This is a genomic window from Clostridium sp. AF32-12BH, assembly GCF_003477935.1.
Lineage (GTDB): Bacteria > Bacillota > Clostridia > Lachnospirales > Lachnospiraceae > Brotaphodocola.
Genome location: NZ_QUEH01000003.1, coordinates 229,146 through 286,258, shown reverse-complemented (window position 1 = coordinate 286,258; position 57,113 = coordinate 229,146). Strand labels below are relative to the sequence as shown.

The following is a 57,113-nucleotide window of genomic DNA, read 5'->3' as shown; positions in this document are numbered from 1 at the left end:
GTCCTTTTGGATTATGGCTGCGGAAAGGGACGGGTGGACTGCTACTTATCGTATCAGACCCGCTGCCACAGCATTGGCGTGGAATATGATCCGCGTATCTATGAGGCTGCTGTAGAAAATCAGAAAACAGCGGTTTCCGGAAGCCGGACAGAGTTTGTTCTGGCCGATGCAGGAGCGTATGAGGTGCCGGAAACGGTGAACCGCGCTTATTTCTTTAACCCGTTTTCTGTGGAGCTGCTAAAGAAAGTAGTCCGGCGGATTCTGGATTCTTGGTATGAAAATCCAAGAGAGATCCGCTTGTTTTTCTATTATCCGTCCGACGAGTATATGGTCTATCTGATGACCGTGGATGAGCTGATGTTCGCGGATGAGATCGACTGCAGGGATCTGTTTGACGGGAAGGATGTAAGGGAGCGGATTGTACTGTTTGAGATTGCTTAGGCAGAGCAACGCATAAAGCTATGTGATCCATTTTCGTAGCAGTTCCATGTCTATCGGAAATGTGGAAAAAAGAAAATAAAAAAATTGTACAAAAAGTATTGACAATTAGAACAATAAAGGTTATACTACGTAAGCACTGTTGAGTGAGACATCACTCGGACAGACGATATGGGGTCTTAGCTCAGCTGGGAGAGCATCTGCCTTACAAGCAGAGGGTCATAGGTTCGAGCCCTATAGGCCCCATACCAAAACCAAATATGGCGGAATAGCTCAGTTGGCTAGAGCACACGGTTCATACCCGTGGTGTCGAGAGTTCAAATCTCCCTTCCGCTACTACGAAAGAAAGGCAATCTGTGAAAAACGGGTTGCCTTTTTTGCGTTTTCCTGTTTGTTTTGGAAAAGAATAAAAAGAATCATAAATTTTCCAGAAACCCCTTGCAACTTCCGCCTCTTTGCTTTAAAATATTCACGATATGCAAATAGGCTGGGAAGAAGAGGAGTACGTCGTAAGCTTCTGTCAGAGAGAACCGTCCATCGGCTGGAAGACGGTTTCAGAGGGCGCGCACGGAAGGTAGCTTCGGAGCCGGAATCCTGAATCATATCTGGAGTGCGGAGTGTTTCAAAGGGAACCCTGCAGTCTGGATTTAGACGAAGTAGGGGTTCCCGTCTGATCCGCGTTAAGGAGACAGCTGTTGCTTCTGGCAGCAGTGACAAAGTGAGAAACAAAGGTGGTACCGCGGAACTTTTCGCCCTTTATGCAGAACGCAGATTCTGTATAGAGGGCTTTCTTTATTTATTATAGAAGAAATGCAATTGTTCCAGAGAGCTGCCGTGGAAAAGAGGATTTCTACACATTTACACATAAGGAAAGGAAATGATCATGAAAGAACTGGAAAAGAATTACAATCCTTCTGCCATTGAGGAAAAGCTGTATCAGAAATGGCTGGATAACAAGTACTTCCACGCAGATGCTGAGCGCGGAAAGAGAGAGGGCAAGAAGCCGTTTACCATCGTTATGCCGCCGCCAAACATTACCGGACAGCTGCATATGGGTCATGCACTGGATAACACCATGCAGGACATCCTGACCCGTTACAAGAGAATGCAGGGCTACGAGGCGCTGTGGCAGCCGGGTACCGACCACGCAGCAATCGCAACCGAGGTGAAGGTAATCGACAAGCTGAGAAAAGAAGGCATCGATAAGCACGATCTGGGACGCGATAAATTCCTGGAGGCATGCTGGGACTGGAAGAAAGAGTACGGCACCCGCATCATCAAGCAGCTGCATAAGCTTGGTTCTTCCGCTGACTGGGACAGAGAGCGCTTCACCATGGACAAGGGCTGCTCTGACGCTGTGCTTGAGGTATTTGTAAAGCTGTACGAGAAAGGCTACATCTACAAGGGCTCCCGTATCATCAACTGGTGTCCGGTCTGCCAGACTTCTATTTCCGACGCAGAGGTAGAGCATGAGGAGCAGGATGGCTTCTTCTGGCACATCAATTACCCAATCGTGGGCGAGGAAGGCCGTTTCGTTGAGATCGCAACCACCCGTCCTGAGACGCTGCTTGGTGATACCGCAGTTGCAGTAAACCCGGAGGATGAGCGCTATAAAGATATCATCGGCAAGATGTTAAAGCTTCCGTTAACTGACCGCGAGATCCCGGTGATTGCGGATGAATATGTAGACAAAGAGTTTGGTACCGGCTGCGTGAAGATCACCCCGGCTCACGACCCGAACGACTTCGAGGTTGGACGCCGCCACAACCTGGCTGAGATCTGCATCATGCATGACGATGCGACCATCGACTGCAAGGGCAGCAAGTATGACGGTATGGACCGCTATGAGGCCCGCAAGGCTATGGTAGAAGACTTAAAGGCACTGGGGCTGTTAGTTAAGGTTGTTCCGCATTCCCATAATGTAGGAACCCATGACCGCTGCAAGACCACCGTTGAGCCGATGGTAAAACAGCAGTGGTTCGTCCGCATGGATGAGATGGCAAAACCGGCGATCGCAGCATTGAAGAACGGCGACTTAAAATTCGTTCCGGAGAGCTTCGGAAAGACCTATCTGCACTGGTTAGAGGGAATCCGTGATTGGTGTATCTCCAGACAGCTGTGGTGGGGCCACCGGATCCCGGCTTACTACTGCCAGGAGTGCGGCGAGATCACCGTTGCAAAATCTATGCCGGAGAAGTGCCCGAAGTGCGGCTGCACCCACTTAAAGCAGGATGAGGATACCCTGGATACCTGGTTCTCCTCTGCACTGTGGCCGTTCTCTACCCTGGGCTGGCCGGAAAAAACCAAGGAGCTGGAATACTTCTACCCGACCGACGTGCTGGTAACCGGTTACGATATCATCTTCTTCTGGGTTATCCGTATGGTATTCTCCGGATATGAGCAGACCGGCAAGTGCCCGTTCAACACCGTCCTGATCCACGGTCTGGTACGCGACAGCCAGGGACGCAAGATGAGTAAGTCTCTTGGCAATGGTATCGATCCGCTTGAGGTTATCGACAAGTACGGCGCAGATGCCCTGCGTATGACGCTGATCACCGGTAATGCACCGGGCAACGACATGCGTTTCTACTGGGAGAGAGTGGAAGCGAGCCGCAACTTCGCAAACAAGGTATGGAACGCCTCCCGTTTCATCATGATGAACATGGAGAAGGCTCCGGTACACGATGTTTCCTTATCTGACCTGACCATGTCCGATAAATGGATCCTGTCCAAGGTTAACACCCTTGCGAAGGATGTCACCGAGAACCTGGATAAATTCGAACTTGGTATCGCCTTGCAGAAGGTTTATGACTTCATCTGGGAAGAGTTCTGTGACTGGTACATCGAGATGGTAAAACCGCGTCTGTGGAACGACGAGGACAGCACCAAGGCAGCAGCACTGTGGACCTTAAAGACCGTTCTGATCAACTCCTTAAAGCTGTTGCATCCGTATATGCCGTTCATCACCGAGGAAATCTTCTGTAACCTGCAGGATGAGGAAGCATCCATCATGGTATCCGCATGGCCGGAATACAAGGCAGAGTGGAACTTTGAGCAGGATGAGTATGCCGTGGAGACCATCAAGGAGGCAGTCCGTGCGATCCGTAATGTGCGTACTTCCATGAACGTGGCACCGAGCAAGAAAGCAAAGGTTTATGTGGTTTCCGAAAATGAGAAGCTGCTTCGGATCTTCGAGCACAGCAAGGTATTCTTCGCAACCCTGGGCTATGCAAGCGAGGTATTCTTACAGAAGGATAAGCAGGGCATTGCCGATGATGCAGTATCCGTTGTAATTCCGGAGGCATCCATCTATATGCCATTTGCAGAGCTGGTTGATATCGCCAAAGAGGTTGAGCGCCTGCAGAAAGAGGAAGAGCGCCTCACCAAGGAGCTTGCACGTGTAAACGGCATGCTGTCCAACGAGAAATTCGTAAGCAAAGCTCCGGAAGCAAAGATCAACGAGGAGAAGGCTAAGCTGGAGAAATACACCCAGATGATGGAGCAGGTAAAGGCACGTCTGGCACAGCTGCAGTAACTGGCGGCGTGAAGTGGAACAAAAATAAATTTCGCAATCGTTCATAATTTTAAGTGGACAGGCATAGATTACAATGATAGACAAGAATGCGCGGGATTACCTGCTGGGGATCCCGCTTTGGACAAAAAAGAAAAATACGCTGGATGAGGTCCGAGATTTTCTGGAAAGGCTGGGAAATCCGGATGAAGCATTAAACATCATCCATGTGGCAGGAACCAACGGAAAGGGTTCGGTGTGTGCGGACCTGACAGCCATTCTCATGGAAGCCGGATATCATGTGGGAACGTTCGTGTCCCCGCATCTCGTGGACGTGAAGGAGCGGTTCCTTTATGATGGAAAACCGGCTGATGAGGCAGACTTTTCGGAAAGCTTCGCCCGGGTAAAGGCTGTCACTGACGAAATGATGGAAAAGGGCTATTCGCACCCGACCTTCTTTGAGTTTGTATTCCTGATGGCAATGGATTTATACGGACGGAAAAAGCCGGACTTTGTCGTCCTGGAAACGGGACTGGGCGGACGGCTGGATACGACCAATGTGATCCGGCATCCGTTAGCCTGTGTGATCACCTCGATCAGTCTCGACCATACGCAGTATCTGGGTGATACCGTGGAGAAGATCGCGGCAGAAAAAGCAGGGATCATCAAGCCGGGTGTGCCGCTTGTGTATGATAATAACGACAAGGCGGCAGGAGCCGTGATCGCGGCAGCTGCGGACAGGCTTGGCTGCGCAGCTTATGGACTTACGGCAGAAGGTGCGTACCGGGAGGTTTCCTTTGCGGCGCCTTACCAGGCTATGAATGCGGCACTGGCGGTGAAAGTACTGGAGGTACTGGATATTACCGGTGTGGATGATGCCGTGTGCAAAAAAGCGCTGGCTTCGGTGCACTGGAATGGCCGGATGCAGCAGGTTGCTCCTGCTGTCTGGGTGGACGGTGCACACAATCCGGGCGGGATCCGTGCATTTATCCAGGCAGTGAAGGAGCAGATGGCAGAGATGGATCCGCAGGAGACATTGTGCCAGCAGCCGGGGATTCATCTTTTATTTGCGGCGGTGTCGGACAAGGATTACCGTGAGATGATCCGGCTGCTTTGCGGTGAACTTTCTCCAGAATCGGTTACGGTGGTGCAGCTTCAGAGTGAGCGGGGACTTCAGGCAGATGCCCTGGCGCGTCAGTTTGAGGAAGCCGGATGCAGCCATGTCACTGCGTTTGATTCCACAAAGAAAGCGCTTGATTTTGCACTTTCCGAAAAGAAGAAAGGAGAACACCTGTATATGGTGGGCTCTTTGTATCTGATTGGGGAAATTCTGGAAACCCTGAAGCAGCGCGGATGTTAAATGCGCATGGAAAAGCATTGGGGAATTTCATTGCGGGGCGAGTATGTGGGGCAGTAACATTTCTGCTGTCAGCTGTCTGATTGCAGGTGGCGGCAAACGACGAAAGGAAATTGTATGCTGGATTTTGAAGAAGAGATCGCACGCTTCCAGCCGAGTCTGGAAGTCGGTGATGTGGAAATGCAGATTGTGAAAGAGGATCTGACCGATATGACAGATCTGATGGTGGAACTGCTGAAAAACAGGGAGTAACAAAAAACGAATATGAAAACAGGAACGAAAAACCGGCAGATTGCCAATGCCTATTATAACATTGGTCTGGAAAAAGCAAAAAGCCGGGATCTGTCCGGCGCGGTTACTGCGCTGAAAAAGAGTCTCCGGTTTGACAAATATCAGACCGATGCGAGAAATCTCCTGGGTCTTATTTACAATGAGATTGGCGAGGTAGGTGCGGCGTTGACCCAGTGGGTCATCAGCTTAAACCTGCAGGAGCAGGACAACCTGGCAGAAGAATATCTGCGTAAAGTCCATGCGGCAAGAGGGTATCTGGAGTTGGCGGATCAGGCTGCGAAGAAGTATAATCAGGCACTGATCTATGCCCAGAACGACAACGAGGATCTGGCTGTCCTGCTTTTGATGCGCATGGTAGAGGAATTCCCGCAGTATGTCAAGGCACAGGAACTGCTTGCGCTTTTGTACCTCCATCATGAGGATTATATCAAGGCGGGACGGTGCCTGTACCAGGCTTTAAAGATTGACCGCTACAACCCGTGGGCGCTCCATTACATGGACATCGCCAAGCACAATACCGGCAAGGCTGAGGTGGAAAAACGGAAACTGCAGAATGCCTTTTCCCACCGGCAGATGCAGGACGATGACATCATCATACCGCCAAGCTATAAGGAAAATACCGGCTGGCAATCAGTATTAAATATCCTGGTCGGCCTGGTACTTGGTGCCATGGTCATCTTCTTTCTGGTCATGCCAGCGAGTACCGAGTCCCTGAATGCGAAGCATAATCAGGAACTGAAAAATACGCTGGAGGAGTTAAACCAGAAAAATCTGGAGATCGACAGCTTAAACCAGAAGGTGGAGACAGCGAAGCGTGCACAGGATCAGGCGGAGGAAAATTTAAAGACTCTGCAGAATTCCAGTGGAGGCACCCTGGCGCAGTACCAGAACCTGGTGAAAATCCTGCAGGCATACCGGGATGAAGACCAGCAGACAGCCGTGCTGTTGTATGTGGATACCGACTGGTCTGTATTAAATGACGGCGTGCTGAATGAAACGGTAGCATGGATCCAGAAGGATATGGCTGAAAATGGTTACACAGTACTCATGAACATGGGCGATGAAACGCTGGCGGCAGGAGATGCTGCAAAGGCTGAGGAATATTACCAGAAGAGCCTGCAGATCAAGGCGGACAACCCGGAAGTGATCTACAAGCTGGGTATGGCATATGTGACGGCCGGAGACCAGCAGACCGCGACCCAGTATTTTACGGACATCATCATGAATTATCCGAATTCGGATTATGTGGACGATGCGAAGACCCAGAGAGGGTACTAAGTTAAAAAATAAGAAAAGGTACGACAGAGAATACACAGAATGTGTGCTCTGCCGTACCTTTTTTGTTGTAGTGGATATTAGAAGCAGTGCCAGTGGTGCGAGTGTTGTTTTTGAGGGAAGCTTGAGCAGCCACATCGCTGTTGTGGATTTATTTTTCGGAAAGGAAGGGAGTTTTATATATGTATGAACAGACTTTTTCTTATGAGGCGCACGGGCAGACTCTGGTGATCCATCTTCCCAAGGAACTGGACCATCATAATTGCCGGAACTTAAAATATGAGACGGATCTTTTGTTATCGGAAAATTATATCAACAAGGTGGTGTTTGACTTTTCCAGAACGGAATTTATGGATTCCTCCGGAATCGGGATTTTATTGAACCGCTACAAACAGATGGCGGGAAGCGGCGGCACGGTGACGATTTATGGAGTGAATGCCCAGGTAGGGCGCGTGTTGGCCATCGGAGGGATTGGCCGGATCATGAAATATTTTGATACAAAGGAAGCGGCGATCGCAGGGTGAGAGTCCATGCACGAAAATGACTGCAAAAAACAGCTGTCTGGATTAGGCAGGAGAAAATGGAAAACAGTACGTGGAAAGTTGGGACAGGTTGTGACAAAAGAATCGAAAAGCTGAAAAACGGGAGGATGGGAATATATGGAGCGTTTTCGGATGGAACTGGAGAGCCTTTCAAGAAATGAGGAGTTTGCCCGGGTCGTGGTTGCAGTGTTCATGAGCCGCCTGGACCCGACATTGGAGGAAATCGATGATGTGAAGACCGCTGTCTCTGAGGCAGTGACCAATGCGGAAATCCATGGATATGGAGGCGAGAGCGGCATCATCACTGTTGAGGTGGAGACGGAAGGTAAGGAACTGACGGTGGTGGTGGAAGATTATGGCGTGGGAATTCGGAATGTGGAGAAGGCCATGGAACCCATGTTTACTACAGATAAGACAGGAACCCGTTCCGGTATGGGATTTTCTTTTATGGAGGCCTTTATGGACCAGGTCCATGTGGAGTCCGAGCTGGGCAAGGGGACAAAGGTTATTATGCGAAAACAAATCGGCAGGTGAATGTGTATGGATGACACAAGAAAGCTTTTGCAGCGTGCCCATGCCGGTGATGAGGAAGCGAGGGAGCGGCTGGTCATGGGAAATGTGGGGCTGGTCTGGAGTGTGGCAAGACATTACAACGGACGGGGACACGAATTGGAGGATCTGTTCCAGATCGGATGCATCGGCCTTTTAAAGGCGGTGGACAAGTTTGATCTGGGGTTTGAGGTACGTTTTTCAACTTACGCAGTGCCAATGATCGCTGGCGAGATCCGGCGCTTTCTGCGTGATGACGGCATGATCCGCGTGAGTCGTTCTATGAAGGAGCTTGGACTTCGCATCCAAAAAGCACGGGAAGCTTTCACAGCGCGGTATGGGCGGGAACCGGGACTTTCGGAACTTGCGAAGGAGCTGGATATCAGCTGTGAAGAAGTTGCAGCCTGCATGGGAGCCGGAGCTGAGGTGGAATCGCTGTACCGGGAGTCTGGAAATGGAGACGATGGAGGACTGCGCCTGATGGACCGGATTCCGGATGGAACACAAAATGAGGAGCAGCTTATGAACCGGCTTGTCTTAAACCAGTTGATGGAAAAATTGCCAGAAAAAGACCGGGAGATCATTGTGCGGCGCTATTTTGAAAATCAGACCCAGACGCGGATCGCTGCGGATCTAAACATTTCCCAGGTGCAGGTATCGCGGCTGGAAAAGCGGATTTTGAAGCAGATGCGGGAATATCTGGGGGCATAGCTGCGCATACTAAAACCCAGAAAGGCAGAGATTATTATGCTGCAAAGATTTTGGCTGGGAAGGGATGCGTAAAAATGAAAATTTTTCAATGTAAACTTAAAATTCTGGTGCTGATGCTTTCCGTTTTTCTGGTGTTAGCAGTATGCTGGCTTTGTTTCTATCATGGACCTGAGAAAAAAGAACCGGATGGCACCCTGGTATGGCAGGAAGTATGGAAACCGGAAGATGGACAGAAGAAAAATGAGTATCAGAATCTGACAGACATACTGGATTGTGTCTGTGAGGTGGCCGTATGAGCGCGCAGCACACCGTCTACCTGAATCTGCGCGAGATCACAGAGGTCCATAAACCAGATATTCAGGTGAAGGATGTGGCGGAAGTTTACTGCAGCGACACGCATGTGCAAAACCGCTGTGCCAGCTTAAAGATCAAAACAATCCGGGAAGAAAAACGAAAACGGTATGTGGAAAATGCACTGGATGTGATCCGGATTCTGGAAAGCGCCGATTCATCGGTCACGGTCAACAATGTGGGAAAAGTGGAATTCATCATCGACTATCAGCCGCAGGTGAAGCAGAATCTGTTCTGGCAGTGGTGCAAGACCATCTTTGTCTGCATCATCTGTTTCTGCGGGGCAGCGTTTGCAATCATGACCTTTAACAACGACGTGAGTGTGACTTCCGTGTTTGGTGAAGTTTACCGTCTTGTTACCGGGCAGGAATCGCCCGGATACACGATTCTGGAACTCTCGTACTCCGTGGGACTTGCAGTAGGGATCATCGCGTTCTTCAATCATTTCGCAAAGTGGAAGCTGAATACGGACCCGACTCCGCTGGAGGTGGAGATGCGGCTGTATGAGGATAACATCAGCAAGACTGTGATCCAGAATGATTCCAGAAAGGAGCGCGGAATCGATGTTACTTAGTCTGGGAATGCGAATGATTCAGAATGCAGCTCTGGCTTTTATCGGCATCAGCGCGGGAGGCGTGATTGCAGCAGGAGTCTTTGCGTTTCTGGTGATCATCGGCGTGTTTCCGCGGCTGATCGGGAAAACTGGTACGAAGGAGCATATCATGCTGTATGGAAGCGTGATCGTTGCCGGAGGTGTGCTGGGAAATCTTGTGGATCTGTATGAATTCCCAATTCCGTTGTTTGGCCTGTCATCCTTATTTTTAGGAACTTTCGGTATGGCGGTAGGGATTTTTGTTGGGTGTCTTGTCATGTCACTCTCGGAAACATTAAAGGCACTGCCGGTCATCAGCCGCCGGCTCTATCTGGCGGTGGGGCTGCAGTATCTGATTCTGTCGATCGCACTGGGAAAACTTGCCGGGGCACTGACGTATTTTTTGTGCGGGATGTCTGCAGAATGAATCAGAAAGGTGAATATTGTTTCGAAATTCGTTGTTGTCTGCACAATGCGTGCCTGAACCGCACATAGTAATAAAGGAGAAAATACCAAATGGAATTAAACAAAAAAGCTTACGATGAATATATTAAAAAGATCACGCCGGTCAATGAACTTGGGAGCGACATGCTGCATGCCTTTGTGACAGGCGGCATCATCTGCACGGTCGGCCAGGCATCTGTGATGCTTATGATGAAGTATCTGGGAATGGAAAAGGAAGCGGCACAGACCTGGATGCTGATCGAACTGATCTTGGCGAGTGTGCTGCTGACCGGATTTGGCATCTACCCGAAGATCGTGAAGTGGGGCGGTGCAGGAGCCCTGGTGCCGATCACCGGCTTTGCGAACTCGGTGGTGGCCCCGGCTATTGAGTACAAGGCCGAGGGACACGTATTCGGAATTGGATGTAAAATTTTTACCATTGCAGGGCCGGTGATCCTGTTTGGGGTGTTGACGAGCTGGCTTTTGGGGATATTGTTTTTGATTGGAAAAGTTTTGGGGATTATGTAAGAAAAAAGAAGAGCCACCGTACGATCTGTACGATGGCTCATTTGGCTCAGCATATCGAGGAGGCACCAGTGGCGCGTCCGCTGATTCTGCAATGCAGAAGATGGGAGTCGAACCCACAAGGTATTGCTACCACACGGACCTGAACCGTGCGCGTCTGCCAATTCCGCCACTTCTGCATACCTGCGGGAGATGGGACTTGAACCCACACGACATAACTGCCACTAGATCCTTAGTCTAGCCTGTCTGCCAATTCCAGCACTCCCGCCGACAAGAACATACTATACTATAAAATTGAAAAATGCGCAAGTACTTTTTTGAATTTTTGAAAAATTTTTGAAAAAATAAAACTATCAAAAAAATTGCATAAGGATCTTCGAGGCGGGGTGAATCATAGCAGGTAAGTCCCCACCGGCGGTAAAGTCCGCAAGCCGAAAGGCATGACACGGTGCTGATGCTGCTAAATTTTTCGCTGCCGTTTGTGCCGGGATTTTTGAAATTCGATATTTCGGAACTTCCGGCCCTGTTTGCAGGATTGTAGAAGAAAACAATTCTGTGTATAATAGAACTATTCAAAAGAACAGAGAAAGCAAGGAGGTACGATTATACATGGAACGTTACGATATCGCCATCATCGGCACCGGCCCGGCGGGACTTTCCGCGGCAGTTACGGCGGCCATCCGCAAAAAGAAAATTTTATTAGTAGGAAGCCGGGATCTGAGCAGTAAAGTACAGAAAGCGCAGGAAATCCAGAACTATCTTGGGTTCCCGGAAATCAGCGGGGCAGAGCTTGGCAAGGCATTTGAGGAACACATTGAGCGGATGCAGATCCCGATCGTGGAGGACCGGGTGAATCTGATCTATTCAATGGGCGATTATTTTTCCCTGCAGGTGGGACAGGACATCTGCGAGGCGGATACTGTGATTCTGGCAACCGGTGTCAATTTTGGCAAGCCGCTTCCTGGCGAAGAAGAATTCTTAGGCCGCGGCGTCAGCTACTGCGCGACCTGCGACGCGCCGCTTTACCGTGGCGCAACGGTGGCCGTGATTGGATATCAGAAATCCGAGGAGGCGGAAGCCGATTTTCTGGCTGATATTGCCGAAAAGGTGTATTATTTCCCAATGTACAAGGAGCCGGTGGAGGTTTCGGAAAAGATTACGGTAGTAAACGGAGTGCCGAAGGAGATTACCGGCGGCATGAAGGCAGATACACTGGTGGCCAGTGCCGGAAGTTATCCGGCAGACTGCATTTTTATTTTAAGGGAGAGTGTGTCTCCGAAGAACCTGGTACCGGGACTTCAAATGGATGGAAACCATGTGGCGGTCAACCTGCAGATGGAGACGAATGTGCCTGGATGCTTTGCCTGCGGTGACATTGCAGGACGGCCTTACCAGTATATCAAATCGGCCGGGCAGGGAAATATTGCGGCACTGTCTGCGGTTTCTTATCTGGACCAGAAACGTAGAAACGAAAAGCAGTAAAAGGTCCACAATCCTCTTGCAAGTAAGCCTGCATCGGATTCCAGACTTTTTGCCCCTGGTATGATTTCATAAAAAGTTCACAAATTTCCGATTGACAAATTAGCGATAATGTCCTAACATACTTAGGAAACTAAATAAAACATGCGGCCGACAGAGGTAACATCAAGGTCTGCTTCAAAAAAAGCAAGGCGAAAAGGCGGCTGCAAAGTCACACAACATGATGAGGTGCAATGAAACAGCAGGAAGAAAGAATTGCCATGCGCAGCATCAAACGTTTGTCAAACGGAATCAGCAGAGAGATGTGTGCGGCCTTCGGCTCCGGGATGTTCAGTGGAGCGCAGGGACGCACACTTCATTTTCTTTTGGCAGAGCATACGAAAAGTGATGTCTTCCAGAAAGACATCGAGGCGGAATTCGGACTCAGACCACCCACGGCTACTGCGCTCTTAAAGGAGCTGGAGCAGCGGGGGCTGATCCGCAAGGAGCCGGTTTCGTACGATGCAAGAAGAAAAAAGATCGTGGTGACCGAGAAAGCGCTGCAGTATAAGGACTGCGTGCTGAAAGGTCTTGATAAGCTCAATCAAAAGCTGATAGCCGGTATCTCAGAGGAAGAGATGCAGGTCTTTTTTTCTGTGACAGACAAAATGCTGAAAAATCTGGCAGAGTAATGCTTGTTGTTCACGTATGCGTGAACGGCAACAGAATCATTTACAAGGGAAACAAGGAGGAATTGCAGTGGTTAAAACTTTACTGAAGAGTGTACGGCAGTACAAGAAACAGTCTCTTTTATCACCGCTTTTTGTAGCAGGCGAGGTTGTACTGGAGTGTATGATCCCGCTGGTGATGTCAAAGCTGATCGATCATCTGTCTGCCGACACCATGACACCAATCTTACAGTATGGCCTGGTCCTTTTGGTCATGGCAACCATGTCTTTAGGCTGTGGTGTGCTGGCTGCGAGAAACGCGGCAGAGGCGTCCTGTGGTTTTGCGAAAAACTTAAGACAGGATATGTATTTTAAAATCCAGGATTTTGCGTTTGCGGACATCGATAAATTTTCCGCATCGTCCCTGGTAACCCGTATGACAACGGATGTTACAAACGTACAGAACGCTTACCAGCTGTTAATCCGTCTGGCTGTGCGTACCCCGCTCATGATTATTTTTTCCGTGATCATGGCGATGACCATCAATGTGAAGATGGCTCTGATCTTCTTATGTATCCTGCCTATTCTGGCAGGCGTACTGTTTGGAATTGCCACCCATGTGCATCCGATCTTCAAGCGCATTTTCAAAAAGTACGATGCCTTAAATAACTCCGTGCAGGAGAACGTAGCCGGTATCCGTGTGGTAAAATCCTTTGTCCGTGAATCCTACGAGACCGAGAAGTTCAACCAGGCGGCAGAAGAGGTGCGCAAGGACTTCACCTTTGTTGAGAAGATCCTGGCATTCAATAACCCGACCATGATGTTTTGCATGTACCTGTCCATGTTCCTGGTGTACTACATCGGAGCGCAGATGATCGTCAATTCCGGATCGACCGAGCTGACGACCGGACAGCTTTCTTCCCTGATCAGCTACGGCGTTCAGATCCTGGCATCCGTGATGATGCTTTCCATGGTATTTATCATGACAACCATGGCTTCCGAGTGTGCAGAGCGTATCGCAGAAGTGTTAAACCATGAGAGCAGCCTGACTTCCCCGGAAAACGGGGCAACCGAGGTCGCAGACGGAAGCGTGCATTTCGACCATGTTTCCTTCAAATATTCCGAGAAGAGCAAAAAGTTTGCGCTGTCTGATATTGACCTGCATATCCCGTCTGGTGCGACGGTCGGCATCATCGGAGGAACCGGTTCTTCCAAGACATCCCTGATCCAGCTGATCTCCAGACTTTACGATGTCAGCGAGGGAAGCGTAAAGGTCGCAGGAAAAGATGTGCGTGAGTACGATCTGGAATCTCTGCGTGATGCAGTGGCTGTGGTTCTGCAGAAAAACGTCCTGTTCTCCGGCACCATTAAGGAAAACATGCGCTGGGGCAATAAGAATGCAACGGATGAAGAAATCATCCACGCATGTAAGCTCGCCCAGGCCGATGAGTTTGTCAGCCAGTTCCCGAACGGCTATGACACCTACATTGAGCGCGGCGGTACCAATGTATCTGGCGGTCAGAAGCAGCGTCTGTGTATCGCAAGAGCCCTGTTAAAGAAGCCGCGCATCCTGATTCTGGATGACTCGACTTCTGCAGTCGACACCAAGACCGATGCCCTGATCCGTAAGGCATTCCGCGAGGAACTGCCGAATACCACTAAGATCATCATTGCCCAGCGTATTTCTTCCGTGCAGGATGCAGATTTCATTCTGGTCATGGACGGCGGACGTATTGTTGAGCAGGGCAGCCACGACGAATTAGTTGCATTCAACGGCATTTACCGGGAAATCTTTGATTCCCAGACTAAGAGTAAGGAGGCGTAAGAGGATGAGACAAATGAGAAACGCAAATGGCTCCGGCATCAAGCCGGGCACCTTCAAACGCCTGATGGCATATTTATTTTCCCATTACCGGGCACATCTGATCACGGTTATGGTCTGCATCATCATTACGGCGGTCGCTTCCGTCGGACAGACCATTTACATTCAGGCGCTGATCGACCAGTGTATTCTTCCTGGTGTGGAGAACGGCATGGACAGCGTGTGGCCGCAGATGGTTTCCATCTTTGGAAGCATGGCTCTGATCTATGCACTTGGTGTATGCGCATCCCTGATCTACACCCGCATTATGGCGACCGTCACCCAGGGTACCTTAAAGAACTTCCGTGTGGATATGTTCACCAAGATGCAGACTTTGCCAGTCAAATATTTTGATACCCATGCACACGGCGACATCATGAGTACCTATACCAACGATACCGATGCCATCCGTATGATGGTCAGCCAGAGTATGCCGATGCTGTTCCAGTCCATCCTTACCATCGCAGTGATGATCGTCATGATGACCAGCTTCAGCATTCCGATGTTCATCGTAGTATGCCTGTTTGTGGCAGCGATGCTGACCGTAACAAAGAAGTACGGCGGCATGAGCTCCAAGTACATGATGTACCAGCAGCGTTCCCTGGCAGCGGAAGAGGGCTTCATCGAGGAGATGATGTCCGGTCAGAAGGTTGTCCAGGTCTTCTGTCATGAGGAAGAAGCAAAGCAGGACTTCTTAAAGTACAATGAGCAGCTGTTTAGCGACAGTAAGACGGCAAACCAGTACGGCAACGCGCTGATGCCGATTCTGGGCAATATGGGTAACCTGATGTATGTGGTCCTGGCGATCGTAGGCGGTCTGATGGTATATTGCAAGGCTCCGAACCTGACCCTTAGCGGTTTCAGCCCGGTGTCTGTCGGCATCATTATCACCTTCCTCGGCATGTCCAGACAGCTGGCACAGACCGTGGGACAGAGCTCCAACCAGGTAGCCCTGATCGCGATGGGTCTTGCAGGTGCAGGACGTATCTTCGAGCTGATCGATGAAACGCCGGAGGAGGACGAGGGCTTTGTTACCCTGGTCAACGCAAAACACGATGAGAACGGGGAACTGGTGGAAGCCGATCACCCGACCCATATCTGGGCATGGAAGTATCCGCGTCCGGACGGAACTGTAAGCTACACCGAGTTAAAGGGCGATATCCGTCTGGAGCATGTGGACTTCGGTTATGTTCCGGAGAAACTGGTGCTGCATGATGTCTCCCTGTTTGCAAAGCCGGGACAGAAGATTGCATTCGTTGGTGCGACCGGTGCCGGAAAGACCACGATCACCAACCTGATCAACCGGTTCTATGATATCCCGGACGGAAAGATCCGTTACGACGGCATCAACATCAACAAGATCTGCAAGGCAGACCTGCGCCGCTCCTTAGGTGTGGTACTGCAGGAGGTCAACCTGTTTACCGGAACCGTTCTGGAGAATATCCGTTATGGACGTCTGGATGCTACCGATGAGGAATGCATCGCAGCTGCGAAGCTGGCGAATGCAGACAGCTTCATCACCCGTCTGCCGGACGGTTACAATACGATGCTGACCGGAAACGGAGCAAGCCTGTCCCAGGGACAGCGCCAGCTGATCTCCATTGCCCGTGCGGCTGTGGCGGATCCGCCTGCCATGATCTTAGACGAGGCAACCAGTTCCATCGATACCCGTACCGAGGCACTGGTACAGCAGGGTATGGATAACCTCATGGAGGGCAGAACCGTGCTTGTCATCGCACACCGCCTGTCCACGATCCGTAACAGTAAGGCCATCATGGTTCTTGACCACGGACGCATTATTGAGCGTGGTGATCACGACGACCTGATCGCCCAGAAGGGGACTTACTATCAGCTGTATACCGGCGCGTTTGAACTGGATTAAACAGAATAACATACAAATATACTTACGAAGGGACTGCTGTTTTGGCAGTCTCTTTTCTCTTTTCTATTTTATGGAAGAGCGTGGTTCTGCGAAACAAAGTGCTCTGCGAGATATTCCGGCGGCGTGTCCGGTGCCTGGAAATCCATAGACCATATCTATGATTTTTTTCAAAAAAACGAATTGGTATTTTTTTATCATTTGACGTAAATTATAGGTATCAAAGAAAAACGGAGAATACTATGAAGAACAACTACCAGCATATTTTCAGTCCGATGACCATCCGTCATATGACTGTAAAAAACAGAATTGTCATGATGCCGATGGGCACCAACTTTGGAGAACAGAACGGAGAAATGAGCTTTCTGCACATCAATTATTATGAACAGAGGGCGAAGGGAGGCACGGGTCTTCTGATCGTGGAGAATGCAAGTGTGGATTCCCCGCAGGGCTCAAACGGAACCACCCAGCTGCGCATTGACCTCGATAACTACATCCCGCGTCTGTACAAATTATGTGAAAATGTTCACAAACATGGTGCCTGCATCGCGATCCAGATCAACCATGCCGGAGCATCTGCAATGTCGTCCCGAATTGGCATGCAGCCAGTTTCTGCTTCGGACGTTCCTTCCAAAGCAGGCGGGGAGATTCCGAGACCGCTTGAAAAAGATGAAATTTTACATATCGTCCGTAAGTACGGAGAGGCTGCAAAGCGCGCACAGATCTGTGGATTTGATGCCGTAGAGATTCATGCCGGTCATTCCTATCTGATCAGCCAGTTCCTTTCCCCAATCTATAATAAGCGTACCGATGAATTTGGCGGTTCCGTAGAAAACCGTACCCGGTTTGCACGCATGGTCATTGAAGAAGTGAGAAAGCAGGTTGGACCATTTTTCCCAATCTTCCTTCGTATCAGTGCTGATGAATTTATGGAAGGCGGCAATACTCTCGAGGATACCCTTACCTATTTGCAGTATCTGGAGAAAGAAGTCGATGTGTTCGATGTTTCCTGCGGCTTAAACGGTTCCATCCAGTACCAGATCGATGCAAACTATCTGCCGGATGGCTGGCGCTCCTACATGGCCAGAGCAGTGAAAGAAAAGTTTGGTAAACCTTGTATTACGGTAGGAAATATCCGTCATCCGCAGGTTGCTGAGGACATTCTTGCCAAAGGTGATGCAGACTTTATCGGTATGGGCCGCGGACTGATCGCAGAACCGGAATGGGTCAACAAGGTAGAATATGGAAAAGAATGTGATCTGCGCAACTGTATCTCCTGTAATATCGGCTGTGCCGGTCACCGGATCGGATTAAACCAGCCAATCCGCTGTACCGTGAATCCGGCTGTCAACAGCGGAGAAGATTACATGAAGCATAAGGTCAAAAAGCCTTGCAACGTGGTTGTGATCGGTGGTGGTACTGCCGGACTGGAAGCAGCCTGCACGGCAGCAGAAGTTGGATGTACCACGTTTTTGATCGAGAAGAGTGCACAGCTGGGCGGTCTTGCCTCCATGATTTCCAAAATCCCGGACAAAAAGCGCCTTGCAGACTTCCCGCAGTATCTGATCCACCGCGCAGAAAAACTGCATAATTTATTTATTTTCCGCAATACCAGTGCAAATGTGGACCTGGTAAAGAGCCTGAATCCGGATATCATTGTGAATGCAACCGGTTCCGTTCCGACCCTTCCGCCGATCACCGGTCTTCATGATCTGGTTGACAAAGAGGGCACGAATGTTGCTACCGTGCTGAAAATGATCGACCGTATTCAGGAGTATCCGGAAGATATGGATGGAAAAAAGGTTTCCATCATTGGCGGCGGCGCCGTTGGTCTTGACGTCATGGAATTTTTCACAGAGCGGGGCGCAGAGGTTTCCATGGTAGAAATGCTTCCGATGATCGGCAATGGTCTGGATCCGGTTTCCAAATGTGATATTCAGGCAAAACTGAAAAAATATCAGGTAAAACAGATGGTAAACACCGTTTTGCAGGAAGTGAAGAATGACCGGTTCATCGTAAAAACCCCGCAGGGCGAAATTCAGGAAATTCCGTTCGACTATGGCTTCATCTGTCTTGGTATGAGAGCCAATACACCGGTTCTTGCGGATCTGGAAGAGGCTTTTGGAGATACCAATGTGGACATCATCAACATTGGCGACAGCAAGCGTGCCCGCAGGATCATTGAGGGAACGGAAGAAGGACGCAATATCTTAAGTGCACTGGCACGTCACGATTATCTGTAATATCAGAAGACCATGCTGCCGGCACATGCACGTGCAGTGTCCGGCGGCATGTAATATGTAATGTAGGAAAATGGCGGGAGTTTTTGGCGAAATATTGAACTTTTGTTAAAATGTTGCTATGATTGTCTGGCAATCGTTTGAAGTGGAGAGGAGTTATCATTATGGCAGAGAGAATTACAGGACATACAGAATTAATTGGATTATTTGCATACCCGATCCGGCATTCCAGTTCCCCGGCAATGCACAATGAGGCATTTGCCTATCTGGGTCTGGATTACGCGTATCTTGCATTCGAGGTAGACAACAGCACCCTGGAAGATGCGATCAAAGGTTTTCGTGCGATGAAGATGGTTGGCGCAAATGTTTCCATGCCGAACAAGACTGTTGTTGGAAAATATCTGGACAAGTTATCTCCGGCAGCAGAGCTTTGCGGGGCAGTCAACACCATTGTCAATGAAAATGGTGTATTAACCGGACATATTACCGATGGCATCGGTTTTATGCAGGCATTGCAGGATAACGATATCGATGTGATCGGCAAAAAGATGACCATTGTAGGTGCCGGCGGTGCTGCAACTGCAGTGGAGATCCAGGCTGCTTTGGACGGAGTGAAGGAGATCTCTATTTTCAATGCACATGATAAATTCTGGGAAAATGCACAGGAAACCGTCAGAAAGATCAATGAGAAAACCGCGTGCAAAGCAACCCTTTATGATTTAGAAGACCAGGACAAACTCCGCGAAGAAATGGCAGATTCCTATCTGTTCGTCAATGGAACCGGCGTAGGCATGAAGCCGCTTGAAGGTCTGTCTGTTGTTCCGGACGAGTCCTATTTCCGCCCGGAACTGATCGTAGTCGATATCCCATATTCTCCGCTGGAGACCAAGATGCGCGCGATGGCGAAAAAAGCAGGATGCAAAACCATGAACGGACTTGGCATGATGCTGTTTCAGGGCGCAGCAGCGTTTAAGCTGTGGACTGGAAAAGATATGCCGATCGAGCACATGAAAGAAGTATTGAACATCCGCTACGATGATTAAAGCGGAAACTTTGGTGGTTTTATAACGCAGTATGGGATTTTACGTAGGCTAAAAACTGTTCTGCGAGCGGGGTGCGGTAGCGGTTTTTTAAGTACGCCATGTAAAAGCGGCGTTCCCAGTTGGCTTCGGTAATATGAATGACTTTCAGGTTCATGTTACTTAGAATTGGCATGTCCGGGACAATGGCCATGCCGAAGCCATGTGCGACGAACCCTGCAATGGTCTGGTCTTCATCAATTTCAAAAATACATTCCGGCATTTTGCCGCAGGCAAGAAACAGCTTGTCGATCATGGGGCGCAGTCCGCTGCGCTTGGAAAACATGATCTGCGGATAGTCAAGGGTTTCGCGCAGGGTGACCGAGTCGCGGTCTGCCAGGGGATGATCTTTGGGAATGATGACGACCAGTTCCTGTTTTGCGACAGGAACGAATTCAATCAGCGGTTCCTGGTCCATACGGGAACAAAAGGCAATGTCGTATTTCTGGTTTTTGAGTCCTTCCAGAAAGTCGGCAGTCAGTCCATTCGAAAAATGAAAGTCAATCTGTTTATCCGGATATTCGTTTAAAAAGCTGCGGACCAGACCTGGAACGAAATTTGTTCCAAGTGTGGGAAGCAATCCGATATCGAGTCTTCCGTTTCCGGCTCCGGAAGATTTTAAATTTTCTATGCTGTGGTCGAGAAGCTGGAGGGTATATTCGGTGTCCTTTAAAAATTCCCGTCCACATTTCGTGAGGACAACATTTCGTCCGTCTTTTTCAAAAAGTTTTACACCAAGTTCTTTTTCCAGCGATGAGATCGCATGGCTTAAACTTGGCTGGGTAATGCAAAGCTGTTCCGATGCTTTCAGATAATGCTGCAGCTTGGCCAGTGTGACAAAATAACGAAGCTGATATAAATTCATGCGTAAGATCAAACTCCTTTCCCTGCTAAAAGAATAACATAAATGATAGATTTTTTCTATTAATTCTGTGAAAATTAAGCATTGGTTTTTAGAAACGGAAGCACGTATAATAAAACCAATCAATTGATAGAAAATTGTCATTCTATAACTGGAAATCGTATGCCGCTGATGGCAAAAGACAGGAGGAAAAATTATGTCAAAACAGCATCCAATCACGATCAGTTCCTGGACTCTGGGAGACCAGTGCCGTTTTGAGGAGCGTGTAAAAGCAGCCAAAGAGGCAGGTTACGAGGGAATCGGCCTGCGCGCAGAAACGTATGTGGACGCACTGAACGAAGGATTAAAGGATGAGGATATCCTTGCAATATTGAAAAAGTATGATATGAAAGTAACGGAAGTGGAATACATTGTCCAGTGGGCGGAGGAACACCGTTCTTACGAGCAGAAGTATAAAGAGCAGATGTGTTTCCATATGTGTGATCTTTTTGACGTGCAGCATATCAACTGCGGACTGATGGAAAACTATTCTGTGGAGTACACTGCGCAGAAGTTAAAAGAGCTGTGCCAGAGAGCCGGAGCGTACATCATCGGAGTGGAGCCAATGCCGTACAGTGGTATCCCGGATCTGGACAAGGCATACAAGGTAGTCATGGCATCCGGCTGCGACAATGCGATGATCATTCTGGATACCTGGCACTGGGTAAGAGCAAACCAGCCGTATGATATCCTGACAAAGGAAATGGCAAAGAAGGTTGTGAGCATTCAGATCAACGATGCCTATGAGAGACCTTATGCGGATTCCATTTTAAGAGATGAATCCATGCATGACCGTCTTGCACCGGGAACCGGAGCGAAAGACACCGCGGGATTTATCCGGATGATCCGGGAGGCAGGGGTTTCCCCGCGTGCGGTTGGCGTGGAAGTTATCTCCGATGCGATCCTGGCAAAGGGAGTAAAAGAAGCAGCAGTCTATACGCACGAAAACACGGTGAACGTTTTAAAGGAAACCTGGCCGGAGTTACTGGAAGATTAAGGAAATACCGCCTGGGAGAACGGAGAAGGACATGAAATTCAGAGCAATGTTTCAGCCAATCGAGATTGGCAATATGACAGTAAAAAACAGATTTGTGGTTCCGCCGATGGGAAACAATTTTGCAAACACGGATGGCACCATGAGTGAACAGTCTGCGGCATACTATGCAGCGCGGGCAAAGGGCGGATTTGGACTGATTACCATTGAGGCAACGGTAGTCCATCCGGACGCAAAGGGTGGTCCGAGAAAACCATGCCTGTATGATGACACGACAATTGAAAGTTTTAGAAAGGTGATCGATGCCTGCCATGCATATGGGGCAAAGGTTTCCATTCAGCTTCAGAATGCCGGACCGGAAGGCAATGCAAAAAATGCAGGGGCACCGATCAAGGCAGCATCTTCCATCCAGGCCTGCTGCGGCAGGGATATTCCGGAAACCCTGACTACCGGGGAAATCTATGAGCTGATCGAAGGATATGGTGCAGCGGCAGAGCGCGCCTTAAAAGCAGGAGCGGATGCAGTGGAAGTGCATATGGCACATGGATACCTGGTGAATTCCTTTATTTCACCGAGAACCAACAAGCGTGTCGATGAATTTGGCGGCTGTTTTGAAAACCGGATGCGTTTTTCCCGTCTGATCATTGAGAACATCCGGGAAAGAGTGGGAGACCAGCTTGCCATTCTGGTCCGTATCAACAGCGCAGATGAGGTGTTAGGCGGAAACGATGTACATGACAGTGCAGCGATTGCCGCATATCTGGAAGACTGCGGCATCGATGCGCTCCATGTTTCCCGTGCGGTACATATCCGGGATGAATTTATGTGGGCACCGACTGCAATTCATGGCGGATTTTCTGCAGATCTGGTATCGGAGATCAAACGTGCCGTGACCATTCCGGTCATTACCGTCGGCCGTTTCACGGAGCCGCAGTATGCTGAGCTTCTGGTGCGGGAAGGACGTGCGGATCTGGTGGCATTTGGCCGTCAGAGTCTTGCGGATCCGGAACTGCCGAACAAGGCACTAAAAGAGCGGCTGGAAGACATGATCCCCTGTATTGCCTGCCTTCAGGGCTGTGTTCCGAGTATGTACCAGGGAAAGCCGCTTTGCTGTCTGACGAACCCATTCCTTGGACATGAGTCTGCCGGTATGGAAAAGGCAAAGACATCAAAACGCGTTATGGTCGTTGGCGGCGGTGTCAGCGGACTGTGTGCGGCATTTGTCGCAGCAGAGCGCGGACATGACGTGACTCTGTATGAGGCAGGCGAAACCCTGGGCGGCAATATGCGCCTTGCAGCTTTCCCGCCGGGAAAAGGAGACATCACCAATATGGTGCGTGCCTATATCCACCGCTGTGAAAAAGACGGAGTCCGCATCGTGATGAATCAGGAAGTTACCCTGGAACAGATTCAGAAAGAAAATCCGGATGCAGTGATCGTGGCAACCGGAGCAAAGCCGTTAGTTCTTCCGATCGAAGGCATTGACCAGCCGGAGATTCTTTCCGGTTCTGATGTACTGGATGGAAGATGTGCACCGGGCAAAAAGGTCCTGGTAGTCGGAGGCGGCATGGTCGGCTGTGAGATTGCGGCATTGTTAGGCGAGCAGGAGCATGAGGTAGATGTGATTGAGCTGCGCGATGAGATCGGTGCTGATGTGATCAAGGAACATAAGATCTATCTGATGAAAGACTTCGAACAGTACCAGATCGGACAGATCACGGGAGCAAAGGTCAGCCGCTTCTACAAAGACGGTGTTGCGTATGAGACAGCGGATGGCGGTATGCAGGAAGTAAGAGGCTATGACAGCGTTGTGCTGGCAATGGGCTATAAAAATTACAATCCGTTTGCAGACGGACTGAAAGCACTTGGAAAAGAAGTATATGTGATCGGGGATGCAGGGAAGGCAAGAAGAGCCCTGGATGCTACGAAAGAAGCCTATGAGGCGGCAATGAAATTATAGAATATAATGCAAAAAATCCGGAAATGTCAGAATGATGTTTCTGGATTTTTTTTGTTGTCCGGCATATCAAATCTCAATTTGTTTCGCGATTTAGCGCGAAAAAGCACAACTAAAAAGCTGTAATAGTTACAATATTTTGCTTGATATTAAAAAATCTTTATGCTATAATGGGCACCAAGTTGAGAAAAACAGTTGAGATTCATGCCAGGCGTGAACAGCAGGCTGTAAAACAAAACCCGAGGAGGATACGATTATGAAAAAGAACATGGCATTGGTTATGGCATCTATGATGGCAGCATTATCCCTCACCGCTTGCGGCGGTTCCGGTTCCGCATCTACCACCGCAGCTGATACAAAAGCAGCAGATACCACTGCAGCTGACAGCGCGGCAGACACCAAAGCAGCACCGGCTGACAAGATCGGTCAGGCTGGAAGCGGCAAAGAGCTGATCTTTACCACCGGCGGTGACCAGGGTACTTACTACGGATTCGGAAGCGTGATCGCAGGCCAGATCAGTGACCTGACCGACACCACCGTAACCGCGATCGTCGGCAAAGGCTCCAAGGGCAACATCGAGGCCATGGATGCAGGCGACGCACAGCTTGGTTTCGTACAGTCCGACGTTATGGCATACGCTTACAACGGTACGAACCTCTTTGAGGGCGCAAAGATCGACGGTTTCTCTACCGTGGCAGCGCTTTACATGGAACAGGTACAGATCGTAACCCTCGACCCGGAGATCAAAACCGTGGCAGACTTAAAAGGCAAGACCGTATCCGTTGGTGATTCCGGTTCCGGTGTTTACTTCAACGCTCTGGATTGCCTGGGTGCTTATGATTTAACCATCGACGACATCAAGCCTACCTACCAGTCCTTCGGCGACAGCGTCGAGGCTATGCAGGATGGCAAGATCGATGCAGCTTTCATCGTAGCAGGCGCACCGACCACCGCAGTGACCTCCCTGGCAGCAACCAGAGACGTATATCTGGTAGAGTTAGACGATGAGCACATCGCAAAACTTCAGGAGACTTCTCCTTACTACACCAAGAACGTGATCTCCAAAGATGCTTACGGTCTTGAGAAAGACGCAACCACCGTTGCAGTCGGCGCAGTTATCATCGCGCAGGACGATGTAGACGAGAACGATATCTACAACGTAGTAGCAGGCATTTACGACAGCATCGACACACTTGGACACGACAAGAAGAATGAGCTGGACCTTGACTTTGCAGCATCCGTAACCGCAGTTCCGTATCACGCTGGCGCTGCAAAATACTTCGCAGAAAAAGGTCTGACTGTTCCGACCAAATAGGAAGCAGTGGAAAAGTATCATCGGACCGGTGCATGTTAAGCAAGGTCAGGTGAGACTGCTCCAAAATGAAGACAATCAGGCGTTTCCGAATCCCGGAAGCGCCTGAATAAGAATAGGAAGGGGATTCGACTATGAGCTTTCTGAATAAAACACACACAGCAGCTGTGGACAGCGCCCCGGCAGCTGACAGTTTAACCGGAACCGCAGAGGATGTTGATGCGGTGATGAAAAAATATGACAGGGAATCGAACGTCCGTGTATGGGAAGGAAAGCCGAAAGCCGTGATCCGTTTCCTGATGGCAGCATTTTCCCTGTTCTGCATTTACCTGACCCTGGTGGATAAGAGTCTTCCAGAGGTTCGCCTGACGCTGTTTCTGGCTATGATCATCATCATCGGATTTTTAAACTATCCGGTCAAAAAAGGGCACGTCCGTGTAAACTACATTCCGTGGTATGATATTGTACTGATGGTCGCAGGCGCAGGTCCATTTCTTTACTTTGCAGCAAACGCACAGAAAATCCTGTTAACCAGCTACAGTGTCATTTCCAAAGACCCGTTTATGCTGGCTCTGGCCATCGTTGCCATTCTTGTTCTGGTTGAGCTTTGCCGCCGGTGTGTCGGCCTGCCGATCCTGTTTGTAGTCGGTGCACTGCTGATCTACACCTTTGCAAATGTCCGTTTTGGTAAGGTTGTTTACGATCTGTTCTACACCACCAATGGTGTTATGAACACCCCGATCAATGTATGTCAGAAATACATTGTGGTCTTCATTATCTTTGGTGCTTTCCTGGAGCGGACCAGTATTTCCGCATTCTTCATTGACCTTGCAAACTGCGTGGCAGGTTCCTCCTGCGGCGGTCCGGCGAAGGTAGCTGTTATTTCCTCTGCTCTGTGCGGCATGGTTTCCGGTTCTTCCGTAGGAAACACCGTAACTACCGGTTCCGTCACCATCCCGATGATGATCAAGACCGGCTACAAACCGGATTTTGCAGGCGCTGTTGAGGCAGCAGCATCCACCGGCGGACAGATCATGCCGCCGATCATGGGCGCAGCCGCATTCCTCATGGCAGAGTACACCGGTGTTCCGTACTCCCGCATTGCAGTCCTTGCAATTCTTCCGGCAATCCTGTATTTTGCAGGTATTTACATTGCTGTACATCTGGAAGCAAAGAAGCTTGGCTTAAAGGGACTTGATAAAGATAGCCTTCCGAAATTCAGCTACCTGATCCGCAAAATCTATCTGCTGGCTCCGCTTGTAGTTCTGGTCGTTCTGGTATCCAATGGTACCCGTACCATGCAGAGCTCCGCAGCAATCGCAATCCTGGTAACTATCGTAGTAGGTCTGTTCAACTCCGATAACCGTATCAACGTAAGCAAGATCATCGATGCGCTGGAGGCAGGCGGCAAGGGAACCATCACTGTAGCATCTGCATGTACCATGGCTGGTATCGTAGCCGGCTGCATCACTTCTACCGGTCTTGCATCCAAACTTCTGCGTGCCATTGTATCTGCATCCGGCGGTGTCATGATCGTAGCACTGCTTCTGACTATGCTTTGCTGTATCGTTCTTGGTATGGGCGTTCCGACCACCGCAACCTACTGCATCATGGCAGCAACCTGTGCCCCGATCCTCATGAGCCCGGAAATCGGTGTTGAGATGCTCGCAGCACACTTCTTTGTATTCTACTTTGGTATCGTGGCAGATATCACCCCGCCGGTTGCACTGGCCGCCTACGCAGGCGCCGCCATCGCAAAGGCTGGACCGATGAAGACCGCGTTCAACGCAAGCCGTCTTGCCATCGCAGCATTCATCGTACCGTACATTATCGCCATGAATCCGGCTATGCTGTTCATCAACACCACTATCCCGGAGGTTGTTATGATCACCATCACCAGCCTCATCGGTATCTTCGGTGTGGCAGCCGGTTTAAGTGGATTCGTATTCCGCAACATGAAATGGTGGGAGCGTATCCTCTGCATTGTAGGTGGTCTGACCCTGCTCGTACCGGGAAGCCTGACCGACCTTATCGGACTGGTTCTGGTAGGTGCGGTATGCGTACTGGGATACCAGGCAGCCAAGAAAGAGAAGGAGATGCTGGCTGCATAAAATAAACAATATTACACGATAACGAATGAGGGGCGAAAGTTCCCGCAGCCGCCATGCATGGCGGCTGCGGGAACTTTCGCCCCTTTGATACTTACTGTGCAATATTGTTTACTTCAACCGGAACTTCTCAAGCACATCCGGCGATACCTTTTCTGCGTCCAGCTTGTGCTTTTCTACATAAGATGCGTATTTGTGCAGATCGTAATTCAGTGGAGACTGTTCGGAATCCACATTGTGTTTCTTTACATAATCCAGCATAATTGCCCGTCGTTCTTTCCCTGATTTTCCCATGGTTGTGTTCCTCCGAAAATAGATGTTCAGAATGTATTATAGCAAGCTGGCAGGAGAATCACAAGCGCTATAAAACCTGGATAAAAATGATTCCAATGTGAAATACTAGGTTCAGAGGTTTGTGGAATCAGGAAAGGAGCTTTCGTATGCAGATGGGAAAAGCAAGCTTGCGTTTTGAGCATCCTGCTTTTGTTGCATCCTGGGCATCGGTTGCAGGGAAAAAAGAGGGACAGGGACCTTTGGCTGCCGGGATCGATGTGACGGAGCAGGATGAGATGTTTGGGATGGAAAACTGGGAGCAGGCAGAGAGTGCCATGCAGAAGCAGGCGGCAGATCTGGCGCTTGAGAAAGGAAATATTCACCGGAGAGAGGTACGTTATCTGTTTGCAGGAGATCTTCTGGGGCAGCTGATCGCGACTTCGTTTGGTACGGTGGATCTGGAAATCCCCTTATTTGGGCTTTACGGCGCCTGTTCGACCATGGGAGAAGCCATGGGACTTGGAGCAATGTGTGTGAATGCAGGATATGCAGACCGGGTCCTTGCAATTGCATCCAGCCATTTTGCAACTGCGGAAAAACAGTTCCGTTTTCCCCTGGGATACGGAAACCAGCGGGCGCAGAGTGCATCGTGGACGGTGACTGGCTGTGGGGCAGTGGTGCTGGAGTGTGGAAAAAAAGCAGGAAATCTGCCGACATCCCATATTGCAGTAACCGGCATCACCACAGGAAAACTGGTAGATATGGGAACCAGGGATTCTATGAACATGGGTGCGGCAATGGCACCGGCAGCCTGGAATACGATCTGTCAGAATCTGGAGGATTTTGGTGTGGATGTTTCCTATTATGACCGGATCATCACCGGGGATCTGGGAGCAGTGGGACAGAAAGTGCTGCTGGATTTTATGAAAAGCAGCGGTCATGATATGGCGGGCAGGCATATGGACTGCGGGCTGGAGATTTATGACCGGGGAGAACAGGATGTGCATGCAGGCGGCAGCGGATGTGGCTGCGCAGCGGTGACATTGTGTGCCCATATTCTGCCGAAAATGCAGCGTGGCGAGTGGAAACGGGTATTGTTTGTTCCGACAGGAGCCCTGTTGTCTACCGTCAGTTACAATGAAGGAGAGAGTATTCCGGGAATTGCCCATGCGGTAGTACTGGAACGAATGGAGGTGTGAATGAACGAATGGATAATCGTATCGTTTTTATCATGCACAGTATGACCAGTGCGGCGGGCGACAGTTTGAACAGTGCAGCCGGTGGTGTGGCAATGGAACTGATCCGGGCCTTTCTTGTGGGCGGTGTGATCTGTGCGCTCGTTCAGATTCTTTTAGACAGGACCAAAATGATGCCGGGACGGGTTATGGTAACGCTGGTTGTAAGTGGAACGATTCTTGGCTGGCTCGGACTTTATGAACCGTTTTTGAAGTGGGCAGGGGCCGGAGCGGGGGTACCGCTTCTTGGTTTTGGAAATACCTTGTGGAAAGGTGTTGCAAAAGCAATCGGAGAAGAAGGATGCATTGGAATTTTCAAAGGAGGTCTGACGGCAGCCTCTGCCGGGATTGCGGCGGCTCTGGTGTTTGGGTATCTGGGGGCGCTGATCTTTAAGCCGAGGATGAAAGAATAACAATATAAGTATATGACAAGGGCCGTGTGAGTTGCCGAAAGGCAACTCACACGGCCCTATTAAAGTGAAATAAATGGTTGTTTTAGTCCCGCCCCGGTCCATTGGATACGGCCGAGGATGGGCGGGTGCTGGCACCGCCAGGCCCAAGACCGGGAACTGCGTTTCCTGCGCCTCGGGAACTTCCGGTTCCCGGGGTAACATCATCGTCCGGTCCGAGATAGGATGGATCGATGGTCACGCTGGTATGACCGGGACATTGCCTGGTTGGCATTGCATATTTGGAATCATCGGTTTCGCCTTCTTCGTCAGCCGGAAGTGCAATCCGCACGATGGATGTCTTCGGGCAGTTCGGTCCCGGAAGAAGACCGGTTTCGCTGCAGACAGTGGTAAGTACGTGGGTGTTGCACATTTCGGTCGGTACGGTTCCCTTTGCGAAGTATTCTGTGTATACGGCATTGCCGCGCGGATCATGGGAGCAGACGCCCGGAATCGCCAGTTTGCCGGATTTGCGGCAGATCTCTGCAGTTTCCACGCTGTCTGGTACGGTGAAGCCCGGGTCACTCAAGCCTTCGTGAACACGGGTCATGATCTTGCGCCAGATATCTTTGTGGAAGGACGTGCCGCCGTTTACTGCCGTCAGTTTCTGGTTTTCATCGCAGCCGCCCCATACACCTGCGGTATAGTAAGGAGTGTAACCGATGAACCAGATATCGTTGTTGTTGCTGGTCGTACCACTCTTACCTGCTGCTGACATGTTCGGAAGTGCCGCGCGGGTACTGGTGGAGCTGACACTGACACCAGAACTCGCGAAGATGTGGTTTGCCTGCATGGAATCTTTCATGGCATCGGTCAGTAAAAATGCGGTAGAATCTTTCAATACCCGGTGGGTTTCCGGCTCATTGTCGATGAGCAGTTTGCCATCGTGATCCAGAATTTTGGTAAAGAAAACCGGTTTGGTATAAAGTCCGCCGTTTGCAATGGAAGCGAATGCGGAGGTCAGTTCCAGGTTGGTTACACCGTTGGTAATACCGCCCAGGGCAGTCGCTGCGTTCATGTCGGTGTCCGTCAGGGTTGTAATGCCAAAGTTCTTGGCATATTCTACACCGAGCTGTGGACTTACAGTTTCCATCAAAGTGCGCACGGCAACGATGTTCATGGAATAGATGATACCGTCGCGGATGCTGGAGTAACCAAGATAGCCCTGCTTGTACCAGTTTTTAAACGTTTTGGTTCCCACGGTGAAAGGAGCATCGTAGTAGACGCTTCCCAGGGTAGCACCGCAGGTGTCCAGTGCCGGGGCAAAAGCGGTGATGACCTTGAATGTGGAACCAGGCTGCCTTGTGGTATCGGTTGCACGGTTTAAGGTCAGACTGGCTGTTTTGGTACCGCGTCCGCCACTTATGGCTTTGACCTGTCCGGTCTTCTGATCCATGATCACGAAGGAAACCTGCGGTTCCAGTACTTTGCTGCAGCGCTCTCCAATGATGGTGTCACCTTCCTGCAGGATTGCTGCTTTGTAAGATTCGATGTCAGCGTCGGCATCGGCTTCACTGTTATACAGTCCATCCCAGCCAGGATTTAAGGTGGAAGCATGCCAAGACTTTAAGTTTTTCTCTGAAAAATGTTCGGTAGTTCCATCTGCGTGGGTTACGGAAAGCCGGTATTCTACGCTGTAGCGTGCGGCGGAGTAATTGTCCGGGTTATTGACCTCTTCATCTACAATGGCCTGAATGGTTGGATCCTGGGTGGTGTAGATCTGGAGACCTCCGCTGTAAAGCAGGTTGTGAGCCTGTGTTTCCGTATAACCGAGTTTTTCCATCAGCGTGTCTTTTACCTGCTGGGTCAGTTCATCCGTGAAGTAGCTGTACGGGGTGGAATTTTCTTTGGAAACAGTATCTACCATCTGGATCCGGGCATAGACATCGTCGGCCAGGGCTTCTTCCTGCTGTGCTTTTGTAATATAACCCTGTTCGAACATATATTGCAGGATGACTTTGCGTTTTTCCGCGTTGGCCTGCTGCCCGCTGATCGGATTTAAGCGGGAAGGGTTCTGGGTGATGCCGGCGATAACGGCACATTCGGAAAGGGTTAAATCGGAAACATCCTTATTAAAATAGCGTCGGGCAGCAACTTTGACACCCAGTGCATTGTTGCCCAGATTGATCGTATTTAAATAGTTGGTCAGGATCAGTTTGCGGTCCATGGATTTGGTCAGCTGGAGAGCCAGATACTGTTCCTGGAGTTTTCGCTCGAGTTTTGCACCGAAGCTGGTTTCCATGCCGCCGTTGAACATGTTATTTTTGATCAGCTGCTGGGTGATGGTGCTTCCGCCGCCGCGGTTTTCGCCAGTTAATACGCCGACAGCGGCGCGGGAGATGGAGCGAAGGTCGATGCCGTTGTGGGTCCAGAAACGGGAGTCCTCAATGGCAACAAAAGCGTTGATCAGGTCCTGTGGAAGTTCGTCGTAGGTGGCTTCTTCCCGGTTGGAGCCTGCAGTTACCAGTGTGTCGGTTAGATTTCCGGCACTGTCGTAAACCGTAGTGGCATAGCCGATGGGAACGATACTGTTCACATTCAGCTCCGGGGAATTGTCGATGATGCCCATGACAATACCGATGCCAATGCTGGATACGACCAGAACGCAAAACAGACAGAGCACGCAGCAGGTTTTGGCGAAGGTAAGGAAAATGCGGGAACGGTATTTCCGGCTCCGTGAGTTCGCGGCCTGCAAACGCTTTTCTGTAGCGTTTTTTCCATAATTCATTCGGAATCCTCCTTTTCAGGATGTGTACTGGCAGCTGTAAAGAGGTCTGACAGCTGCTGATCGGGGATAAAATGTTGTTTGTATCATGCGTGAACAACATAAAAATCCGTCTATCATTATACCAAAATGATTCTGATAATTCAACCGTGCGAAGCTTCGGCAGAATCTGTTACTGTTTGCGCGTTGCTGTTCACAGGTAGGGATTTTCTGAACTGAAAATCCCGTATGATACAGTTCTGGCAGCAGATTTTGCCGATTTGGAATGCGAAGCATCGGCAAAATCCCGTTGCTGGGCACGCATGCGTGAACAGTAACGTTTGCGCAACGCGTGAATAGTAACCCTGCGAAACACATGGGCAGTCATGTTGCTTCTTGCCAGAAGTCTTCTTTACTGGTATGATAGGGAACGAGAGAAGCGAATCGTAAAAGAAACAGGATGATAGGAAGTAGTATACCCATGATGGAACGATATAAAATTCTTTATGAGGGCGGCGAAGGGGAATTAACCGAGAAAAAATCCCGCTTCATTGCTACCACAAGACCGGTAGAGAGCGAGGAAGAGGCCGTCGCTTTTATCGATGAGATGAAAAAGAAATACTGGGATGCCCGGCATAACTGCTCGGCTTATGTGATCGGGGAGCGCGGCCAGGTGCAGCGCTGCAGTGACGATGGGGAGCCGGCCCAGACGGCAGGACGCCCAATGCTGGATGTGCTTTTGGGTGCAGAAGTGAAAAACATCTGTGTCGTGGTGACCCGTTATTTTGGCGGAACCCTGCTTGGAACCGGCGGACTGGTGCGTGCATATTCCGGCGCAGTGCAGGAGGGACTCAAAAACAGCGTGATCGTGGAGAAATGTCCGGGGGTGGAATGGAAGATTCATACCGATTACAATGGCATTGGCAAGATCCAGTACATCAATGCGCAGATGGAGATCCCGGTTCTGGATACCCAGTACACCGATGCAGTGGATGTTGTCTGCATGGTGCCGCTCGAAAAAGAGGGTTCCCTGGTTGCCCAGATCACCGAAAAGACTGGCGGCAAAGCTGTGATTACCCGGGAAAAGGAATGCTATTATGGCTTTGCAGACGGGGAACTGGTCCTGTTTTAAAATTTAAACAGAAAAAGCCCTGCAATTGAGGAAAAAACGCTTGCATTCCGTTCACCAGAATGCTATATTAATAACTTGTGATGAATGACGTGAAACTAAGGACCTGGCAACAAGTCCTTAGTTTTTTTAAAGAGAAAGAGGATTATTACGACTATGAAAATGAAGAGAGAAGACATCCGTAACATCGCGATCATTGCCCACGTTGACCATGGTAAAACCACTCTGGTAGATGAACTGTTAAAGCAGAGCGGCGTTTTCCGTGCAAACCAGGAAGTGGCAGAGCGTGTCATGGACTCCAACGATATTGAGCGTGAGCGTGGAATCACCATTCTTTCCAAGAACACAGCAGTATTTTATAAAGATAAGAAGATCAACATCATCGACACCCCAGGACATGCAGACTTCGGCGGCGAGGTTGAGCGTGTACTGAAGATGGTAAACGGTGTTATCCTGGTTGTAGACGCATATGAGGGACCGATGCCGCAGACCAAATTCGTGCTGCAGAAGGCACTGGATCTGGACCTGTCTGTTATCGTCTGCATCAACAAGATCGACCGTCCGGAAGCAAGACCGACCGAGGTGATTGATGAGGTATTAGAGCTGTTTATGGATCTGGACGCATCCGACGAGCAGTTAGACTGCCCGTTCGTATTTGCATCTGCCCGTGCAGGTTTTGCAAAGAAAGAGCTGGACGATCCGGAAGTAGATATGAGCCCGCTGTTTGAGACCATCGTAAACTACATCCCGGCTCCGGAGGGAGACCCGGATGCAGATACCCAGATGCTCATCAGCACCATTGACTACAACGAGTTTGTTGGCCGTATCGGTGTCGGCAAAATCGACAACGGAAGCATCAAGGTAAACCAGGACTGCGTGATCGTAAACCATCACGATCCGGACAAGATGCGCCGCGTGAAGATCGGTAAGCTGTACCAGTTCGACGGTTTAAAGCGTGTAGAGGTTCAGGAGGCAACCATCGGTGATATCGTTGCAGTATCCGGTATCGCAGACCTTCACATTGGTGATACCATCTGTTCCCCGGAGAATCCGGAATCCATTCCGTTCCAGAAGATTTCCGAGCCGACGATCGCCATGAACTTCATGGTAAATGACAGCCCGCTTGCAGGTCAGGAAGGTAAGTTTGTTACCTCCCGTCACTTAAGAGAGCGTCTGTTCCGCGAACTGAACACCGATGTTAGCTTGCGTGTAGAAGAGACCGAGTCCCCGGACTGCTTTAAGGTTTCCGGACGTGGTGAGCTGCATCTGTCTGTCCTGATCGAGAATATGCGCCGCGAGGGCTTTGAGTTTGCAGTCAGCAAGGCTGAGGTTCTTTACAAATACAACGAGCGCAACCAGAAGTTAGAGCCGATGGAGTTAGCTTACATCGACGTTCCGGAGGAGTTTACCGGTGCGGTAATCCAGAAGCTGACCTCCAGAAAGGGTGAGCTGCAGGGTATGAGTCCGGCAAACGGCGGATATACCCGTCTGGAGTTCTCCATCCCGGCAAGAGGTCTGATCGGCTACCGTGGTGAGTTCATGACCGATACCAAGGGTAACGGTATCATCAACACCATTTTCGATGGTTACGGTCCGTTCAAGGGTGAGTTAAGCTACCGTAAGACCGGTTCCCTGATCGCTTACGAGAGCGGTGAGACCATCACCTACGGTCTGTTCAATGCACAGGAGCGCGGTATCCTCTTTGTGGGACCGGGCGAGAAGGTTTACTCTGGTATGGTCATCGGACAGAACCCGAAGACCGAGGATATCGAGGTCAATGTCTGCAAGACCAAGAAGCTGACTAACACCCGTTCTTCCAGTGCTGATGAGGCATTGAAGCTGGTTCCGAAGAAGATCATGAGCCTGGAGCAGTGCTTGGAGTTCATCGATACCGACGAGCTTCTTGAGGTAACCCCGGAGAACCTGCGTATCCGCAAGAAAATCCTGGATCCGACCATGCGTAAGAGAGCATCCTTTAAAAAATAAATATTGCCAGATTCCCTAAAACCTGGTGTGGACTTTTCTAGTAAAGCCAAGCTATTTTTCGCCACACAGCCCCTTCCCGTACGGGAGGGCGGCTGTGTGGCGTTTTTGCGCTATTGAAAGGAGTTAACTATGACAGATACATTTATGAAAGAAAAACCGGTATTTCCACTGCTGTTGTCGATGGCCTTGCCGATGGTAGTGTCTATGCTGGTCAATTCCCTTTATAACATTATCGACAGTTTCTTTGTGGCGAAGATCAGTGAAAATGCCATGACAGCGCTTTCCCTGGTGTATCCGGTACAGAATTTTATCAATGCGGCTGCCATTGGTTTTGGAGTGGGGATCAATGCACTGGTATCGCTGTATCTTGGGGCGGGAGATAAGAAAAAAGCCGGAAATGCGGCGGGACAGGGACTGCTTTGCTGCCTGGCCCATGGTGTTGTTCTGGCTGTTCTTTCCCTGCTGATCATGCCGCAGTTCTTAAGCATGTTTACGAGTGATGAAGCGGTAAAGCTGTTGGCGATCCGTTACGTTTCCATCGCATTTTCGTTTGCGCCGGTGATCATGGCAGGACTGTTTTTTGAAAAGCTTTTTCAGGCGGTAGGGCGCATGAAGGTGGCCATGGCAAGTCTGCTTTGCGGCTGTATTGCCAACATCATCCTGGATCCTTTGATGATCTTTGGAATCGGCATTTTTCCGGCAATGGGGATCACAGGAGCAGCGATCGCAACGGGAATCGGCCAGGTTGTTTCCCTGGCGGTGTATCTGGTAATGTACGTTGGAAAACCATTTCCGGTCAAGTTTTCGAAAAAAGATCTGCTCCCAAACAGACCGATCCTGAAAAAATTATATGGAATCGGTGTTCCGGCAATTTTGAACCTGGCTCTGCCATCGATTTTGATTTCCGCGTTAAACGGCATTCTTGCGGCATCTTCGGACTGTTATGTCCTGGTGCTCGGAATCTACTATAAACTTCAGACGTTCCTGTATCTTCCGGCCAGCGGCATTGTGCAGGGACTGCGCCCGCTGATTGGATACAATTACGGGGCAAAGGAAATGAAGCGGGTGCGCAGGCTGTTTGAACTGACGCTGGTGATGTGTGCAGTCATTATGGCGGTTGGAACGTTTGGCTGTCTTCTGTTTGCAAAACAGCTTATGCAGCTGTTCACCACAAACCCGGAAACCGTGGCAGCGGGCACACAGGCATTACGCCTGATCTGCCTGGGATTTTTAATTTCTTCGGTTTCTGTGACCGCAAGCGGCGCGTTTGAGGGATTGGGAATGGGCATGTCTTCCCTCATCATTTCCCTGTGCCGTTATCTGGTGGTGATCCTGCCGGCTGCCTGGATCTTAAACCGGATCATGGGGCCAGTGGGAGTCTGGCACGGATTCTGGATCAGTGAGTGGATCTCGGCGGCGGTTTCAGCCTGTCTTGTAGGACGATTTGCTTTCGCTGCTTTTCGGGAACGTTAGCTGGAGACAGAAAAACATTATAAAATCTGCTGCTTTTTTGCCTTTTGCATGGAAAATGTAACATTTTGCCGCCATTTGTCGAGCGAAAACCTGAATATTTTTTCTCATTTTCCCGTAAATATGATAATAGCTGAGAGCTAAAAGAAATGGGAAGAGGAGAGAAAATACTATGTCAGAAAAAGTGATCGAAAACAATAAAGTGAGTGTGATCGGAGAAATCATTTCCGGGTTTACCTTCAGCCATGAAGTGTTTGGAGAGGGATTTTATCTGGTAAATGTAGCGGTGAGCCGTTTGAGCGAGCAGGCCGATATCATTCCGCTTATGATTTCAGAGCGTCTTTTGGATGTTAAGGAAGATTATATTGGCTGCACGGTGGAGGCCATTGGCCAGTTCCGTTCCTATAACCGCCATGAAGGGATAAAAAACCGTCTGGTACTGTCGGTGTTTGTACGGGAAATCCATTTTATGGAGAAATTTACGGATTATACCAAGACGAACCAGATTTTTCTGGATGGTTACATCTGTAAGGCACCGGTTTACCGGAAAACACCGCTCGGAAGGGAGATTGCAGATCTCCTTTTGGCAGTCAACCGCCCTTACGGCAAGTCAGACTATATCCCGTGCATTGCCTGGGGCAGAAATGCGCGGTTTGCTTCCGGATTCGAGGTGGGAACCAGAGTGCGCGTATGGGGCCGTGTGCAGAGCCGGGAGTACACCAAAAAGCTCAGCGAGACCGAGTGCGAGAAGCGGGTGGCTTACGAGGTTTCCATCAGCAAGCTGGAATGCGGGGATCTGGAAGAGGAAGCGTAAGGATGCGAAGCATCGGCGCGGCTGTGCTGGCGGATTTATGTATGTGAATCGCAATAAGGATAGCCGCAGTCTTAACAGATTAACTTGCAAATTACATGGGAATGTGTTACGATTAGCACGCTTGTATAAACGATGCTAAGAAAAACAGAGGTGCAAAAGCGATGAGTACAGGAAGACTAGAGGTCATCTGCGGCAAAGACAGCTCAGGCAAGACAGCGATGGCCCTTGGCAGAGCGCTCCAGGCGCTCACAGAGCAGAAAACCGTGATCGTGATCCAGTTTTTAAAAGGCAGTGAGAAAACAGGAAATCTGGACGTATTAAAGCGAATGGAGCCGGAACTGAAGATATTCCGCTTCGAAAAATCAGACCGCTACTTTGCAGAGTTAAGCGATTCTGAAAAGAAAGATGAGCAGGTCAATATCCGCAATGGATTAAATTATGCAAAGAAGGTACTGACCACAGAGGAGTGCGATCTTCTGGTTCTCGATGAAGCCCTTGGGCTGGTTGACCAGAATATCGTAACGGAAGAGGAACTGGAAGGCATTTTAAACTGCCGTGACCAGGTCCAGGTCATTGTGACCGGAAAGGTACTGCCGGAAGGCATTCGCCGGATCGCAGATAAAGTGGAATATGTAGACTGTTCCAACTGTTCCAGATAGGTTTAAGTTGACAATTAAAATGGTTAATGCTAGTATTATATATAAACAGGCAAGTAGAGGTTGCGCGAAGCATGAGTAAAGAATCGGATGCACCAGAAGCAGAAGAGGATTCTTTGAAAGGGCGGGCGCCGAAGATAGAGGACGGTCTGGAAGTCATTTATCTGGGGACAGGGTGAAGAATCCTGTAACTGTCATCCAACCGGATGGAGAGCTACTTAAAGCAAAAAGCACAAAAGCGACTTTAAGAGGGCTGACCGGGATTTGTCAGTCCCTTTTTTATTTCATAGGAAAGTGCGTCCTATGAAACAAAAAAGTGCTCCGCAGGGATGCGCGCTCGGCGCAAAGGTAGATGGTTGCCAAAGCAACCGCGCCTCGGCGCGAGAATGTGCCAAGGCACATTCTTTTTTACATTGCATGTCGGAACAGTGCGGTGGCGTATCCGTTGATTGACGCCTGCAATACATAAACATATGAGGAGGAAAAGAACATGGCTATTTTTGAGGGCGCTGGTGTTGCATTGGTAACCCCGTTTACAGAATCTGGAGAGGTAAATTATGATAAGCTTGCTGAGCTTTTGGAGGAGCAGATCGCAGGCGGTACCGATGCGATCATCGTATGCGGCACCACCGGTGAGTCTGCAACCATGAGTCACGAGGAGCATCTGGATGTGATCCGTTTCACCTGCAAGGTGGTAAACAAGCGTATCCCGGTTATCGCAGGAACCGGTTCCAACTGTACCAGAGAGGCAATCCACCTTTCTAAAGAGGCTGAGAAGGCCGGAGCAGACGGACTGTTGTTAGTAACTCCTTATTACAATAAGGCAACCCAGAATGGTCTGATCGCACACTATACCGCGATCGCAGAGTCTGTAAACATTCCGTGTCTTTTATATCATGTGCCGACCCGTACCGGTCTTACCATGAAACCGGAGACCATCGTAAAGCTTTGCCGCGATGTGAAAAACATTGTTGGCGTGAAAGAAGCAAGCGGCAACTTCTCCGCGATCGCAGAGATCATGCACCTGGCAAACGGCTGCGTAGATCTGTATTCTGGCAACGACGACCAGATTGTTCCGCTTCTGGCTATGGGCGGCAAGGGCGTTATCTCCGTTCTGTCCAACGTTGCTCCGAGACAGACTCACGAGATCTGCGAGAACTTCTTCAAGGGCGATATCCAGAAGAGCTGCCAGATGCAGTTAGATGCCATTCCGGTGATCAACGCGCTGTTCTGTGAAGTAAACCCGATTCCGGTTAAGGCTGCCTTAAATCTGATGGGCAAAGAAGTTGGCCCGTTAAGACTGCCGCTTACCGAGATGGAGCCGCAGAACCAGGAACGTCTGAAAAAGGCAATGCAGGAGTATGGAATCCTGTAAACCAGGAATGTACGCAGCATTTGCAAAGAATCAAAACGACAGCTGCCTGTGTCATGGAAAGCAGCTGTATGGAAACGTACAAATAGAATCACAAACGAAAGAACAGGACCTGCACAGGAGGACTTATAAAATGGTAAAAATGATCATGCACGGCTGCAATGGTGCGATGGGACGCACCATTACCGGTCTGGCAAAGGAGATGGATGGCATTGAGATCGTAGCCGGAATCGATGTCAATCCGGTAGTTTTAAGTGATTATCCGGTGTTTGCATCTTTAGAGGAATGTAACGTTGAGGCAGATGTGATCGTTGATTTTGCTTCTGCAAAGGCAGTGGACCATCTGCTGGATTACTGCGTGGCACACAAGATGCCTCTGGTACTCTGCACGACCGGACTTTCTGCAGAGCAGATCGAAAAAGTAAAAGAGAGCAGCAAACAGACTGCGATCCTGCGCTCTGCGAATATGTCCCTTGGCATCAATACCCTCATGAAGCTGGTCCAGGATGCGGCAAAGGTACTGGCGAATGCAGGCTTTGACATTGAGATCGTCGAGAAGCACCACAACAAAAAACTGGATGCGCCGAGCGGCACTGCACTGGCTCTGGCAGATTCCATCAACGAGGCGATGGACAACCAGTACCATTACAAATATGACCGCAGCCAGGAGCGCGTAAGACGTGACGAGAAAGAGATCGGTATCTCTTCCGTGCGCGGCGGTACGATTGTAGGTGACCACGACGTGATCTTTGCCGGAACGGATGAGGTCATTACCTTCCGCCACACTGCTTATTCCAAGGCAATTTTCGGAAAAGGTGCACTGCAGGCAGCCCTGTTTCTGGCAGGCAAAGAGCCGGGACTGTACGACATGCAGGATGTGATCGGTTAATTTTATAAAAAGATAAAAATGGAAGTTCTGATTTTTGATAAAATCGTTTCTTCTTTCTCATACTAACAGCAGGATGTATTCCTGAAATAGGTTGTTTCGTGGAAAAGTACAGTCTATGAAACAAAAACGCTCCGCCTGGATGCGCACTCTTTTTCAGAATTCATTAGGAAAGAAAGGAGAATACGATGATGAAAAAAATCAGAATGACTGCATGTGTGCTGATCTTCGCCATGACTGTTTGTCTTTTAGCGGGATGCAGCAACCAGAATGGAAACAACATGGCGGATGAAGCCACGACTGCAAGCCAGGGAGCGCCAAATGGCCAGAATGGAAACGGCCGGGGCACCGCTGCCGGGGAAAACGGCACAAACAACATGGAAAACGGAATGGCCGGTGAAAACGGCGGAGCCGGAAATGGCACGAGTGGAACCGGAGGTACTACTGGAAATGGCGGAATCAACGGAAACGGTACTAACACAACCGGGGAAAACACCGGGAATGGTGTAAATGGAGCAGGTGGAGCTGCCGGAAGTGAGAATGGCGGAAACTTAAACCAGACAAACGGAAATGTTGGAAATTCTGCTGCAGAAAACCGCACCGGAGTTCAGAAAAGCACTGGCGTGGTGGACGGACTCGTGGATGATGTGGAGCGCGTTGTGCAGTAAGAAGGGTATTTGGTTTTTCTTGTTTTTTAGGATAACATCGCTTTTCAAAAGCGATGTTATTCGTTTTTCATGTACATAGGAGGACTTTTGATCAGAACATGGAATCGGTCATGCCGCGCCTGGAGAAAACAGTGTATCCGGCGGCTGGCATGGAATTATCAGCGTTCCAGACGCTTAAGGTGTATCCGCAGAATTCTGGCGGCTGCGATCTGTCTGGAAATTGCAGCAGGAACGGCATTATTCTGGCAGGAAAAGCGCCCTGAGCTTTCTCTGGTACGCAGGGAAGAACTCTGTGAAGTGGAGCTTATTTCCAAAGAGGCAATTGCTCCGGGCAATGCTGTGAGCAGTGAGCCGGAACAGGATATTTACGGGATCCGGCTGGATACAAAAAATTTAGAAGTCCAGTTTTACCACAGAAAGGATTCTATCCGGCAATAAAAAACATATTGCAATTCAGATGCCTGTGTATTATAATTTCTTCTGAAATTAACTTCTTTTATTTATATTACTTATAAATACATCAAGAGAGGAAGAAAGCCGATGGAAGAGAAACGCTTGCTGAATCCAGATGAGCTGCACGAGGAGTGCGGTGTATTCGGAATGTACGATTTTGACGGCAATGATGTGGCATCCGAGATTTATTACGGACTGTTCGCATTGCAGCACCGGGGGCAGGAAAGCTGCGGTATTGCGGTCAGCGACACAGAAGGACCGAAGGGGAAGGTAAATGCGTATAAGGGGATGGGGCTTTGCAATGAGGTGTTCACACCGGACATTTTAGAGGGGTTACATGGAAACATTGGTGTGGGACATGTGCGTTACTCGACTGCGGGAAGCAGCACAAGAGAGAACGCGCAGCCTCTGGTACTCAATTATGTGAAGGGTACCCTGGCACTGGCCCACAACGGAAACCTGGTCAATGCGCCGGAGCTGCGCAGAGAGCTGGAATACAGCGGTGCAATCTTCCAGACCACCATTGACTCTGAGGTCATTGCGTACCATATCGCGCGTGAGCGTGTGCGCACGGCAACCGTTGAAGCAGCAGTGGCCAATGCCATGAAGAAGATCAAGGGTGCGTATTCCCTGGTCATCATGAGCCCGCGCAAGATGATCGGTGCGAGAGATCTGTTTGGCTTTAAGCCTCTTTGTATCGGCAAAAAGGAAAATGCCTATATCCTGGCATCCGAAAGCTGCGCCCTGGCAACGATTGACGCGGAGTTTGTCCGCGACGTGGAGCCGGGCGAGATCGTAACGATCACCAAGGACGGCATCCGCTCCGATAAGAGCATGTGCCTGCCGGATCCGGAGAAACAGGCAAGATGTGTCTTTGAATATATTTACTTTGCAAGACCGGATAGTGTGTTTGACGGTGTGAGCGTTTATCATTCCCGCATTCACGCAGGCCGCTGTCTGGCGATCGATTCCCCGGTCGATGCCGATCTCGTGGTCGGTGTGCCGGAATCCGGTAATGCTGCAGCACTTGGCTATTCGATGCAGTCCGGTATCCCATACGGAACGGCGTTTGTGAAGAACTCCTATGTGGGACGTACCTTCATCAAGCCGAAACAGAGCAGCCGTGTTTCTGCGGTAAAAGTAAAACTGAATGTATTAAAAGAGGCAGTTGCAGGAAAACGTGTCATCATGATCGACGATTCCATCGTCCGCGGTACGACCAGCCACCTCATCGTGAAAATGCTGCGCGATGCAGGTGCGAAGGAAGTGCATGTGAAGGTCAGTGCACCGCCGTTTTTGCATCCGTGCTATTTTGGAACGGATATCCCGTCCGAAGACCAGCTCATCGCAAGCGGACGCACGGTAGAAGAAATCTGCCAGATCATCGGGGCAGATTCGCTGTCTTACTTAAAGATGGAACGTCTGCCAGAACTGGCAGAAGACCTGCCGATCTGCACGGCATGCTTTAGCGGAAACTATCCGCTGGAACCGCCGAAGGAGGATATCCGCGGCGAATATACGAAGTAAGCGCCAAAGGAAAGCATTTGCGGCGAATATACGAAACAAGTGTCGAAAAAATGCATCCGCGGCGAAGATACCAAATAATCAATCAAAATATTGGAGGGTTCTTATGAACGACAGATACCAAAGCCCGTTGTCCGAGCGTTACGCAAGCAAGGAGATGCAGTACATCTTCTCCCCGGACAAGAAATTCAAAACCTGGAGAAAATTATGGATCGCGCTGGCTGAGACTGAGAAAGAGTTAGGACTGCCGATTACCCAGGAGCAGATCGACGAGTTAAAGGCACATGCCGAGGATATCAACTATGAAGTCGCAAAAGAGCGTGAGCGTCTGGTGCGCCACGATGTCATGTCCCATGTATACGCTTACGGTCAGCAGTGTCCGAAGGCAAAAGGAATCATCCATCTGGGTGCAACCTCCTGCTATGTAGGTGATAACACGGACCTCATCATCATGACCGAGGGCTTAAAGCTGGTTCGTAAAAAACTCATCAACGTGATGGCAGAGCTGGCAAAATTCGCAGACAAGTACAAAAACCAGCCGACTCTGGCATTTACCCATTTCCAGCCTGCACAGCCGACCACTGTTGGCAAGAGAGCAACACTTTGGCTTAATGAGCTTTGTCTGGATTTAGAGGATCTGGATCATGTCCTTTCTACCATGAAGCTTCTTGGCTCCAAGGGAACCACCGGTACCCAGGCAAGTTTCCTGGAACTCTTTGAGGGAGACCATGAGAAATGCCGCAAGGCAGACCAGATGATCGCCGAGAAGATGGGCTTTTCTGCATGCTATCCGGTTTCCGGCCAGACCTACTCCCGTAAGGTAGATACCCGTGTCCTGAATGTTCTTGCAGGAATCGCGCAGAGCGCCCACAAGTTCAGCAATGACATTCGTCTGCTGCAGCACTTAAAAGAAGTGGAAGAGCCGTTTGAGAAGAACCAGATTGGTTCCTCCGCAATGGCATACAAGAGAAACCCGATGCGCAGCGAGCGTATCGCATCTCTTTCCAACTATGTAATGAGTGATGTCATGAACCCGATGATGGTTGCTTCCACCCAGTGGTTCGAGCGTACCTTAGATGACTCCGCAAACAAGCGTTTAAGCATTCCGGAAGGCTTCCTGGCCATCGACGGTATCCTGGATCTGTACTTAAATGTTGTAGACGGCCTGGTGGTATATCCGAAGGTGATTGAGAAGCATTTTATGGCAGAGCTTCCGTTCATGGCAACCGAGAACATCATGATGGATGCAGTAAAGGCAGGCGGCGACCGTCAGGAGCTGCATGAGCGCATCCGCCAGCTTTCCATGGAAGCAGGCAGAAATGTCAAGGAAAAAGGTCTGGACAACAACCTGTTAGAGCTCATTGCGGCAGATCCGGCATTTGGACTTTCCTTAGAAGACTTAAAGGCATGCATGGAGCCGTCCCGCTATGTAGGACGTGCACCGCAGCAGGTAGACGAATTCTTAGGCGAAGTAGTCAATCCGATCCTGGAGGCAAACAAGGGAGACCTCGGTATGACCGCAGAGATTAACGTATAAAAGAATGTTTGATGTAATAGGAATTATTTTCTGAGTCTTATTTTCAATGTATGGAACATGTCAGAAAATGACAAAACTGATAAATTACAGTAATTAATGTTTATAACGTACATTAATAACAAGAGGTAGGCAGATTAGAAAATCTGTCTGCCTTTTTGTGTTTGCGTATTGATTTTAAAGCAAGAATCTTATATACTGTTAATGTTTGCGGAGTCGGCTGATTCCGCATGAGAATATTAGGAATAGCAAGTGGCGGTGCCAGGGCACATTGGTTTTCGATGTGCAGCGCGTGAGTAAAAATGCGCGAAGTCCGTACTGTCACGTTAAGCACAACAAAGGAGACGAATTATGTCAAAGGTAGATGTAGTTATTGGATGTTTTTATGGCGATGAAGGTAAGGGAAAAGTAATCGATTATCTTGCAACGAATGCAGATATCGCTGTCCGTGCAACCGGTGGTGATAACGCAGGCCATACAATCGAAGCAAACGGAGTGAAATACGCAATGCGTCTGATTCCGTCCGGAATCCTGTCCGGTCATACCATTGGCGTAATCGGCAACGGCGTTGTTATGAACCCGCAGGTGCTGTTAGGTGAGATCGAAAACTTAAAAGCACACGGATACGATATCGACAACCACTTAAAAATCAGTGACAAGACCCATGTGATCCTGCCATACCATCCGATGTTAGACCGCGCACTGGAGAAAGCAAGAAAGGCTTCCAAGATCGGCACCACCTGCAGAGGTATCGGACCGACCTACTGTGACAAGTACGAGCGCGCAGGTTTAAGAGTTGAGGATCTGTACGCAGACAACTTCAAGAGCCATCTGGAAGAGCTGGTAGAATCCAGAAAAGCACTCTTAAAGTTCTATGATCCGGAAGACACCACCATTGATGAAAAACTGAACTTTGAAGAGGTATATAAGACCTATACCGAGTACGCAGAGCAGTTAAAGCCGTTCGTATGTGACACTGTAACTTATCTGCACAAAGCACTGGAAGAGGATAAGAAGGTCATCGTAGAGGGTGCTCAGGCAACCTTACTTGACATCGACTTCGGTTCCTATCCGTATGTAACCTCCTCCAATCCGACTATCGGCGGTATCATCACCGGAACCGGTTTAAGCGCATCCGATATCGGCAATGTATATGGCATCATCAAGGCTTACTCCAGCCGTGTCGGCGAGGGCCCGTTCGTAACCGAGCTGCTCGACGAGACCGGTGATAAGATCCGTGACCTTGGTCATGAGTACGGTACCGTAAGCGGCAGACCGCGTCGCTGTGGCTGGCTGGATCTGGTAACCTTAAAATATGCAAAGCGTCTGAATGGTCTGACCGGAATCTCCGTAAACCACTTAGACACCATCGGTAAGTTCGACAAGATCAAAGTCTGCGTTGCTTATGACTGCAACGGGGTACAGACCGAGGACTTCTCAACCAACTTAAAGTTCTTAGAGAACAGCAAGCCGGTATACAAAGAGTTCGATGGTAACTTCGGTGACATCTCTGGCTGCAAGACCTTCGAGGAGCTTCCGGAGAATGCAAAGGCATACATCAATTTCATCGAGGATTATATCAAAGTTCCGGTAAAATTCATCGGAACCGGCGCAGGACGCGAGGCAATGATCGTACGCCTGTAAAAATAGTAATATTGTTAACGTAATAGAGCCGTGAAAGCTGCCTTTCGGTAGCTTCCACGGCTTTTGTCTTATTTCAGCAGACGAAAAAATAAGACTCTGTTTTATAATCGTGATTCACGTATTATAAAATATTGACTATGTATGCATGGTGTCATATATTATATATAATCGATGAGGAGGTATCATTTATGGAACCAATGGGAATTGTACAGGCTCGCACACCGGAGCGGATCAAAGAAAACGCAGCAAATATTTTGGATAAACTTGGATTGAACATGTCTACGTATATCAATATGGCTTTGAACCAGTTAATTATTCAAGAAGGAATTCCGTTTTCTGTTAAGCTGACAAAATCCTCCTATACGAATGCGGAAAAAATCAATGAGGTAGCTGCAACATTAAAACTTGAAGGATTACATTTAGACGAGAATGACATACAGTTAATGCAGGAGATTCAGCATGGAAATATCAGTTTTGAACAAGCACGGGAGAAAATATTAAACGAGGTGTAAAATGTCAGATACGAAATGCTATCAGCCAGCCAAAAATCTTTTCTGTGTGAGTACAGCGAAATGGAAGAGGTGATTCGTAAATGTATTTACAAACAATAGAATCACACTATGAGTCATAATAAGAAATTCCGGAAATAATAGGAGACAGGAGAAAAATGAGTAGTATAAGGGCGTTTGTAATCACAATTTTTGTAGGCTGGCTCAGTTCTGTGATTTGTGAAACCATGCTTTGGCCTCAACTAGGTTCGATTTTTGCAATTGCAACAATGGGCGCATTTATTCTTAAATCTATAGAGAATTTAAAGGAAGGCTCATCAGAAGATGCAAAATCATAGTATTATAAATCAGAAAATCGATAGTTGACAAGGGAGTGTGATTGCATGGGAAAAGCAATTTTAGCAATGATTGTAACCATAATGGTTGGGTTTATGAGCAGTGCCATCTTTGCAAACTGGGTCAATGCACCAGAGTGGGGTGTTATCCTTGCTGTTGCTGTGATGGGTGCATTTATTATTCTTTTCAATGATAAGAAGTAAGTGACTTCCAGCTTGGAGAACTGGTGAAATCAACGATTGCGAGGAGAAAGAAAATGGAATTTAAGAATTTATTACCAGCTCAAAATCGTGATGAGTTACGAGAATGGTTTTCGGAAAATTATAACAAAGAAACCGAATGCTGGGTGGTTGTAAAGCGTGGACGTCCAGTAGATAATGGAACTTTTTGGTATATAGATGCAGTTGAAGAAGCCATGTGTTTTGGCTGGATTGATAGCACCACGAAGAAAATGGATAACGGAATAACGGCACAAAGATTAGCACCCAGAAGAAAAAACAGTTTGTGGTCTGAATTAAATAAAGAACGTTGCTGGAGAATGGAGCGATTAGGGCGTATGACGGATGCTGGAAGAGCAGTTTTGCCGGATATGTCTGAAAATGGTTTTGTTATTGACAAGATGATTTTAGACGCATCGCAAATAGACGCTGAAATTTGGGAGAATTTTCAAAAATTCCCGCCGCTCTATCAGCGTGTGAGAATTGATACGATCCAGATTAAGAGAAAGCATCCAGAACTGTTCCAAAGTCGCTTACAAAAATTTTTAGATAACACCAAGGCGGGGATTATGTATGGCGAATGGAATGATAATGGACGCTTACTTACAGACTGACAGATTGCAGTTTACCGAACCACCAGCGGTTTTGATCAAAACATCAGGCAGGGCAGAAATCGGATGAGCTGACAGATTACAACGCTGGCTATATTCACTCTGCTACAAGAATAATGCTTTCCATTCCTGCCTCTGTTCCTTTTTGCACACCAGATAATAGGTTGCGGTTGCCTCTTTATCGGAAATCGGAATCGCGATCCGGTTTTCTGCGGTAACCCGGTAATTTTCGGAGACATCGGTTACGAAACAGGGCAGGGAGGAGGCCTGGACCAGTTCCTGAAAGCTATAGCGGTTGTTTTGGGTCAGAAAGCGGGAATCCGGCATTTTTTCTAATACAAAGGACCAGAAGCCGATATCTGGCATTAAAAGCATGTTTTCTCCGTTCATGTCGGAGAAGGACAGGCTTTTTTTGTTTGCATATTTGTGGTCTTTGGGAAGTGCGAACATCAGGCTTTCGGTTCCCCATTTTTTGAAAAAATAGGAGTCGGAATCCGGTTTTTCGTGGGTGACGATCAGTTGGTAGTGATTCTGATCCAGTCCCCTGAAAAGCCGTTTGTCTGAGGTCGTGTCGGCCTGCAGAGCCATGTGGGGAAACAGACCGGTGATCATCGGTGTGAGCGTCCACAAAGGAGCGGGGGCGCAGGTGCCGAGGAAAATCGTGTGGTTTTTCCGGTCAAATTCACGAGCTTTTTCCGTGAGGGAGTCTGCATCTTCCAGAAGCTTTTTTGCCAGCTCCAGCACATATTCTCCATTTTGATTCAAAGTCAGTTTATTCTTCGTTCGTTCGAACAGGGTTAATCCCAGATCTTCTTCCAGTTTTTTCATATTTCTGCTCAGCACTTCAGGAGCCAGATGCAGAATGGTTCCGGTTTTACGCTATTAAGAGAGGGCATCATCCACATGCGAGAGGTGGTTTTACAACAACAAGTACACTTACAATGATGAATTACTGCTTGCTGGATTATATTGATGAGATTTCACCAAGACCAATTTTGTTTATAGTAGGGGATCGTGCACATTCCAGATTTTTCAGTGAAAATGCGTTTGATGCTGCATTGGAACCGAAAGAATTATATGTGGTTGAAGATGCAGAACACATTGATCTGTGTGACAGAACAGATCGAATCCCATTTGAAAAACTGGCTGATTTTTTCAGTGAAAAGATGTAAAGGAGCAATTTATGAGCAAAAAGGCATTAGTGATTTCAACCAGTCTTCGTCAGAACAGCAATTCAGATATGCTTGCAGAAGCATTTGTAAAAGGAGCGAAGGAGGCTGGAAATCAGGTTGTAGAAATTAGTTTAAAAAATAAAACAATCAACTTCTGCAAAGGATGTTTAGCCTGTCTGAAACTTGGACATTGTGTGATTGCTGATGATGCAATAGATATTGCAAAGCAGATGCATGATGCAGAAGTGATTGCTTTTGCAACGCCTGTTTATTACTATGAAATGGCTGGTCAGATGAAAACAATGCTTGACAGAGCCAATCCATTATATGGGACAGATTATGCTTTTGAAGATGTTTATCTTTTAAGTACGGCTGCAGAAGCTGAAGAGGGTGTTGATAGCCGGGCAATCAGTGGTCTGGAAGGATGGATTGAGTGTTTTGAACGCGCCAGACTTGCTGGAACTGTCTTTGCCGGAGGTGTAGATGATGCCGGAACAATAAAAGGGCATAAGGCAATTGAAGAGGCATATCAATTAGGAAAAGCAATTTCATAATCAAAATTAGTTCATCGAATCTATTGATATGGTTGGCAACAAAGAATCTTTCAGAGCCTGCAGGAATTTTTCGGCAGGCTTTGAAAGCATTTGTGTTTTTTTCCAGATTAGATACATTGGTATTTCAAGTGCCGGTCTAAGTGGGCGAAAGCAAAGGCTGCTGTTTCCGGTCGTATTGATGATCTTATCAAAACATATGGCATATCCCATGCCTTCTTCGACGAGAAGGGATGCATTAAATAAAAGGTTATAAGTAGCAACTATGTTTAAATCAGAAGGTGCTACATTCAGCCATTGCATCAGTTTTCCACCGTCTATTTCTTCTTGGGAGAGAATCAATGGTTTATCTACAAGATCTGCCGGGAAAATCACATCTTTCCTGGCAAGAGGGGCATCGTTTGGCATAAGAACACCCCAGATATCTTTGGAAGGAAGCGTAAAAGCGTTATATTTCTTTAAATCAACCTGTCCAAAGATCATTCCAAAATCAATTAATCCTTTATCCAGATGATCAGTGACAAAATCTGCATTTCCACTGAAAATATGGTAATGAATGCCGGGATATTCTGCCTGCAAGTTTGACGCTGCTTTGGCAAGGATACGAAGTCCGTCTGTTTCTCCGCTACCAATTGATACATCTCCAAGAATAATGCTATCGGAAAGGGCGATTTCCTGTTCCGCTTTTTTCACTAATTCAAGGATTTCTTCTGCACGTTTTTTGAGAATCAATCCTTCTTCGGTAAGTGTTACTTTACGGGATCCTTTTGTTCCTCTGATCAAAAGCTGTTTTCCAAGTTCCTTTTCCATATTTTTGAGCTGAGTAGAAAGTGTAGGCTGTGACAAATGCAGGGATTCGGCTGCGCGAAGGATGCTCTGCTCTCTTACAACTGCTAAAAAATATTGTAATACACGTATTTCCATATCATAATCCTTTCCGCATTCTCGCAAAATAAATCCTAAAAAGCTGTTTAAGGTTATTTTATCATGCAAATATATAATTTTCAACTATACAAATGCATCAAAACTAAGTATTTGCTATGCGTAGAAATTAAATTTATACTTAAGGTGATAAAAGAAGAGTAAGAAAAAAGTATGAGGAGAAAAATGGAATATGGGAAAAGAGAAAGAAATGGAATTAATGAGTACAGAGGCATTTGTCAAAGTTCTAAATAGCGGAAAAAAAGTTACTGCCGGGTCTGATGTACATTTGAAAATGATAGAATTATCCAATGAGGCAATGCAGATTACCGGAAAACTAAATCAGGGATATCATACACCAGAAGAAATTCGGTCACTGATGTCAGAACTGACGGGAAGAGTAGTGGATGAGACATTTGGAATGTTTCCACCGTTTTATACGGATTGTGGAAAAAATATTCATATCGGTAAAAATGTGTTTATCAATTCAGGGTGTCAGTTTCAGGATCAGGGAGGAATTTACATCGATGACGGAGCTCTGATCGGACATCAGGTAGTGCTGGCAACATTAAACCATGAGATGGATCCGGGTAAAAGAGCAGATTTACTTCCGGTATCGATTCATATTGGAAAGAATGTATGGATTGGTGCACATGCAACCGTTTTGGCAGGAGTGACGATTGGAGACGGAGCTGTCATTGCAGCAGGAGCAGTGGTGACAAAAGATGTTCAATCGAATACAGTGGTCGGAGGCATCCCTGCAAAAGTGATAAAGAAAATAGAGGTGCAGAAGTCTGAAAGATAGAGTCGGGAGGTGTTGAGATTGACAATAAAGAAAAAAATACGATTGTCAAATATATTGACTGTTTTGATCCCGATTGCTTTTACTGCAATTGTAATTATGGTCTGTCTGAATACATCACTTGGAAGCTATTGGCATACATTAGTTTCCTTATACAGTGACGAAAATGGAGTTCAGTTTGCACATAGTATTATGGCGAACTATCAACAGGAGCTTGCAAAGGGAAAATCTACGGATTGGATGGTTCATATGATAGGACAGGCCGTAGGTGGTTATACAAATGCTACACATGGTATGACGCTGGCAGCAGTTTCACTTCCATACTATCGATATATAATGCGGTTCGGATTAGAAAAATTCAGACAGTTTGCTATAAACGTATGGAATGTAGATACAGTTGGAAAAACAGATGAACAGGTGGCAGAAGAAGGATTATCTGCAATGGAGAATTGGATGAGAGAACTGGGACTTGTTATGAATATCACTGAACTTGGAGCTACAGAAGAAATGATAGATGGAATTGCAGATGTTACAATTATTCTGCCGGGTGGATATAAAGTATTAGATCGGGAAGAAATTGTGAAAATTCTGAAAGAGAGTCTTTAAGATGGATAAAGTGAGATTAAATAACGGAATTTGTATGCTCATGATAGGATTTGGTACATGGGATATCCGAGGAAAAGATTGTATTGAGTGCGTAAAAAATGCGATATCTTGTGGCTATCGTATGATTGATACCGTAATTATGTGTGACTATAAAATCAAAAGTGATGTCCATGATACAGGAAAAACAGTTAAAAGATGATAATGGCAGATTATTTGGATTTGGAACACACATGTTTCGGCATTACTACGGAGTCAAACTTACAGAAATGCATCTCGATGACTGGACGATAGCAAGGCTTCTCGGACATAAGAGAGTATCGAGTGTAAAGCATTATCGCAAAATGAGCAACCTGATGTGGGATTCCGCCATGGCTGAGAACGGCATTCTGAAAGTCGGACGCGTGACTGACTTCCAGGCACACCAGATGGAGCATCAGCTGGAGGCTTATACGGACTGCAACCACGGATAGGGACTTGCCGTGATCCAGCCGGTATACTACCGCCATATCTTAAAAGATGCAGAAGAAAAATTTACCCGCTTTGCAAAGGCTGTTTTTACAGTGGATACCGCAGAGTAGAGCCATACAATGGTTGGACTCCTGCGGTTTTTTGGGCTTTGTGTCGTGACACAATTCTGTCAATAACTTGACTTCTTTTTTTATATTCAGTAAAATGATGCTATATGCAAATCAGAGGTAAGCATTTTACGTCCGGTGGGGCAGAAACGATGCGCAGAAAGGTGTAAAACATTCATGAAATTAAATCGTACAACTCAGCGGACCATAGAAATCCTGGAAATCATTTCCCAGAAGCCGGAGGGTGCTTCCTTAGACGAGCTGTGCGACCGTCTGGAACTTCCAAAGACCAGTGCATACGACATTGTCACGACGCTGGAGGCGCTTGGCATGGTCCATGCGGACTGGGGACAGAAGAAACGCTACACCATTGGACTTACGGCATACCGGATCGGCATCAATTACACGAACAACTTAAATATCATGAATGTGATGGAGCCGAAATTAAAACAGTTTGCCCATGAAATCGGGAAGACGGTGTTTTTCGGAGTACGCTCCGATTGTGAGGTCGTTTACATCTGCAAGTTTGAGCCGGAAAATCCGATCATCACCACGGCAGCGGTGGGAAGCCGCATTCCATTGTATTGTACATCTCTCGGCAAGGCAATCTTAGCTTACAGTGAGCCGGATATTCAGCAGCAGCTTCTTAAGCGTATGGATTTTGTGAAAAAGACAGAACGCACCATTACCGACCCGGTGCGGCTTATGGAAGAGCTGGAACAGGTGCGCGAGCAGGGCTATGCACTGGATGCACGGGAGATGGAGGAGCATGCGGAGTGCGTGGGTGCACCAGTATTTGGGGCAGATGGAAGTCTGGTTGGTGCTGTCAGTGCCTCTACATTATACCGGGATGCGGTCAACTATGAAGAGCTGGGACGTATTGTTTCCAGAAAGGCAAAGCAGCTATCCGGGATGCTTGGATATGTTGGAAGAAAGTAGTTGTCCCGGCACAGCATGCAAATGAAAAGAAAAGAATAGAGGACCTGAGAGACAAAAAGTCAGGTTCGGGCTGAAATGGAAGAAAACAGGTTCAGGAGAAGGAGAGATGAATATGCAGAAAGAACAGGTTTTATCCAGAATGAAAGAAGAGTGTCTGGTTGCGGTAATCCGTGCGAAGAACCGCGAACAGGGGGAAAAAGTTGTGGAGGCCGTGATCGAAGGCGGCATTCATTTTATCGAGATCACGATGACCATGGATGAGGGAAATCCGATTGAATTTCTTGCTGCCATGTCGGAAAAATACCGGAAGGATGACCGGATCGTGATCGGTGCTGGTACGGTGCTTGATCCGGAAACTGCAAGAGCTGTGATTCTGGCTGGTGCGAATTATGTGGTAAGCCCGGGACTGAATCTGGACACGATCAGACTGTGCAACCGCTACCGTGTGCCAATGCTTCCTGGCGTTATGACTCCGACAGAGGCCATCACTGCGCTGGAAGCCGGATGTGATGTCATCAAGCTGTTCCCGGGAAATATCCTGGGACCGGCAGCGATCAGTTCTTTCCGTGGTCCGCTTCCGCAGGGCAATTTTATGCCGTCCGGCGGGGTCGATGTGGATAACGTAGATAAGTGGTTAAAGGCAGGTGCCTATGCGGTTGGAACCGGAAGCAGCCTGACAAAAGGAGCAAAGACCGGCGATTTTGCAGCGGTGACAGCAAAGGCAAAAGAATTTGTGGCAGCTGTGGCAGCTGCACGGGCAAACTAGGAGGAAAAGACATGGCAAAGATTGTGACCATGGGGGAAATCATGCTCAGATTATCGACCCCGGGTAATGAAAAGTTTATTCAGGCAGATGAATTTGATATCAATTATGGCGGGAGCGAGGCCAATGTGGCGGTATCGCTGGCAAATTACGGATATGATACGGAATATGTTTCTGCAATCCCGGATAACCCGATCGGGGACTGTGCTGTGGCAGCGCTGCGGAAATACAATGTAGGAACAAAATTCATTTCCAGAAGCGGGGAGCGCCTTGGAATTTATTATCTGGAACCAGGTTCTTCTGTGCGGCCGTCCAACATTGTATATGACCGTGCAGGTTCTTCAATTGCCTGTGCAACACCAGATCTCTTCGATTTCGATGCCATTTTTGCAGATGCAGACTGGTTTCATTTTACCGGGATCACCCCGGCACTTTCTGACCGTGCGGCAGCACTTACCGAGGCAGCACTGAAAGCTGCAAGAGCACATGGGGTTACGGTGTCCGTAGACTTGAATTTCCGGAAGAAACTCTGGTCGCAGGAGAAAGCACGCGAAATTATGACAAATCTTATGCAGTATGTAGATGTCTGCATTGGCAATGAGGAAGATGCGGAAAAAGTTCTTGGATTTAAGCCGGAAGGCAGTGACATCACGTCGGGAAATCTGGAGCTTTCCGGTTATATGAATATTTTCAGTCAGATGGTGGATAAGTTTGGTTTCCGTTATGTTGCAAGTTCTCTCAGGGAGAGTCACAGTGCTTCGAACAACGGCTGGTCTTCCTGCATCATGGATGGAAAAACAAAAGAATTCTATCATTCGAAAAAGTATACCATCGCCCCGATCGTGGATCGTGTCGGCGGCGGGGATGCCTTTACTTCCGGACTGATCTGTGGACTGCTGGAAGGAAACGATATGAAAACTGCGTTGGAATTTGGTACAGCGGCAGCTGCCCTGAAACACACGATCCCGGGTGATTTTAACCTGGTGAGCCGTGTGGAGGTAGAGAAACTCGCCGGAGGAGACAGCTCCGGACGGGTACAGCGCTGATTTACTCCATAAACAATTTAACACAGTAAGTATGAAAGGGGCGAAAGTTCCAACAGCCGCCATGCATGGCGGCTGCGGGAACTTTCGCCCTCATTCGTTATCGTGTAATATTGTTATATTTTGTTTTACTGTGGTCCAATATACTCATCACTGCTGAAACCAAGGATCAGCATAAAGATCGGATTTAAGAAAAATAAACCAATCGTGAATCCTACGCCATGTCCAAACGCTTTTGCAAGCTTGTTTGCGGCGATGATATTGACGATGGTAGCAGCCAGTGCGCATAGGGAACCTACATAAGATAAAGCACCATCTGTTGCACCAAGTATTCCTCCAAGCAACGAGCAGACCAGTACGATCCAGAACATATTTGGATTCCAGGTGAATTTGTACTGGATGTAGCTATTGTAGATTGGAATCAGAGCTTTCCAGCCTGGTTCTCCGGCTTTCTCAAAAATTTTCCAATAAGCAATTGCCTGAAGAACGTACCAGCCAACAGCCAGAATGATAATGGTTCCAATGCTGGCAAAAAGTAAAGCAGCAAGACTATCCATAGCATATACCTTCCTTTCTCATTTGTATCCTGTTTGCGCAATGCGCGGGCAGTAACATACTGACAGTATAGATTGTGTTAAGAAAATAGTCAAGAAAGCAAGAATTATTTCTGAAAAATTACGGATTTTTACGATTCTATGACTTCTATTGACCCTGGAACGGTTCGAGGGTGTAAAGTCATGACTGTCAGATGACAAGAGCATCGAAAGGAGAAATACAATGAAAAAATATGCAAAAACACTTTTAATCCCGTGTGCAGCCGCAGCGCTGACCCTGGGAACAACCATGTTGTCTTTTGCGGCAACCGGCTGGCAGGAGGAAGACGGAACCTGGCGTTACTACGATAAGGATGGAGAGGCAGTTACCTCGGTCTTTAAGAAATCCGGAAATGATTTTTTCTGGCTGGATGAAGATGGCAACATGGCAACCAGTCAGCTGATCCAGGACGATGACGATTACTATTATGTGAACGAGAGCGGTGCCATGGTGAAAAACCAGTGGCGGGAACTGGAGAATGACGATCCGTCGGACGATGGTGAGTCCGATACGGTCTGGTATTACTTCGGGCCAAACGGCAAAGCTTATAAGAGCAAGGATGCCGGACGGGTGAATTTCAAGAGCATTGTCCGGGCGGATGGTGTTACAAAAAAGTATGCGTTTGATGAAGAAGGAAAAATGCTCTATGGCTGGATCGATGAGCAGGGCGAGCGCCAGACCGGAGATGATGCATGGCAGACGGGCGTTTATTATCTGGGAGCTTCCAATGATGGCGCTATGCGCAGCAGCCAGTGGGAACGCCTGGATGTGGTCGATGACAACCAGACAAGCGATGAGTTCCAGGACTGGTACTGGTTCTATTTCAATGCCAACGGCAAAAAGGCAGCCGATACCAAAAAGACCATCAATGGACACAAGTATTATTTTGAGGAATACGGCAATGCGCGTTTCAGCTGGTACGCAAGTGCAAGCAATGCAGCATCGGTAGCAACACCGAGCTTCTACAGCCCGATCGGGGACAGCTGGATGTCTGTTGGCTGGTTTAAGACAGTGCCAGGTGAGAACACGGATCCGGAAGGATATTCTGACGGAGAAGAGCGCTGGTACTATGCAGAAAAGGACGGTGACGTAGTCAAGAGCCGCATCAAGAAGATCAACGGTTCCTACTATGCATTTGATGAGTACGGAAAGATGTTAGAGGGACTCTACAAGTTGACGGTATCGGACAATGATATCCTGTCTTACAAGGAAGTGGAGAGCGAGAGTGATCTGCCGGAGGCAGGAGACGCTGAGGAACTTTATTATTTCGGCGGTTCTTCCAAGGATGGTGCCATGAAGACCGGAACCGTGGTACTGGATCTTGATGGAGAACGCCACACCTACAACTTCCGAAAGTCTGGCGATGGACGTGGACAGGGATACAATGGAATTGAGGATGGTGTCATCTACGAGAAGGGCAAACGGATCGAGGCCGATTCTGATGAAAAACTCAAAAAAGTAGAGTGGAATGATCCGGATGACGATTCCAAGTCTGGTACTTACTTGGTAAATACCAGCGGTAAGATCCAGAAAAAGAAGACGAATGTCAAAGATGGCGATGACATTTATTACTGCACCGACAGCAAGGGCATGGTAACCTATGAGGGAACCGAAAAGTACAGCGCGAAGTAGG

Annotated in this window: 55 protein-coding genes, 4 tRNA genes, 1 pseudogene, 1 riboswitch and 1 other annotated feature (1 of these 62 only partly in view); of the genes and pseudogenes, 52 read left to right on the top strand and 8 right to left on the bottom strand. The window is 48.5% G+C overall.

The window, feature by feature from the left end; translation table 11 throughout:
- The 14 genes from DWZ40_RS04520 to DWZ40_RS04460 all read left to right on the top strand — a co-directional run.
- Positions 1 to 441 carry the 3' portion of a class I SAM-dependent methyltransferase gene (locus DWZ40_RS04520; protein WP_118541175.1) on the top strand. It extends 171 nt beyond the left edge of the window, so the window shows 441 of its 612 coding nt (coding positions 172–612); its start codon lies beyond the left edge, outside the window; it ends in the stop codon at positions 439 to 441.
- 170 nt (positions 442 to 611) lie between these two features.
- Positions 612 to 684: transfer RNA gene (locus tag DWZ40_RS04515), tRNA-Val, on the top strand.
- Between the two features lie 16 nt (positions 685 to 700).
- Positions 701 to 774, top strand: a tRNA-Met gene (locus DWZ40_RS04510).
- A gap of 144 nt (positions 775 to 918) precedes the next feature.
- Positions 919 to 1,198: a binding site (T-box leader), on the top strand.
- A gap of 123 nt (positions 1,199 to 1,321) precedes the next feature.
- Positions 1,322 to 3,973, top strand: a complete 2,652-nt coding sequence (locus DWZ40_RS04505) for a valine--tRNA ligase (RefSeq protein ID WP_118541245.1) — start codon at positions 1,322 to 1,324, stop codon at positions 3,971 to 3,973.
- Between the two features lie 73 nt (positions 3,974 to 4,046).
- Positions 4,047 to 5,309, top strand: coding sequence for a folylpolyglutamate synthase/dihydrofolate synthase family protein (locus tag DWZ40_RS04500; RefSeq protein WP_118541173.1), 1,263 nt, complete (start codon positions 4,047 to 4,049; stop codon positions 5,307 to 5,309).
- A gap of 114 nt (positions 5,310 to 5,423) precedes the next feature.
- Complete coding sequence (locus tag DWZ40_RS20295) at positions 5,424 to 5,558, top strand: hypothetical protein (protein WP_279220625.1); 135 nt, start codon at positions 5,424 to 5,426, stop codon at positions 5,556 to 5,558.
- 12 nt (positions 5,559 to 5,570) lie between these two features.
- Entirely contained in the window at positions 5,571 to 6,875 is a 1,305-nt protein-coding gene (locus DWZ40_RS04495) for a tetratricopeptide repeat protein (RefSeq protein WP_118541171.1), read from the top strand.
- Positions 6,876 to 7,054: 179 nt separating this feature from the next.
- On the top strand, positions 7,055 to 7,396 hold the full coding sequence (locus DWZ40_RS04490; RefSeq protein WP_118541169.1) for an anti-sigma factor antagonist: 342 nt from the start codon (positions 7,055 to 7,057) through the stop codon (positions 7,394 to 7,396).
- Positions 7,397 to 7,531: 135 nt separating this feature from the next.
- On the top strand, positions 7,532 to 7,948 hold the full coding sequence (gene spoIIAB / locus DWZ40_RS04485) for an anti-sigma F factor (protein ID WP_118541168.1): 417 nt from the start codon (positions 7,532 to 7,534) through the stop codon (positions 7,946 to 7,948).
- Positions 7,949 to 7,954: 6 nt separating this feature from the next.
- Positions 7,955 to 8,674: a SigB/SigF/SigG family RNA polymerase sigma factor gene (locus DWZ40_RS04480; protein ID WP_118541166.1), complete on the top strand. Its 720-nt coding sequence runs from the start codon at positions 7,955 to 7,957 to the stop codon at positions 8,672 to 8,674.
- Positions 8,675 to 8,748: 74 nt separating this feature from the next.
- On the top strand, positions 8,749 to 8,970 hold the full coding sequence (locus DWZ40_RS04475) for a hypothetical protein (protein WP_118541164.1): 222 nt from the start codon (positions 8,749 to 8,751) through the stop codon (positions 8,968 to 8,970).
- Positions 8,967 to 9,599 (top strand): stage V sporulation protein AA, encoded by a 633-nt coding sequence (locus tag DWZ40_RS04470; protein ID WP_118541162.1) that lies wholly within the window; start codon positions 8,967 to 8,969, stop codon positions 9,597 to 9,599. The genes DWZ40_RS04475 and DWZ40_RS04470 overlap by 4 nt, the downstream gene beginning before the upstream one ends.
- Positions 9,600 to 9,606: 7 nt before the next feature.
- Positions 9,607 to 10,044 (top strand): stage V sporulation protein AB, encoded by a 438-nt coding sequence (locus DWZ40_RS04465; RefSeq protein ID WP_118541243.1) that lies wholly within the window; start codon positions 9,607 to 9,609, stop codon positions 10,042 to 10,044.
- 89 nt (positions 10,045 to 10,133) lie between these two features.
- Positions 10,134 to 10,589 carry a SpoVA/SpoVAEb family sporulation membrane protein gene (locus tag DWZ40_RS04460; protein ID WP_118541160.1) on the top strand — a complete coding sequence of 152 codons (456 nt, stop codon included), beginning with the start codon at positions 10,134 to 10,136 and terminating at the stop codon, positions 10,587 to 10,589.
- 92 nt (positions 10,590 to 10,681) lie between these two features.
- Here the strand turns inward: DWZ40_RS04460 and DWZ40_RS04455 are convergent.
- Together DWZ40_RS04455 and DWZ40_RS04450 are read right to left on the bottom strand one after the other, a co-directional pair.
- Positions 10,682 to 10,765, bottom strand: a tRNA-Leu gene (locus DWZ40_RS04455).
- 5 nt (positions 10,766 to 10,770) lie between these two features.
- Positions 10,771 to 10,854: transfer RNA gene (locus DWZ40_RS04450), tRNA-Leu, on the bottom strand.
- A gap of 341 nt (positions 10,855 to 11,195) precedes the next feature.
- On the opposite strand from DWZ40_RS04450, the gene DWZ40_RS04440 reads away from it, so the two are divergent.
- From DWZ40_RS04440 to DWZ40_RS04415, 6 genes are all read left to right on the top strand, one after another.
- Positions 11,196 to 12,068, top strand: coding sequence for an NAD(P)/FAD-dependent oxidoreductase (locus DWZ40_RS04440; RefSeq protein ID WP_118541158.1), 873 nt, complete (start codon positions 11,196 to 11,198; stop codon positions 12,066 to 12,068).
- 230 nt (positions 12,069 to 12,298) lie between these two features.
- Positions 12,299 to 12,736 (top strand): MarR family winged helix-turn-helix transcriptional regulator, encoded by a 438-nt coding sequence (locus DWZ40_RS04435; RefSeq protein WP_118541156.1) that lies wholly within the window; start codon positions 12,299 to 12,301, stop codon positions 12,734 to 12,736.
- Between the two features lie 67 nt (positions 12,737 to 12,803).
- Positions 12,804 to 14,537: an ABC transporter ATP-binding protein gene (locus DWZ40_RS04430; protein WP_207664486.1), complete on the top strand. Its 1,734-nt coding sequence runs from the start codon at positions 12,804 to 12,806 to the stop codon at positions 14,535 to 14,537.
- Between the two features lie 4 nt (positions 14,538 to 14,541).
- Complete coding sequence (locus DWZ40_RS04425) at positions 14,542 to 16,455, top strand: ABC transporter ATP-binding protein (protein WP_118541154.1); 1,914 nt, start codon at positions 14,542 to 14,544, stop codon at positions 16,453 to 16,455.
- Positions 16,456 to 16,694: 239 nt separating this feature from the next.
- A complete protein-coding gene (locus DWZ40_RS04420; protein ID WP_118541152.1) occupies positions 16,695 to 18,695 on the top strand; it encodes an FAD-dependent oxidoreductase in 2,001 nt (666 codons plus the stop codon).
- Between the two features lie 161 nt (positions 18,696 to 18,856).
- Positions 18,857 to 19,735: a shikimate dehydrogenase gene (locus tag DWZ40_RS04415; RefSeq protein WP_118541150.1), complete on the top strand. Its 879-nt coding sequence runs from the start codon at positions 18,857 to 18,859 to the stop codon at positions 19,733 to 19,735.
- Positions 19,736 to 19,754: 19 nt separating this feature from the next.
- Here the strand turns inward: DWZ40_RS04415 and DWZ40_RS04410 are convergent, their stop codons facing one another.
- Positions 19,755 to 20,636, bottom strand: a complete 882-nt coding sequence (locus tag DWZ40_RS04410) for a LysR family transcriptional regulator (RefSeq protein ID WP_118541148.1) — start codon at positions 20,634 to 20,636, stop codon at positions 19,755 to 19,757.
- A 193-nt stretch (positions 20,637 to 20,829) separates the two neighbouring features.
- Between DWZ40_RS04410 and DWZ40_RS04405 the strand changes: the two genes are divergently transcribed.
- From DWZ40_RS04405 to DWZ40_RS04390, 4 genes are all read left to right on the top strand, one after another.
- Positions 20,830 to 21,669: a sugar phosphate isomerase/epimerase gene (locus tag DWZ40_RS04405; protein ID WP_118541146.1), complete on the top strand. Its 840-nt coding sequence runs from the start codon at positions 20,830 to 20,832 to the stop codon at positions 21,667 to 21,669.
- A 31-nt stretch (positions 21,670 to 21,700) separates the two neighbouring features.
- Complete coding sequence (locus DWZ40_RS04400; RefSeq protein ID WP_118541144.1) at positions 21,701 to 23,626, top strand: FAD-dependent oxidoreductase; 1,926 nt, start codon at positions 21,701 to 21,703, stop codon at positions 23,624 to 23,626.
- A gap of 253 nt (positions 23,627 to 23,879) precedes the next feature.
- Entirely contained in the window at positions 23,880 to 24,938 is a 1,059-nt protein-coding gene (locus DWZ40_RS04395) for a TAXI family TRAP transporter solute-binding subunit (RefSeq protein ID WP_118541142.1), read from the top strand.
- Between the two features lie 131 nt (positions 24,939 to 25,069).
- Positions 25,070 to 27,046 carry a TRAP transporter fused permease subunit gene (locus DWZ40_RS04390; RefSeq protein WP_118541140.1) on the top strand — a complete coding sequence of 659 codons (1,977 nt, stop codon included), beginning with the start codon at positions 25,070 to 25,072 and terminating at the stop codon, positions 27,044 to 27,046.
- 108 nt (positions 27,047 to 27,154) lie between these two features.
- Here DWZ40_RS04390 and DWZ40_RS04385 read toward each other — a convergent pair whose 3' ends face one another.
- Complete coding sequence (locus tag DWZ40_RS04385; protein WP_118541138.1) at positions 27,155 to 27,337, bottom strand: hypothetical protein; 183 nt, start codon at positions 27,335 to 27,337, stop codon at positions 27,155 to 27,157.
- Between the two features lie 146 nt (positions 27,338 to 27,483).
- Between DWZ40_RS04385 and DWZ40_RS04380 the strand changes: the two genes are divergently transcribed.
- Together DWZ40_RS04380 and spoVAE are read left to right on the top strand one after the other, a co-directional pair.
- Complete coding sequence (locus DWZ40_RS04380; RefSeq protein ID WP_118541136.1) at positions 27,484 to 28,515, top strand: stage V sporulation protein AD; 1,032 nt, start codon at positions 27,484 to 27,486, stop codon at positions 28,513 to 28,515.
- A gap of 92 nt (positions 28,516 to 28,607) precedes the next feature.
- Entirely contained in the window at positions 28,608 to 28,964 is a 357-nt protein-coding gene (gene spoVAE, locus DWZ40_RS04375) for a stage V sporulation protein AE (protein ID WP_118541239.1), read from the top strand.
- 82 nt (positions 28,965 to 29,046) lie between these two features.
- On the opposite strand, the gene DWZ40_RS04370 is transcribed toward spoVAE, so the two are convergent.
- Complete coding sequence (locus DWZ40_RS04370; RefSeq protein WP_118541134.1) at positions 29,047 to 31,728, bottom strand: transglycosylase domain-containing protein; 2,682 nt, start codon at positions 31,726 to 31,728, stop codon at positions 29,047 to 29,049.
- A gap of 457 nt (positions 31,729 to 32,185) precedes the next feature.
- Here DWZ40_RS04370 and DWZ40_RS04365 point away from each other — a divergent pair, with 457 nt between their 5' ends.
- From DWZ40_RS04365 to DWZ40_RS04290, 16 genes are all read left to right on the top strand, one after another.
- On the top strand, positions 32,186 to 32,836 hold the full coding sequence (locus DWZ40_RS04365; RefSeq protein WP_118541132.1) for a YigZ family protein: 651 nt from the start codon (positions 32,186 to 32,188) through the stop codon (positions 32,834 to 32,836).
- A gap of 153 nt (positions 32,837 to 32,989) precedes the next feature.
- On the top strand, positions 32,990 to 34,819 hold the full coding sequence (typA, locus tag DWZ40_RS04360; protein ID WP_118541130.1) for a translational GTPase TypA: 1,830 nt from the start codon (positions 32,990 to 32,992) through the stop codon (positions 34,817 to 34,819).
- A gap of 129 nt (positions 34,820 to 34,948) precedes the next feature.
- Positions 34,949 to 36,292, top strand: coding sequence for an MATE family efflux transporter (locus DWZ40_RS04355; RefSeq protein ID WP_118541128.1), 1,344 nt, complete (start codon positions 34,949 to 34,951; stop codon positions 36,290 to 36,292).
- Between the two features lie 169 nt (positions 36,293 to 36,461).
- Positions 36,462 to 37,103, top strand: coding sequence for a single-stranded DNA-binding protein (locus DWZ40_RS04350; RefSeq protein WP_118541126.1), 642 nt, complete (start codon positions 36,462 to 36,464; stop codon positions 37,101 to 37,103).
- 161 nt (positions 37,104 to 37,264) lie between these two features.
- Positions 37,265 to 37,762 carry a cob(I)yrinic acid a,c-diamide adenosyltransferase gene (locus DWZ40_RS04345; protein ID WP_118541124.1) on the top strand — a complete coding sequence of 166 codons (498 nt, stop codon included), beginning with the start codon at positions 37,265 to 37,267 and terminating at the stop codon, positions 37,760 to 37,762.
- Between the two features lie 46 nt (positions 37,763 to 37,808).
- Positions 37,809 to 37,984: riboswitch (Lysine riboswitch) on the top strand.
- Positions 37,985 to 38,249: 265 nt separating this feature from the next.
- Positions 38,250 to 39,134 (top strand): 4-hydroxy-tetrahydrodipicolinate synthase, encoded by an 885-nt coding sequence (gene dapA, locus DWZ40_RS04340; RefSeq protein ID WP_118541122.1) that lies wholly within the window; start codon positions 38,250 to 38,252, stop codon positions 39,132 to 39,134.
- Between the two features lie 130 nt (positions 39,135 to 39,264).
- A complete protein-coding gene (gene dapB, locus DWZ40_RS04335; RefSeq protein WP_118541120.1) occupies positions 39,265 to 40,020 on the top strand; it encodes a 4-hydroxy-tetrahydrodipicolinate reductase in 756 nt (251 codons plus the stop codon).
- A gap of 185 nt (positions 40,021 to 40,205) precedes the next feature.
- Positions 40,206 to 40,685: a hypothetical protein gene (locus tag DWZ40_RS04330; protein WP_147354133.1), complete on the top strand. Its 480-nt coding sequence runs from the start codon at positions 40,206 to 40,208 to the stop codon at positions 40,683 to 40,685.
- A gap of 87 nt (positions 40,686 to 40,772) precedes the next feature.
- Positions 40,773 to 41,123 carry a hypothetical protein gene (locus tag DWZ40_RS04325; RefSeq protein WP_118541116.1) on the top strand — a complete coding sequence of 117 codons (351 nt, stop codon included), beginning with the start codon at positions 40,773 to 40,775 and terminating at the stop codon, positions 41,121 to 41,123.
- A 102-nt stretch (positions 41,124 to 41,225) separates the two neighbouring features.
- On the top strand, positions 41,226 to 42,665 hold the full coding sequence (purF, locus tag DWZ40_RS04320; RefSeq protein ID WP_118541114.1) for an amidophosphoribosyltransferase: 1,440 nt from the start codon (positions 41,226 to 41,228) through the stop codon (positions 42,663 to 42,665).
- Positions 42,666 to 42,768: 103 nt separating this feature from the next.
- Positions 42,769 to 44,199, top strand: coding sequence for an adenylosuccinate lyase (purB, locus tag DWZ40_RS04315; protein WP_118541112.1), 1,431 nt, complete (start codon positions 42,769 to 42,771; stop codon positions 44,197 to 44,199).
- Between the two features lie 348 nt (positions 44,200 to 44,547).
- Complete coding sequence (locus DWZ40_RS04310; protein ID WP_118541110.1) at positions 44,548 to 45,840, top strand: adenylosuccinate synthase; 1,293 nt, start codon at positions 44,548 to 44,550, stop codon at positions 45,838 to 45,840.
- Between the two features lie 188 nt (positions 45,841 to 46,028).
- Positions 46,029 to 46,352, top strand: a complete 324-nt coding sequence (locus tag DWZ40_RS04305; RefSeq protein WP_182430572.1) for a type II toxin-antitoxin system RelB/DinJ family antitoxin — start codon at positions 46,029 to 46,031, stop codon at positions 46,350 to 46,352.
- A 155-nt stretch (positions 46,353 to 46,507) separates the two neighbouring features.
- Positions 46,508 to 46,687, top strand: a complete 180-nt coding sequence (locus DWZ40_RS04300) for a hypothetical protein (protein WP_118541106.1) — start codon at positions 46,508 to 46,510, stop codon at positions 46,685 to 46,687.
- A 45-nt stretch (positions 46,688 to 46,732) separates the two neighbouring features.
- On the top strand, positions 46,733 to 46,888 hold the full coding sequence (locus DWZ40_RS04295) for a binding-protein-dependent transport permease (protein ID WP_118541104.1): 156 nt from the start codon (positions 46,733 to 46,735) through the stop codon (positions 46,886 to 46,888).
- A 53-nt stretch (positions 46,889 to 46,941) separates the two neighbouring features.
- Positions 46,942 to 47,517: a YdeI/OmpD-associated family protein gene (locus DWZ40_RS04290; protein WP_118541102.1), complete on the top strand. Its 576-nt coding sequence runs from the start codon at positions 46,942 to 46,944 to the stop codon at positions 47,515 to 47,517.
- 102 nt (positions 47,518 to 47,619) lie between these two features.
- Here the strand turns inward: DWZ40_RS04290 and DWZ40_RS04285 are convergent, their stop codons facing one another.
- Entirely contained in the window at positions 47,620 to 48,342 is a 723-nt protein-coding gene (locus DWZ40_RS04285; RefSeq protein ID WP_118541237.1) for a LysR family transcriptional regulator, read from the bottom strand.
- A gap of 113 nt (positions 48,343 to 48,455) precedes the next feature.
- Here DWZ40_RS04285 and DWZ40_RS04280 point away from each other — a divergent pair, with 113 nt between their 5' ends.
- Entirely contained in the window at positions 48,456 to 48,686 is a 231-nt protein-coding gene (locus DWZ40_RS04280; protein WP_243035192.1) for an alpha/beta hydrolase, read from the top strand.
- A gap of 11 nt (positions 48,687 to 48,697) precedes the next feature.
- The gene (locus tag DWZ40_RS04275; RefSeq protein WP_118541100.1) at positions 48,698 to 49,240 is read left to right on the top strand and encodes a flavodoxin family protein; all 543 of its coding nucleotides are present in this window, start codon (positions 48,698 to 48,700) and stop codon (positions 49,238 to 49,240) included.
- Positions 49,241 to 49,246: 6 nt separating this feature from the next.
- Here DWZ40_RS04275 and DWZ40_RS04270 read toward each other — a convergent pair whose 3' ends face one another.
- Positions 49,247 to 50,245, bottom strand: a complete 999-nt coding sequence (locus DWZ40_RS04270; protein WP_347560043.1) for a LysR family transcriptional regulator — start codon at positions 50,243 to 50,245, stop codon at positions 49,247 to 49,249.
- Between the two features lie 133 nt (positions 50,246 to 50,378).
- Here DWZ40_RS04270 and DWZ40_RS04265 point away from each other — a divergent pair, with 133 nt between their 5' ends.
- The 7 genes and pseudogenes from DWZ40_RS04265 (at position 50,379) to DWZ40_RS04240 (ending at position 54,889) form a co-directional block, all read left to right on the top strand.
- Positions 50,379 to 50,963: a DapH/DapD/GlmU-related protein gene (locus tag DWZ40_RS04265; protein ID WP_118541235.1), complete on the top strand. Its 585-nt coding sequence runs from the start codon at positions 50,379 to 50,381 to the stop codon at positions 50,961 to 50,963.
- A gap of 18 nt (positions 50,964 to 50,981) precedes the next feature.
- Positions 50,982 to 51,566 carry an iron-containing alcohol dehydrogenase gene (locus DWZ40_RS04260; protein WP_347560042.1) on the top strand — a complete coding sequence of 195 codons (585 nt, stop codon included), beginning with the start codon at positions 50,982 to 50,984 and terminating at the stop codon, positions 51,564 to 51,566.
- 1 nt (position 51,567) lies between these two features.
- Positions 51,568 to 51,765: a hypothetical protein gene (locus tag DWZ40_RS19385; protein ID WP_182431615.1), complete on the top strand. Its 198-nt coding sequence runs from the start codon at positions 51,568 to 51,570 to the stop codon at positions 51,763 to 51,765.
- A pseudogene (locus tag DWZ40_RS20435) lies at positions 51,716 to 51,916 on the top strand (tyrosine-type recombinase/integrase); the annotation flags it as partial. The gene DWZ40_RS19385 and the pseudogene DWZ40_RS20435, both read left to right, overlap by 50 nt.
- 402 nt (positions 51,917 to 52,318) lie before the next feature.
- Entirely contained in the window at positions 52,319 to 53,080 is a 762-nt protein-coding gene (locus DWZ40_RS04250; protein ID WP_118541096.1) for an IclR family transcriptional regulator, read from the top strand.
- A 112-nt stretch (positions 53,081 to 53,192) separates the two neighbouring features.
- Complete coding sequence (locus tag DWZ40_RS04245; protein WP_118541231.1) at positions 53,193 to 53,846, top strand: bifunctional 2-keto-4-hydroxyglutarate aldolase/2-keto-3-deoxy-6-phosphogluconate aldolase; 654 nt, start codon at positions 53,193 to 53,195, stop codon at positions 53,844 to 53,846.
- Positions 53,847 to 53,857: 11 nt separating this feature from the next.
- Positions 53,858 to 54,889 (top strand): sugar kinase, encoded by a 1,032-nt coding sequence (locus DWZ40_RS04240; RefSeq protein ID WP_118541094.1) that lies wholly within the window; start codon positions 53,858 to 53,860, stop codon positions 54,887 to 54,889.
- A 125-nt stretch (positions 54,890 to 55,014) separates the two neighbouring features.
- On the opposite strand, the gene DWZ40_RS04235 is transcribed toward DWZ40_RS04240, so the two are convergent.
- Entirely contained in the window at positions 55,015 to 55,443 is a 429-nt protein-coding gene (locus tag DWZ40_RS04235) for a DUF5684 domain-containing protein (protein WP_118541092.1), read from the bottom strand.
- Between the two features lie 220 nt (positions 55,444 to 55,663).
- Here DWZ40_RS04235 and DWZ40_RS04230 point away from each other — a divergent pair, with 220 nt between their 5' ends.
- On the top strand, positions 55,664 to 57,112 hold the full coding sequence (locus DWZ40_RS04230) for a cell wall-binding protein (protein ID WP_118541090.1): 1,449 nt from the start codon (positions 55,664 to 55,666) through the stop codon (positions 57,110 to 57,112).
- The last annotated feature ends 1 nt before the right edge of the window (position 57,113 follow it).

What these genes read in the sequence shown, in the direction of transcription:
- dapA (WP_118541122.1), top strand. Translation starts at nt 38,250, where the DNA reads ATGGCTATTTTTGAGGGCGCTGGTGTTGCATTGGTAACCCCGTTTACA.
- DWZ40_RS04300 (WP_118541106.1), top strand. Translation starts at nt 46,508, where the DNA reads ATGAGTAGTATAAGGGCGTTTGTAATCACAATTTTTGTAGGCTGGCTC.
- DWZ40_RS04280 (WP_243035192.1), top strand. Translation starts at nt 48,456, where the DNA reads ATGATGAATTACTGCTTGCTGGATTATATTGATGAGATTTCACCAAGA.
- DWZ40_RS04440 (WP_118541158.1), top strand. Translation starts at nt 11,196, where the DNA reads ATGGAACGTTACGATATCGCCATCATCGGCACCGGCCCGGCGGGACTT.
- DWZ40_RS04285 (WP_118541237.1), bottom strand. Translation starts at nt 48,342, where the DNA reads ATGAAAAAACTGGAAGAAGATCTGGGATTAACCCTGTTCGAACGAACG.
- DWZ40_RS04290 (WP_118541102.1), top strand. Translation starts at nt 46,942, where the DNA reads ATGGAATTTAAGAATTTATTACCAGCTCAAAATCGTGATGAGTTACGA.
- DWZ40_RS19385 (WP_182431615.1), top strand. Translation starts at nt 51,568, where the DNA reads ATGGATAAAGTGAGATTAAATAACGGAATTTGTATGCTCATGATAGGA.
- DWZ40_RS04235 (WP_118541092.1), bottom strand. Translation starts at nt 55,443, where the DNA reads ATGGATAGTCTTGCTGCTTTACTTTTTGCCAGCATTGGAACCATTATC.
- DWZ40_RS04420 (WP_118541152.1), top strand. Translation starts at nt 16,695, where the DNA reads ATGAAGAACAACTACCAGCATATTTTCAGTCCGATGACCATCCGTCAT.
- DWZ40_RS04435 (WP_118541156.1), top strand. Translation starts at nt 12,299, where the DNA reads ATGAAACAGCAGGAAGAAAGAATTGCCATGCGCAGCATCAAACGTTTG.
- DWZ40_RS04240 (WP_118541094.1), top strand. Translation starts at nt 53,858, where the DNA reads ATGGCAAAGATTGTGACCATGGGGGAAATCATGCTCAGATTATCGACC.
- DWZ40_RS04365 (WP_118541132.1), top strand. Translation starts at nt 32,186, where the DNA reads ATGATGGAACGATATAAAATTCTTTATGAGGGCGGCGAAGGGGAATTA.
- DWZ40_RS04470 (WP_118541162.1), top strand. Translation starts at nt 8,967, where the DNA reads ATGAGCGCGCAGCACACCGTCTACCTGAATCTGCGCGAGATCACAGAG.
- DWZ40_RS04355 (WP_118541128.1), top strand. Translation starts at nt 34,949, where the DNA reads ATGACAGATACATTTATGAAAGAAAAACCGGTATTTCCACTGCTGTTG.
- DWZ40_RS04330 (WP_147354133.1), top strand. Translation starts at nt 40,206, where the DNA reads ATGATGAAAAAAATCAGAATGACTGCATGTGTGCTGATCTTCGCCATG.
- DWZ40_RS04480 (WP_118541166.1), top strand. Translation starts at nt 7,955, where the DNA reads ATGGATGACACAAGAAAGCTTTTGCAGCGTGCCCATGCCGGTGATGAG.
- DWZ40_RS04465 (WP_118541243.1), top strand. Translation starts at nt 9,607, where the DNA reads ATGCGAATGATTCAGAATGCAGCTCTGGCTTTTATCGGCATCAGCGCG.
- DWZ40_RS04275 (WP_118541100.1), top strand. Translation starts at nt 48,698, where the DNA reads ATGAGCAAAAAGGCATTAGTGATTTCAACCAGTCTTCGTCAGAACAGC.
- DWZ40_RS04370 (WP_118541134.1), bottom strand. Translation starts at nt 31,728, where the DNA reads ATGAATTATGGAAAAAACGCTACAGAAAAGCGTTTGCAGGCCGCGAAC.
- typA (WP_118541130.1), top strand. Translation starts at nt 32,990, where the DNA reads ATGAAAATGAAGAGAGAAGACATCCGTAACATCGCGATCATTGCCCAC.
- DWZ40_RS04505 (WP_118541245.1), top strand. Translation starts at nt 1,322, where the DNA reads ATGAAAGAACTGGAAAAGAATTACAATCCTTCTGCCATTGAGGAAAAG.
- DWZ40_RS04305 (WP_182430572.1), top strand. Translation starts at nt 46,029, where the DNA reads ATGGAACCAATGGGAATTGTACAGGCTCGCACACCGGAGCGGATCAAA.
- DWZ40_RS04310 (WP_118541110.1), top strand. Translation starts at nt 44,548, where the DNA reads ATGTCAAAGGTAGATGTAGTTATTGGATGTTTTTATGGCGATGAAGGT.
- spoIIAB (WP_118541168.1), top strand. Translation starts at nt 7,532, where the DNA reads ATGGAGCGTTTTCGGATGGAACTGGAGAGCCTTTCAAGAAATGAGGAG.
- DWZ40_RS04490 (WP_118541169.1), top strand. Translation starts at nt 7,055, where the DNA reads ATGTATGAACAGACTTTTTCTTATGAGGCGCACGGGCAGACTCTGGTG.
- DWZ40_RS04245 (WP_118541231.1), top strand. Translation starts at nt 53,193, where the DNA reads ATGCAGAAAGAACAGGTTTTATCCAGAATGAAAGAAGAGTGTCTGGTT.
- DWZ40_RS04410 (WP_118541148.1), bottom strand. Translation starts at nt 20,636, where the DNA reads ATGAATTTATATCAGCTTCGTTATTTTGTCACACTGGCCAAGCTGCAG.
- purB (WP_118541112.1), top strand. Translation starts at nt 42,769, where the DNA reads ATGAACGACAGATACCAAAGCCCGTTGTCCGAGCGTTACGCAAGCAAG.
- DWZ40_RS04495 (WP_118541171.1), top strand. Translation starts at nt 5,571, where the DNA reads ATGAAAACAGGAACGAAAAACCGGCAGATTGCCAATGCCTATTATAAC.
- spoVAE (WP_118541239.1), top strand. Translation starts at nt 28,608, where the DNA reads ATGGAACTGATCCGGGCCTTTCTTGTGGGCGGTGTGATCTGTGCGCTC.
- DWZ40_RS04250 (WP_118541096.1), top strand. Translation starts at nt 52,319, where the DNA reads ATGAAATTAAATCGTACAACTCAGCGGACCATAGAAATCCTGGAAATC.
- DWZ40_RS20295 (WP_279220625.1), top strand. Translation starts at nt 5,424, where the DNA reads ATGCTGGATTTTGAAGAAGAGATCGCACGCTTCCAGCCGAGTCTGGAA.
- DWZ40_RS04230 (WP_118541090.1), top strand. Translation starts at nt 55,664, where the DNA reads ATGAAAAAATATGCAAAAACACTTTTAATCCCGTGTGCAGCCGCAGCG.
- DWZ40_RS04405 (WP_118541146.1), top strand. Translation starts at nt 20,830, where the DNA reads ATGTCAAAACAGCATCCAATCACGATCAGTTCCTGGACTCTGGGAGAC.
- DWZ40_RS04475 (WP_118541164.1), top strand. Translation starts at nt 8,749, where the DNA reads ATGAAAATTTTTCAATGTAAACTTAAAATTCTGGTGCTGATGCTTTCC.
- DWZ40_RS04425 (WP_118541154.1), top strand. Translation starts at nt 14,542, where the DNA reads ATGAGACAAATGAGAAACGCAAATGGCTCCGGCATCAAGCCGGGCACC.
- DWZ40_RS04385 (WP_118541138.1), bottom strand. Translation starts at nt 27,337, where the DNA reads ATGGGAAAATCAGGGAAAGAACGACGGGCAATTATGCTGGATTATGTA.
- DWZ40_RS04460 (WP_118541160.1), top strand. Translation starts at nt 10,134, where the DNA reads ATGGAATTAAACAAAAAAGCTTACGATGAATATATTAAAAAGATCACG.
- DWZ40_RS04265 (WP_118541235.1), top strand. Translation starts at nt 50,379, where the DNA reads ATGAGTACAGAGGCATTTGTCAAAGTTCTAAATAGCGGAAAAAAAGTT.
- DWZ40_RS04295 (WP_118541104.1), top strand. Translation starts at nt 46,733, where the DNA reads ATGGGAAAAGCAATTTTAGCAATGATTGTAACCATAATGGTTGGGTTT.
- dapB (WP_118541120.1), top strand. Translation starts at nt 39,265, where the DNA reads ATGGTAAAAATGATCATGCACGGCTGCAATGGTGCGATGGGACGCACC.
- DWZ40_RS04345 (WP_118541124.1), top strand. Translation starts at nt 37,265, where the DNA reads ATGAGTACAGGAAGACTAGAGGTCATCTGCGGCAAAGACAGCTCAGGC.
- DWZ40_RS04390 (WP_118541140.1), top strand. Translation starts at nt 25,070, where the DNA reads ATGAGCTTTCTGAATAAAACACACACAGCAGCTGTGGACAGCGCCCCG.
- DWZ40_RS04350 (WP_118541126.1), top strand. Translation starts at nt 36,462, where the DNA reads ATGTCAGAAAAAGTGATCGAAAACAATAAAGTGAGTGTGATCGGAGAA.
- DWZ40_RS04380 (WP_118541136.1), top strand. Translation starts at nt 27,484, where the DNA reads ATGCAGATGGGAAAAGCAAGCTTGCGTTTTGAGCATCCTGCTTTTGTT.
- DWZ40_RS04395 (WP_118541142.1), top strand. Translation starts at nt 23,880, where the DNA reads ATGAAAAAGAACATGGCATTGGTTATGGCATCTATGATGGCAGCATTA.
- DWZ40_RS04400 (WP_118541144.1), top strand. Translation starts at nt 21,701, where the DNA reads ATGAAATTCAGAGCAATGTTTCAGCCAATCGAGATTGGCAATATGACA.
- DWZ40_RS04500 (WP_118541173.1), top strand. Translation starts at nt 4,047, where the DNA reads ATGATAGACAAGAATGCGCGGGATTACCTGCTGGGGATCCCGCTTTGG.
- DWZ40_RS04415 (WP_118541150.1), top strand. Translation starts at nt 18,857, where the DNA reads ATGGCAGAGAGAATTACAGGACATACAGAATTAATTGGATTATTTGCA.
- purF (WP_118541114.1), top strand. Translation starts at nt 41,226, where the DNA reads ATGGAAGAGAAACGCTTGCTGAATCCAGATGAGCTGCACGAGGAGTGC.